General features: G+C 41.9%; 59 protein-coding genes (1 of these 59 running past the window's edge). 13 read left to right on the forward strand and 46 right to left on the reverse strand.

Going from position 1 to position 57,671, the window contains the following annotated elements; all coding sequences use genetic code 11:
* The 21 genes from nuoL to RBR61_RS02445 all read right to left on the reverse strand — a co-directional run.
* Positions 1–1,210 carry the 5' portion of an NADH-quinone oxidoreductase subunit L gene (nuoL, locus tag RBR61_RS02345; RefSeq protein WP_320341899.1) on the reverse strand. The gene continues 713 nt to the left of window position 1, outside the view, so only the first 1,210 of its 1,923 coding nucleotides appear in the window; the start codon lies at positions 1,208–1,210; its stop codon lies beyond the left edge, outside the window.
* 3 nt (positions 1,211–1,213) lie between these two features.
* A complete protein-coding gene (gene nuoK, locus RBR61_RS02350; RefSeq protein WP_137014985.1) occupies positions 1,214–1,522 on the reverse strand; it encodes an NADH-quinone oxidoreductase subunit NuoK in 309 nt (102 codons plus the stop codon).
* On the reverse strand, positions 1,519–2,097 hold the full coding sequence (locus RBR61_RS02355) for an NADH-quinone oxidoreductase subunit J (RefSeq protein ID WP_320341900.1): 579 nt from the start codon (positions 2,095–2,097) through the stop codon (positions 1,519–1,521). The genes nuoK and RBR61_RS02355 overlap by 4 nt, the downstream gene beginning before the upstream one ends.
* Before the next feature lie 11 nt (positions 2,098–2,108).
* On the reverse strand, positions 2,109–2,744 hold the full coding sequence (gene nuoI / locus RBR61_RS02360; protein ID WP_320341901.1) for an NADH-quinone oxidoreductase subunit NuoI: 636 nt from the start codon (positions 2,742–2,744) through the stop codon (positions 2,109–2,111).
* Between the two features lie 9 nt (positions 2,745–2,753).
* On the reverse strand, positions 2,754–3,740 hold the full coding sequence (nuoH, locus tag RBR61_RS02365) for an NADH-quinone oxidoreductase subunit NuoH (protein ID WP_320341902.1): 987 nt from the start codon (positions 3,738–3,740) through the stop codon (positions 2,754–2,756).
* Between the two features lie 3 nt (positions 3,741–3,743).
* A complete protein-coding gene (locus RBR61_RS02370) occupies positions 3,744–6,230 on the reverse strand; it encodes an NADH-quinone oxidoreductase subunit G (protein WP_320341903.1) in 2,487 nt (828 codons plus the stop codon).
* Positions 6,230–8,473, reverse strand: coding sequence for a 2Fe-2S iron-sulfur cluster-binding protein (locus tag RBR61_RS02375; protein WP_320341904.1), 2,244 nt, complete (start codon positions 8,471–8,473; stop codon positions 6,230–6,232). The genes RBR61_RS02370 and RBR61_RS02375 overlap by 1 nt, the downstream gene beginning before the upstream one ends.
* 12 nt (positions 8,474–8,485) lie before the next feature.
* Positions 8,486–10,519 carry an FAD-dependent oxidoreductase gene (locus RBR61_RS02380; RefSeq protein ID WP_320341905.1) on the reverse strand — a complete coding sequence of 678 codons (2,034 nt, stop codon included), beginning with the start codon at positions 10,517–10,519 and terminating at the stop codon, positions 8,486–8,488.
* Between the two features lie 14 nt (positions 10,520–10,533).
* The gene (locus RBR61_RS02385; RefSeq protein WP_320341906.1) at positions 10,534–10,755 is read right to left on the reverse strand and encodes an NADH-ubiquinone oxidoreductase subunit E family protein; all 222 of its coding nucleotides are present in this window, start codon (positions 10,753–10,755) and stop codon (positions 10,534–10,536) included.
* Complete coding sequence (gene nuoD, locus RBR61_RS02390) at positions 10,755–11,993, reverse strand: NADH dehydrogenase (quinone) subunit D (RefSeq protein ID WP_320341907.1); 1,239 nt, start codon at positions 11,991–11,993, stop codon at positions 10,755–10,757. Before nuoD ends, RBR61_RS02385 begins: the two co-directional genes overlap by 1 nt.
* 8 nt (positions 11,994–12,001) lie before the next feature.
* A complete protein-coding gene (locus tag RBR61_RS02395) occupies positions 12,002–12,808 on the reverse strand; it encodes an NADH-quinone oxidoreductase subunit C (RefSeq protein WP_320341908.1) in 807 nt (268 codons plus the stop codon).
* Positions 12,808–13,317, reverse strand: a complete 510-nt coding sequence (locus RBR61_RS02400) for an NADH-quinone oxidoreductase subunit B (protein WP_294884873.1) — start codon at positions 13,315–13,317, stop codon at positions 12,808–12,810. Before RBR61_RS02400 ends, RBR61_RS02395 begins: the two co-directional genes overlap by 1 nt.
* On the reverse strand, positions 13,299–13,688 hold the full coding sequence (locus tag RBR61_RS02405; RefSeq protein WP_320341909.1) for an NAD(P)H-quinone oxidoreductase subunit 3: 390 nt from the start codon (positions 13,686–13,688) through the stop codon (positions 13,299–13,301). The genes RBR61_RS02400 and RBR61_RS02405 overlap by 19 nt, the downstream gene beginning before the upstream one ends.
* Before the next feature lie 255 nt (positions 13,689–13,943).
* The gene (locus RBR61_RS02410; protein ID WP_320341910.1) at positions 13,944–15,659 is read right to left on the reverse strand and encodes a lysophospholipid acyltransferase family protein; all 1,716 of its coding nucleotides are present in this window, start codon (positions 15,657–15,659) and stop codon (positions 13,944–13,946) included.
* 1 nt (position 15,660) lies between these two features.
* A complete protein-coding gene (locus tag RBR61_RS02415) occupies positions 15,661–15,840 on the reverse strand; it encodes a hypothetical protein (protein WP_320341911.1) in 180 nt (59 codons plus the stop codon).
* 106 nt (positions 15,841–15,946) lie between these two features.
* On the reverse strand, positions 15,947–16,390 hold the full coding sequence (locus RBR61_RS02420) for a nucleoside deaminase (protein WP_320341912.1): 444 nt from the start codon (positions 16,388–16,390) through the stop codon (positions 15,947–15,949).
* A 14-nt stretch (positions 16,391–16,404) separates the two neighbouring features.
* Positions 16,405–17,655: a diguanylate cyclase gene (locus tag RBR61_RS02425; RefSeq protein WP_320341913.1), complete on the reverse strand. Its 1,251-nt coding sequence runs from the start codon at positions 17,653–17,655 to the stop codon at positions 16,405–16,407.
* Positions 17,656–17,815: 160 nt separating this feature from the next.
* Positions 17,816–19,552, reverse strand: coding sequence for an ATP-binding protein (locus RBR61_RS02430; protein WP_320341914.1), 1,737 nt, complete (start codon positions 19,550–19,552; stop codon positions 17,816–17,818).
* An 8-nt stretch (positions 19,553–19,560) separates the two neighbouring features.
* The gene (locus RBR61_RS02435; protein WP_320341915.1) at positions 19,561–20,769 is read right to left on the reverse strand and encodes an outer membrane protein transport protein; all 1,209 of its coding nucleotides are present in this window, start codon (positions 20,767–20,769) and stop codon (positions 19,561–19,563) included.
* A 50-nt stretch (positions 20,770–20,819) separates the two neighbouring features.
* Positions 20,820–21,665 carry a deoxyribonuclease IV gene (nfo, locus tag RBR61_RS02440; RefSeq protein WP_320341916.1) on the reverse strand — a complete coding sequence of 282 codons (846 nt, stop codon included), beginning with the start codon at positions 21,663–21,665 and terminating at the stop codon, positions 20,820–20,822.
* Complete coding sequence (locus RBR61_RS02445) at positions 21,658–22,131, reverse strand: hypothetical protein (RefSeq protein ID WP_320341917.1); 474 nt, start codon at positions 22,129–22,131, stop codon at positions 21,658–21,660. Before RBR61_RS02445 ends, nfo begins: the two co-directional genes overlap by 8 nt.
* A gap of 85 nt (positions 22,132–22,216) precedes the next feature.
* Here RBR61_RS02445 and RBR61_RS02450 point away from each other — a divergent pair, with 85 nt between their 5' ends.
* The 3 genes from RBR61_RS02450 (at position 22,217) to RBR61_RS02460 (ending at position 25,388) form a co-directional block, all read left to right on the forward strand.
* Positions 22,217–23,020, forward strand: a complete 804-nt coding sequence (locus RBR61_RS02450) for an ion transporter (protein WP_320341918.1) — start codon at positions 22,217–22,219, stop codon at positions 23,018–23,020.
* Between the two features lie 145 nt (positions 23,021–23,165).
* Positions 23,166–24,437, forward strand: a complete 1,272-nt coding sequence (locus tag RBR61_RS02455; protein WP_320341919.1) for a DNA polymerase IV — start codon at positions 23,166–23,168, stop codon at positions 24,435–24,437.
* A 12-nt stretch (positions 24,438–24,449) separates the two neighbouring features.
* Complete coding sequence (locus RBR61_RS02460) at positions 24,450–25,388, forward strand: DUF234 domain-containing protein (RefSeq protein WP_320341920.1); 939 nt, start codon at positions 24,450–24,452, stop codon at positions 25,386–25,388.
* Here RBR61_RS02460 and RBR61_RS02465 read toward each other — a convergent pair.
* The 9 genes from RBR61_RS02465 to RBR61_RS02505 all read right to left on the reverse strand — a co-directional run bounded on the left by RBR61_RS02465 (position 25,385) and on the right by RBR61_RS02505 (position 34,505).
* The gene (locus tag RBR61_RS02465; protein ID WP_320341921.1) at positions 25,385–26,194 is read right to left on the reverse strand and encodes a J domain-containing protein; all 810 of its coding nucleotides are present in this window, start codon (positions 26,192–26,194) and stop codon (positions 25,385–25,387) included. The genes RBR61_RS02460 and RBR61_RS02465 overlap by 4 nt on opposite strands.
* Positions 26,195–26,251: 57 nt before the next feature.
* The gene (aguB, locus tag RBR61_RS02470; RefSeq protein WP_320341922.1) at positions 26,252–27,094 is read right to left on the reverse strand and encodes an N-carbamoylputrescine amidase; all 843 of its coding nucleotides are present in this window, start codon (positions 27,092–27,094) and stop codon (positions 26,252–26,254) included.
* 11 nt (positions 27,095–27,105) lie between these two features.
* Positions 27,106–28,182, reverse strand: coding sequence for a hemolysin family protein (locus RBR61_RS02475; protein WP_320341923.1), 1,077 nt, complete (start codon positions 28,180–28,182; stop codon positions 27,106–27,108).
* 153 nt (positions 28,183–28,335) lie between these two features.
* Positions 28,336–28,650: a cupin domain-containing protein gene (locus RBR61_RS02480; protein ID WP_320341924.1), complete on the reverse strand. Its 315-nt coding sequence runs from the start codon at positions 28,648–28,650 to the stop codon at positions 28,336–28,338.
* 13 nt (positions 28,651–28,663) lie between these two features.
* Positions 28,664–29,452, reverse strand: coding sequence for an AmmeMemoRadiSam system protein B (gene amrB, locus RBR61_RS02485; RefSeq protein ID WP_320341925.1), 789 nt, complete (start codon positions 29,450–29,452; stop codon positions 28,664–28,666).
* 21 nt (positions 29,453–29,473) lie between these two features.
* Positions 29,474–30,049: an AmmeMemoRadiSam system protein A gene (gene amrA / locus RBR61_RS02490; RefSeq protein WP_320341926.1), complete on the reverse strand. Its 576-nt coding sequence runs from the start codon at positions 30,047–30,049 to the stop codon at positions 29,474–29,476.
* Between the two features lie 63 nt (positions 30,050–30,112).
* Positions 30,113–31,315, reverse strand: a complete 1,203-nt coding sequence (locus RBR61_RS02495) for a cation:proton antiporter (RefSeq protein ID WP_320341927.1) — start codon at positions 31,313–31,315, stop codon at positions 30,113–30,115.
* Position 31,316: 1 nt separating this feature from the next.
* Positions 31,317–32,189 (reverse strand): TIGR01777 family oxidoreductase, encoded by an 873-nt coding sequence (locus tag RBR61_RS02500; RefSeq protein WP_320341928.1) that lies wholly within the window; start codon positions 32,187–32,189, stop codon positions 31,317–31,319.
* Between the two features lie 78 nt (positions 32,190–32,267).
* Positions 32,268–34,505, reverse strand: coding sequence for an AAA family ATPase (locus RBR61_RS02505; RefSeq protein WP_320341929.1), 2,238 nt, complete (start codon positions 34,503–34,505; stop codon positions 32,268–32,270).
* A 201-nt stretch (positions 34,506–34,706) separates the two neighbouring features.
* On the opposite strand from RBR61_RS02505, the gene RBR61_RS02510 reads away from it, so the two are divergent.
* Positions 34,707–35,414 (forward strand): SDR family NAD(P)-dependent oxidoreductase, encoded by a 708-nt coding sequence (locus RBR61_RS02510; RefSeq protein WP_320341930.1) that lies wholly within the window; start codon positions 34,707–34,709, stop codon positions 35,412–35,414.
* A 4-nt stretch (positions 35,415–35,418) separates the two neighbouring features.
* Here RBR61_RS02510 and glyQ read toward each other — a convergent pair whose 3' ends face one another.
* Together glyQ and RBR61_RS02520 are read right to left on the reverse strand one after the other, a co-directional pair.
* Positions 35,419–36,300: a glycine--tRNA ligase subunit alpha gene (glyQ, locus tag RBR61_RS02515; protein ID WP_320341931.1), complete on the reverse strand. Its 882-nt coding sequence runs from the start codon at positions 36,298–36,300 to the stop codon at positions 35,419–35,421.
* 45 nt (positions 36,301–36,345) lie between these two features.
* Positions 36,346–37,026 carry a MerR family transcriptional regulator gene (locus tag RBR61_RS02520; protein WP_320341932.1) on the reverse strand — a complete coding sequence of 227 codons (681 nt, stop codon included), beginning with the start codon at positions 37,024–37,026 and terminating at the stop codon, positions 36,346–36,348.
* A gap of 99 nt (positions 37,027–37,125) precedes the next feature.
* On the opposite strand from RBR61_RS02520, the gene RBR61_RS02525 reads away from it, so the two are divergent.
* Both RBR61_RS02525 and RBR61_RS02530 read left to right on the forward strand, forming a co-directional pair.
* A complete protein-coding gene (locus RBR61_RS02525; RefSeq protein WP_320341933.1) occupies positions 37,126–37,656 on the forward strand; it encodes a carboxymuconolactone decarboxylase family protein in 531 nt (176 codons plus the stop codon).
* Positions 37,657–38,103 (forward strand): DsrE family protein, encoded by a 447-nt coding sequence (locus RBR61_RS02530; protein ID WP_320341934.1) that lies wholly within the window; start codon positions 37,657–37,659, stop codon positions 38,101–38,103.
* Positions 38,104–38,195: 92 nt separating this feature from the next.
* Here RBR61_RS02530 and RBR61_RS02535 read toward each other — a convergent pair whose 3' ends face one another.
* The 5 genes from RBR61_RS02535 to RBR61_RS02555 form a co-directional block, all read right to left on the reverse strand.
* Entirely contained in the window at positions 38,196–39,053 is an 858-nt protein-coding gene (locus RBR61_RS02535; protein ID WP_320341935.1) for an ARMT1-like domain-containing protein, read from the reverse strand.
* Between the two features lie 12 nt (positions 39,054–39,065).
* Complete coding sequence (locus RBR61_RS02540; protein WP_320341936.1) at positions 39,066–39,539, reverse strand: DUF3972 domain-containing protein; 474 nt, start codon at positions 39,537–39,539, stop codon at positions 39,066–39,068.
* Positions 39,540–39,563: 24 nt separating this feature from the next.
* The gene (gene purE / locus RBR61_RS02545; RefSeq protein WP_320341937.1) at positions 39,564–40,058 is read right to left on the reverse strand and encodes a 5-(carboxyamino)imidazole ribonucleotide mutase; all 495 of its coding nucleotides are present in this window, start codon (positions 40,056–40,058) and stop codon (positions 39,564–39,566) included.
* A gap of 77 nt (positions 40,059–40,135) precedes the next feature.
* On the reverse strand, positions 40,136–41,428 hold the full coding sequence (locus RBR61_RS02550) for a peptidase U32 family protein (protein WP_320341938.1): 1,293 nt from the start codon (positions 41,426–41,428) through the stop codon (positions 40,136–40,138).
* Complete coding sequence (locus RBR61_RS02555) at positions 41,428–42,150, reverse strand: chemotaxis protein (protein ID WP_320341939.1); 723 nt, start codon at positions 42,148–42,150, stop codon at positions 41,428–41,430. Before RBR61_RS02555 ends, RBR61_RS02550 begins: the two co-directional genes overlap by 1 nt.
* 84 nt (positions 42,151–42,234) lie before the next feature.
* Here RBR61_RS02555 and RBR61_RS02560 point away from each other — a divergent pair, with 84 nt between their 5' ends.
* The 7 genes from RBR61_RS02560 (at position 42,235) to RBR61_RS02590 (ending at position 48,259) form a co-directional block, all read left to right on the forward strand.
* Positions 42,235–43,014 (forward strand): histidinol-phosphatase, encoded by a 780-nt coding sequence (locus RBR61_RS02560; RefSeq protein ID WP_320341955.1) that lies wholly within the window; start codon positions 42,235–42,237, stop codon positions 43,012–43,014.
* Positions 43,015–43,208: 194 nt separating this feature from the next.
* Positions 43,209–43,529 carry a thioredoxin gene (gene trxA / locus RBR61_RS02565; RefSeq protein WP_137014880.1) on the forward strand — a complete coding sequence of 107 codons (321 nt, stop codon included), beginning with the start codon at positions 43,209–43,211 and terminating at the stop codon, positions 43,527–43,529.
* Between the two features lie 14 nt (positions 43,530–43,543).
* On the forward strand, positions 43,544–44,029 hold the full coding sequence (locus tag RBR61_RS02570) for a hypothetical protein (RefSeq protein ID WP_320341940.1): 486 nt from the start codon (positions 43,544–43,546) through the stop codon (positions 44,027–44,029).
* 130 nt (positions 44,030–44,159) lie between these two features.
* Positions 44,160–45,098, forward strand: coding sequence for a thioredoxin-disulfide reductase (gene trxB, locus RBR61_RS02575; RefSeq protein WP_320341956.1), 939 nt, complete (start codon positions 44,160–44,162; stop codon positions 45,096–45,098).
* A gap of 21 nt (positions 45,099–45,119) precedes the next feature.
* Positions 45,120–45,887: a 4-hydroxy-tetrahydrodipicolinate reductase gene (gene dapB / locus RBR61_RS02580; protein ID WP_320341941.1), complete on the forward strand. Its 768-nt coding sequence runs from the start codon at positions 45,120–45,122 to the stop codon at positions 45,885–45,887.
* 57 nt (positions 45,888–45,944) lie between these two features.
* Entirely contained in the window at positions 45,945–47,300 is a 1,356-nt protein-coding gene (purF, locus tag RBR61_RS02585; RefSeq protein WP_320341942.1) for an amidophosphoribosyltransferase, read from the forward strand.
* On the forward strand, positions 47,300–48,259 hold the full coding sequence (locus tag RBR61_RS02590) for a TIGR01212 family radical SAM protein (protein WP_320341943.1): 960 nt from the start codon (positions 47,300–47,302) through the stop codon (positions 48,257–48,259). The genes purF and RBR61_RS02590 overlap by 1 nt, the downstream gene beginning before the upstream one ends.
* On the opposite strand, the gene RBR61_RS02595 is transcribed toward RBR61_RS02590, so the two are convergent.
* The 9 genes from RBR61_RS02595 to pstS all read right to left on the reverse strand — a co-directional run bounded on the left by RBR61_RS02595 (position 48,256) and on the right by pstS (position 57,651).
* On the reverse strand, positions 48,256–48,807 hold the full coding sequence (locus tag RBR61_RS02595) for a DUF2393 family protein (protein WP_320341944.1): 552 nt from the start codon (positions 48,805–48,807) through the stop codon (positions 48,256–48,258). The two genes, RBR61_RS02590 and RBR61_RS02595, sit on opposite strands and share 4 nt — an antisense overlap.
* A complete protein-coding gene (locus tag RBR61_RS02600) occupies positions 48,804–49,316 on the reverse strand; it encodes a DUF2393 family protein (protein ID WP_320341945.1) in 513 nt (170 codons plus the stop codon). The genes RBR61_RS02595 and RBR61_RS02600 overlap by 4 nt, the downstream gene beginning before the upstream one ends.
* A 3-nt stretch (positions 49,317–49,319) precedes the next feature.
* The gene (gene hisIE / locus RBR61_RS02605) at positions 49,320–50,000 is read right to left on the reverse strand and encodes a bifunctional phosphoribosyl-AMP cyclohydrolase/phosphoribosyl-ATP diphosphatase HisIE (RefSeq protein ID WP_320341946.1); all 681 of its coding nucleotides are present in this window, start codon (positions 49,998–50,000) and stop codon (positions 49,320–49,322) included.
* Between the two features lies 1 nt (position 50,001).
* Complete coding sequence (locus tag RBR61_RS02610) at positions 50,002–51,099, reverse strand: prohibitin family protein (RefSeq protein ID WP_320341957.1); 1,098 nt, start codon at positions 51,097–51,099, stop codon at positions 50,002–50,004.
* Between the two features lie 149 nt (positions 51,100–51,248).
* Entirely contained in the window at positions 51,249–52,166 is a 918-nt protein-coding gene (locus RBR61_RS02615) for a branched-chain amino acid transaminase (protein ID WP_320341947.1), read from the reverse strand.
* A 65-nt stretch (positions 52,167–52,231) separates the two neighbouring features.
* Positions 52,232–54,214, reverse strand: a complete 1,983-nt coding sequence (locus RBR61_RS02620; RefSeq protein WP_320341948.1) for an EAL domain-containing protein — start codon at positions 54,212–54,214, stop codon at positions 52,232–52,234.
* 7 nt (positions 54,215–54,221) lie between these two features.
* A complete protein-coding gene (locus tag RBR61_RS02625; protein ID WP_320341949.1) occupies positions 54,222–55,103 on the reverse strand; it encodes a hypothetical protein in 882 nt (293 codons plus the stop codon).
* Between the two features lie 156 nt (positions 55,104–55,259).
* A complete protein-coding gene (locus RBR61_RS02630; RefSeq protein WP_320341950.1) occupies positions 55,260–56,471 on the reverse strand; it encodes a putative porin in 1,212 nt (403 codons plus the stop codon).
* A 175-nt stretch (positions 56,472–56,646) separates the two neighbouring features.
* Positions 56,647–57,651 (reverse strand): phosphate ABC transporter substrate-binding protein PstS, encoded by a 1,005-nt coding sequence (pstS, locus tag RBR61_RS02635; RefSeq protein WP_320341951.1) that lies wholly within the window; start codon positions 57,649–57,651, stop codon positions 56,647–56,649.
* Positions 57,652–57,671 lie beyond the last annotated feature (20 nt).

Genomic DNA, 57,671 nt, shown 5'->3' on the forward strand with positions numbered 1-57,671 from the left:
CGAAAGCGACCTCCAAGATCAGATCTTTTGAGAAGAAGCCAGCAAGAGGGAAGATTCCCGCAAGCGCAACAGAAGCTACCGTCATCATAACAAACGTTCCCTTCATCACCTTGTTAAGACCACCCATCTTAAACGGATCAAGCTCATCGTGCATAGCGTGCATAACGTTACCTGCGCCCAAGAATAGAAGCGCTTTAAAGAATGCGTGTGCCATAAGGTGGAAAAGTGCTACCCAGTAAGCGCCAAGACCCGCAGCTGCGAACATGTAACCGAGCTGAGAGAGCGTAGAGTACGCTATAACTCTCTTCATATCGCGGTTTACAAGCGCCATTGAAGCAGCAAAAAGTGCGACGAACGCTCCTAGTGATGCGATAAACAACCCTACAGAAGGGATCAGTTCATAAAGAGGATTTGCGCGGATAACAAGATATACACCCGCCGTTACCATCGTTGCCGCGTGGATAAGAGCAGAAACAGGAGTAGGACCCTCCATAGCGTCTGCCAGCCAAGTGTGAAGCGGAAACTGAGCCGATTTACCCATAGCACCGATGAAGAGGAAGATTCCCATCCAAGTCAGTACCGCAGTATCAAGTGACGGCATTGCAGCAAAAGCTTCATCATACTGGAGAGTTCCCGTGTTCCAGTAAACCAAAAAGATACCGATAAGCATACCAAGGTCAGCAATACGGTTCATTATAAACGCTTCGTTAGCTGCCCAAGTAGCGCTCTCTTTTTTATACCAAAAACCGATAAGTCCCCATGAACATAGACCAACACCCTCCCAGCCGATAAAAAGACCTGCGAAGTTGTCACTCATAACAAGTATCATCATTGAGAAAACGAACGCCGAGAGCCATGCGAAGAATCTGTTAAATCCTGCATCATGGTCCATATATCCGATAGCGTAAACGTGAACAACCGTAGAGACCAAAGTTACTACTATCATCATAGTAACACTTACCTGATCGACAACGAAACCAAACGGAATGTAAAGATCACCCGTAGCCATCCATGTCATCATCTCAACATGAACAGTATGTCCAGTAAGCATTACAAGAACCAGAAGTACCAAAGAGCTTAAGAATGACACCCCAAGAAGAATACTTGGAACTATTCCTGCGATCTTAGTCTTTGGAGATGCACCGAAAAGCGCAGCGAACAAAGAACCAACAAGCGGTGAGAAAAGTGCCGTATATAAAAAGAGTTCCATATTCTATCCTCTCATCGTTGACATACTGTCAAGATCTATATTGTTATGTTTTTTATGCCATACGATCAAAAGCCCAAGCCCGACCGCTACTTCGGAAGCAGCAATAGCTATAACGAAAAACGCGAACATCTGGCCAGTAAGATCACCGTAGTAGTGTGAAATTGCGGCAAAAGAGATGTTTACAGAGTTTAAAAGTATCTCTGTAGCAAAAAAGAGCATAAGCAGATTCTTTCTTCTCATGATCCCCACTAATCCTATTGCAAAAAGGATCGTTGAGAGCACAAGGTAGTGATTTAGTCCTATTTCCATCATGAGAGCACCTTCTTGTTTTTATCTTCTTCTCTCATTTTCAGTATCTCTTGGTCATTCATAAGAGTAAGAGAGAGATCCATCTTCTTCCCTGCAAGTACAATACCGGCGATCATAGCGACCAGTAGCATTACGGCTGCCATCTCAAAAGGGATAAGGTATTTTGTAAATAGAACCATACCTACGTCTTGAGTATTACCCGCACCTTCAGTTACAGGGTAAAGCGCTTCGATATTGCTTCCAATGATCGGAGCAGAAACAATAAGCACAACCAAAACTGCACTAATGATACTTAGTCCAAAAATGATCGCTTTATTACCCTGCTTCTCTTTTACATCTCTTGTCGTATCGAAGAACATCATACCAAAAGCATAAAGAGCCATTACGGCACCGGAGTAAACAACGATCTGAATCGCACCTAAAAAGTCAGCGCCCAAAATAAAGAAAAACGCCGATATAAAAATCATTCCTGCCGCCAAAGCCGATAGAGCATATAGCGCCTGTGAGGTTGTCACCGCTATATAGAACATCGAAATCGTTAAAAAAGCGAACAGATAAAATGCAACTGCTTCAAACATAAACAAACTCCTTAATATGCTAGAGGTGTTTTTTTAACACGCTCGTCTTCATGTGGTGTGATCGCGCCAAAGCCTTCAAACTCGACCTGAGTTCCGGCTTTCATCTTGTCAAGCGGCGTGAGCATATCCTGATACATTATAAAATGCTCTCTCTGGTCAGATGCATTTTCATACTCGCCGCCGTGCGTAATTGCCAATTCAGGGCATACTTCGGCACAGTAGCCGCAGAAGATACAACGACCAAGGTTGATGCTATACTCTGTCACCTCTTTGCGAGAGTTCTCATCGATCTTAGTGTCGATCCTGATACAGTTAGAGATACATATCTTCTCACAAAGTCCGCACCCGATACATCTCTCGGTATCAGACTCCCAAAGTCGCTTCATCTCGTGAACCGCTCTGTATCTTGGTCCGATCGGCATCTTCTCTTCAGGATATTGAACAGTGTGGATGTCAAATCTGATCATCTCTCTTAGAACTACCCAAAGACCCACAAAAAGCTCGCCTCTTAGCGCTCTTTTTAAAACTCTTTTAAATTTACCCCATCCATCTGTAGGGTAAGGAGCAATATCTACCATATAGTAGTTGCTGTCTATCTCCGTGACATTTCTGTTGTTAAAATGTTCTTCTATATGTTCGTTATGCATACTCACCCCTTACATCATTACTATACCAGTGATAACTATATTTATCACTGCTATCGGCATTAAAACTTTCCAGCACAGCCACATAAGCTGATCCGGTCTTATATCAGGCCAAGCCGCTCTTGTCCATAAGAAAAAGAAGAAGAAGAACGCAACTTTAGCTAACAATCCAAGAGCACCTAAAAGACTTCCGTCTCCGTAGCCGCCTAGGAACAGAAGCGCCATAACAAAAGAGATAAAGAACATATTTGCATACTCACCGATGAAGAAAAGACCCCATCTCATTCCTGAGTACTCAGTTCCAAATCCGTCAATGATCTCGTGATCGTTTGCAACCAAGTGAAAAGGTGTTCTTCCTGTCTCTGCAAAAGCCGCTATCCAGAAAAGTATGAACGCTACAGGTTGAGACCATACTATCCAGTCTGTAATTCCGCCTGCTTGATACTCGTTAAAGTCTATAAGCGAAAGTGAACCTACCATCATAATTGGAGCTAAGATCGATAAACCGGTAATAACCTCATAAGAGATAAATACAGCAGCACCACGCGCAGCAGAGAGGAGCGAGAACTTGTTCGCAGAAGCCATACCGCCAAGAAGAGGACCGTACAGGCCGACACCCATAACACCCAAGATATATAATATACCGATATTAATATCTGCTACTATAGGATGTACTTCATATCCAAAGATAGTAAAAGAGGGCAAGAACGGAATAGCCGCCGCTGCCATAAATGCAGTTGCAGCCGTAATAACAGGTGCAATTTTAAAGATACGTCCGACTACGTTTGTCGGAACGATATCCTCTTTTGTAAAGAGTTTAATACCGTCTGCTGCAACTTGAAGTAGACCAAAAGGCCCGACATTTACAGGTCCTAGACGGCGCTGCATAAATGCGAGAACTTTTCTCTCAAAATATGTACCGATTCCCGCCAGTGCAGAAAATATAAGTAAAATCACGACGATCTTGATGATCGTCTCAATTAAATATGCTGTTTCCATATATTACACCTTTTCAATCGAAGCTGTTGCAAAGCGGTATGAGCTAAACAGTGCCTCTGAATTTAATTTAGAATCAAATGTCGGCAACACAACTATGTCACCGCTTATTTTATTATCACTTACTATATTTGCCACGATCTCACCGCTTGGGCTTTTGACTCTCACGCTGTCTCCTTCGTTAAGATCAGATCCGCTTAAGAACTCTTCGCTCATATAAACACCGCTTACCTCATCAAGGTTTGTAGTCTTGTATGTAAACGGAGTGAACTGTCTTACAGGATTTGCCAAATAGATAAGAGTTCCCTGCATCTTCTCATCACTAAACGCAGAAACGCTCTCATCGCCGCTTGTAGGAACAGCTATGTTCTCAAGCAGGTATCCGCGATGCTCCGTGCCGTCATTGTCATAGTGGTTTGGAAGATTGTCAAACTCTTCTGCTCTAAAGCCTTTTGCAACAGGAAGCTCTTTGGTGTACTCAATAACAAGTTCAGCATTAAGCCCGAGCGCATTTGCAATATCGTTTAGCTCGTATCCATTGTAACCGATCGCCGCATTTGTAGGGTTCACTCTTTTGTTTATACTTGTAAGCGTTCCCTCCTGCTGGTTTATCGCAGGCATATCAAGATCACCCTCACCTAGAGCCGATAGTGTAAAGTCACCTTTTGTGTTGTAGCCGATCGTATAAGAGCCTGCCTCATCATCTAGCTCACAAATCAGTGCAACTCCTAAAGAGTTTGTAAGCGTAGGTATCATCGTTAGCTCAAACGCGCTGTACTTTTCAATAAGCGCTAAAAGACGAGCAAGATTTTTGGAGTTTGGATGAGTATAGAGATCCGGTCCTGCTATGAGAGCAAAACTATCTTTTTTAGCAAGGTTTTTCTCCAGAGTCTCCATAAAGTTCTCATCTGCACCTAAAATCTCTAAAAGACGGTTGTCATCCACTTCAACCTCTTTTGATATCTTCTTAGGAACCATCTTCTTCTTCTCTTCTTCTACCTCTTCCTCTTCGCCCGTCTCTTCGTTTTTCTTCATCACTTTGACGATCTCGGTAACCTCTTCTTTGATCACCTCTTCAACCGTTACGGTCTTTGTAGAGTGAAACGATGCAAGGTATGAGACTATATCGCTTGGAAGCTTCTCTTTGTCTGCAAATAGATCAAGGATAAGGTATAAAATGGCCTCCTCTTGAAGCGGAGCGTGATACATAGTCATTATACTCTTGCCAAGCCCTTCTATGACCGGATCTTTTAGAGGGTGAAAGTAAAGACCTGCACCCTTGTTTACCGTCATGGAGTTGTTCAGAGCATAACGCGCATTCGGGTTGTCGCTCTTAAGAGCAGTTCCCACCGATATAACAAAGTTAGCGTTGTGAGTAGCTTCAAGGTCATAACCGTAGAGCTTTGTACCGCTTATCTCGCTGTAGTTATTTAAAAATGTCTGAAACGCTTTTGCTTCACTGTTTACAAGCTTGTAACCGAACTTCTCTTTTAGCTTCTGAAGAACCAGAGCCTCTTCATTCGTTATGGTAGATGTAAACTTGATAGTGTCGGCTTTTTTAAACGCCTCAACAGCATTTGCAAATGCCGCTTCATCTTTAGCCTCTACTCTGTTTTGATAATCAAAGCCGTATCTTCCGGCACCGCAGAGAGAAACATAGTTCCACTCGTTCATAACGCGGTATATCTTCTCATCGGTATTGTCTATGCTTGTATGTTTTACATCGTAGCTTATCTGACATCCTGCAGAACAGTGCCCGCACGTTGCAGGTATCTGCTTACACTCCCACGCGTTCGTAGTGTAGATATAGTGTGTATCGACAAGAGCTCCGACCGGACAAACCGCGGCACACTCACCACAACTCGTACAATCAAGCATCTCTTCGCCGCTTGTCAAACCTATAAGAGATTTGTTAAGTTTGTTCCACATTGCATAAGCATCTTTTGGCATACTCTCTTTATACTCTGCTTCAAGTGCATCGGCACCGCGCGGCACAGTTTTAAGCGAGTTGTCGCCTATCATATCTTTACATGCGGTCACACATCTCTCACAAACTATACACAAGCCCGGATTGTAGTGAATATGCCCCCAGTCGATATCGCTTCTGTCTACATCTTTAACGGCATAGTGCTGTGCATCTACGCCCATCTCCAAAGTATAGTTTTGAAGCTCGCACTCACCTGACTGATCACAGACACCACACTGAAGAGGATGATTTACATCATAGACCTCCATGATCGCACGGCGCTCTTTTATGATATTTTCAGTCGATGTTACGACGCTCATCCCCTCTTTTGATTTTGCATTACATGCATACACCTGCTTGCCGTCAGCTTCTACAAGACAGAGTCTACAAGCTAGCGTAGGACTACATCTCGTCAAATAACAGATCGCCGGTATAAAGATATCATTTGCACGAGCGGCATTGAGTATATACTCGCCCTCTTGCGTCTCTATATCTCTTCCATCAATGTTTATAGTAATTTTGCTCATTACATTACTCTCACTATTTTGGATTTTTCAAACCTATATCTACCTGCATCTACGCTTATGTCAAATGTAGGATTTAGAGCCACGGTTCCTTTTAGTTCATCATCAAGTTTGAATTTTCTTTGGATCGTCTCTCCCCCGAAACTGACCTCAACGAGATCCCCGTCCGAAATTCTAGCAGCTACACTAAACTGGGCAGAGCCTCTAAGAAAGTTGTCCTTAGGCAGCTGCTCTGTCTTTAGAGTGTAGTTGTTGAACTGGAGCACAGGATCACAGTGGTAGATAATAGTACCGTTGAACTCAGGCAGATCATCAAGCTCTTCTAGCTCGCCGTTTGCTTCACAAGCTACCTCGTCAAGCAGATAACCGCGGTTATCTTCGCCCATAGGTGAGAGGAAGTTCTCTAAGTCATCAAATGCGATACCTTTAAATCCTGTCTCTTTACTTAGCTCTTTGGTATATTCGATGGTCTCATCTTTTTCTATGCCAAATGCTCTTGCAATATCATTTAACGTATAACCCTCAAATTGAACTGCCACGTTTGTAGGAAGCACTCTGTTGTCAATGCTAACAACCGTTCCCTCCTGCTGGTTAAGAGCAGGTACCGCCAGATCTGCACCCTCTAACGATGAGATCACAAACTCGCCTCTTGCGTTATACCCGACCACGTCAGGAATATTTTCATCATGGTCTAAAGAGTTTATAAGTGATACGCCAAGAGTGTTCACTTCACGAGGAACTACCACAAACGAGAAATCACTGTGCTTCTCAATAAGTGCCGCAAGTTTAGCGATGTTAGCTGCTCTCTCATGAGCCATAAGGTCGTTGCCTATTACAAGCGTTCTCTTTTTTGCTCTTGCAAAAGATTTGCTCATAAAAGAGAGTTCCTCTTCTCCGATGTTTGTCTCGGCACAGATATAACCAAAATCAAGGTCATTAAAAAATGCTCTCTCGCTCTCATCAATATCAGCATCTTTTAGTATCTCATGAGCCAGAAGTGCCATAACGCCCTCTTCCGTTCCCACTTCATACTTCATCATCTGTGTCGTTACGTTTTGCATAAGCGTATCTTCCATAGGGTGCGCGTAAACGATCTTCGCACCGTTATGTTTTGAAGCGGTCGTTAGCGCATATCTAACACCCGGATTATCGGTTGCAATTCTGCTTCCTATCACTATCACGGCATCTGAGTGCTTGATCGCATCAAGAGAGCCGCTGTGGTGAAGCTTCCCGCTTACAGAGCTATATGCTCTCATAAACTCGCCAAAGACTCTTGCATCTTCATTGAAGAGCTTTATTCCAAGTTTTTCTTTTAAAAGACCCAATATATGAGCCTCTTCATTCGTTATCATAGATGAGAAACGGATCGCTTTTGCATTTTTTAATGCCTCTACGGCTCTGTTAAATGCAGTTTCATCACTATTTTCTCTGTTCTCAAAGTCAAAACCGAAACGTCCCGCTCCGCAAAGAGACGTAAATTCGAAATTGTTTTTAACTCTAAATATCTCATCCGCGCCGTTGATAGAGCTGTGACGTGTCTCATACTCCAGCGGACATCCTGCAGAACAGTGCGCACAAGTTGCAGGAACACGATCAAGCTCCCAAGCGTTCGCTCTGTACTTAAAGCCGCTGCTTGTCAGTGCGCCAACAGGGCATACCGCGATACACTCGCCGCAGAACGTACAATCAAGGACGTCGCTTCCTTTTGGAATAATGGTTGATTTGTACCCGCCGAACTGCACCTCTATAGCATCATCACCTATGACCTCGTTACATACGTGCACACACTTCTCACACATAATGCAGAGTGATGGCTCATAATCTATAAGCCCCCATTTTTTCAAAGGACGAAGCTGGTCGCGGGCAGAGAAGTTTTGGCGCTCTACGTTAAACTCCAGTGTCTTGTTTTGAAGATCACACTCTCCTGATTTATCACAAACACCGCACTCAAGAGGGTGGTTTACATCATATAGCTTCATAATGTTCACTCTCTCGTTTTGTAGAGCGTCATTGTTTGTAATGATCTCTACGCCCTCGGTCGGAGGCGTGTTGCAGCTTAAAACAAAACCATCAACTCCCTTCGCCTCTACAACACACATACGGCAAGATGCGCACGGAGTAGTTTTAGAGATATAACACATAGTAGGAATATAGATGCCTGCTTTACGCGCTACAGTAAGAATTGTCTCACCCTTTTGCGCTTGGACCTGGACGCCATCAATCGTAAAATTAATCACTTTGTTCATTGCACCCATCCTTTACGCCTGTACCATCGCGATATAGTAACAGCGCATACAGCGCTCTGCTTCGCTCATAGCTTCTTCTTGGGTAAAGCCCAGGTTTACCTCTTTGTTGTTGTACTTTCTGTCTTCAACTTCAAGTACCGTTGAGTGCTGACGAGGTACTCCCGGAAGCCATCCCGTTACCTTCTCGTTCTTATCGTAAACGCGAAGTTTTCTTAAGTGGTCTTCCATGATCTCTTCGTCTGTTAAGGTGATCTCTCCGGTTTGTACGTAACGAGCCATTACTGAAGCTGCACGCTTTGCCTGTCCCACCGCATTTACGATAGTCATAGGGCCGTACTCACAGTCTCCGGACGCAAAGATGCCTTTGCGGGATGTCATATAGTCTTTTCCGTTCGTCTTTATAGTTGCCCAAGAGGTCTTCTCGATCTCCCACTCTTCAGGAAGAAGTTTAAGATCAGCTGACTGAGAAACGGCAGGGATGAGATAATCCGCCACTATCTCATACGAAGCACCCTCTATCTTTACAAGTTCTGCACGTCCGCCGTTTGGATCTGGAACAAGCTCGAACTTATCTATAAGAAGCGATTTTAAGATATTATCCTCATCTCTCATCTCCGCTACTGCCGAGTGGAAAAGGAACTCTACACCCTCTTCAACAGCTTCATGATACTCTTCATATGTAGTGTTTTTGATGATAGTCTTCTCATCTCTACGGTAGATCATATAGACCTTTTTCGCATTAGCTCTGATCGCACAGCGCACAACGTCCATAGATGTAAATCCGCCGCCGACACAAACAACAGTCTTGCCTGTTAGATCTACATAGTCGGTAGTGAGAAGATTTTTCTCCTGCTCCTCTTTTGAGATCGTATAGCCGTACTTCTCATAAAGATTCACTTTATCCAAAAAGTCGATCGCACCCCAGTAACCTTTTATCTCAGGCCTTTCGTTTTCGCAGTATACTTTTTTTGAGATCCTGGTACCCGTTGCGACCATAGTTGCATCGTACTCACTCTCAAATCTTCTCATATCGTCGGCGTTGATCTTTGAGTTTGTTATAAAGTTAACACCCATATCTCTGACACACTCGATATCCTGATTGTACTTGTCGATCGGCATTCTGTATTCAGGAACACCGACAGCGACCTCTCCTCCAAGGACAGGAAGCTCTTCGTAAACATCTACATCTACGCCCTCAGCCGCAAGATAGTAGGCAGTCGTAAGTCCAGCAGGACCTGCACCGATAACCGCGACTTTTTTCCCGATACTCGGCTTCTTCTCCATTGGATGGAAGAAATCGTACCCGTGATCGGTCTCCCAGTCAGCACCAAGACGCTTGAGTGCCATAATAGAGATTGGCTCGTCAAGATTAGTACGACGACATGCATCTTCACAAGGATGCGGACATACGCGCCCGCAAACGTGCGCAAGCGGCATGGTCTGACGGGTAGCCATAAGAGAGTCGTCCATTCTAAGGTCTCTTACTCCCTCGATGTATGCAGGAATATCCACATGTGAAGGACAGGCGTCAGAACATGGAGATGTGATCTTTGCAATGTAGCCTATTGTCTCATTGTAGTGTTTTGAGGGTTTCTGCTCATCTATGCACTCCAAAAAAACATCTTCAAAATGAGTCATAAGATCGATTATTGGGTTCGGAACAGTTTTTCCGATCTCACATTTTGAAGTGATCTGCATACTTTTGCCGATCTCTTTTAGATGGTCCAAATCAGCCCTGCTACCTTCGCCGCGTGCGATCTTGTCAAGCTGGTCGTATAAGATACGTCCGCCCCATCGCCCCGGTGCGCATCTTCCACACGCTTCAGAGTACTCTTGATACTGTGCAGCGTACTCCATAGCAAGACGGATAACATCTACATCTTCATCAAAAAGTGCTACGCCGTCCCAGCCGATGAAAGCTTTTGATTCGCGGTGGCTGTCATATTGTGCCGGTAGGTTGTAAGCTGATTCTTTCCACTCCTCTATAGGTGTGTTGATGTTATTTATAAACTCACCATTCCAAGTAGAAAAATATACTTTGCTCAAAATTTAGATCCTGCTTATTTTTTTGTCACGATAGTCCAGTCGACTTCGTTGAACTTTAAAGAGTTTAACAACTCATACCCACACTCTTTTACCAGATCAGCAGATCTTTGGATCGGAGAAAAATCACCGATCTCAAATAAAAAGATTGCAACTTCCCCGGCTTTGTGAGATGCCAATATCTCTCTCATACGAGGTTCAAAATTATCTTTTAAGTGTCTTAAATCATATCTTTTCATTAGCGGTCTACCTCTCCAAATACGATATTTGTTGTACCGATTATAGAAACAACATCCGGAATATAGTGACCAGGAAGAAGGTCAGTTAAAATTCCAGTGTGCCAGAATGACGGAGCGCGCAGTTTTAGTCTGTACGGGTAAGGTCCGCCTTGAGAGTTGATGTAAAAACCAAGTTCACCTTTTGGAGACTCGGTTGCTACGTAAACCTCTCCTACAGGAGGTCTCATACCCTGAGTCACAAGAACGAAGTGCTGCATCAAAGAGTAGTTTTGCGTCATAATGTCAAGCTTTGGAGCAGATACATATTTAGGCGCATGAGCCATAAGTTCAGTCTCTCCGTCTTTAACACACTTCTCGTACATATCTATTGTCTGGTAAAGGATCTTTGCAGACTCTCTCATCTCTTCCATATAGATGCGGTATCTTGCGAAGTTGTCACCCTTGTCAGAGTAAGGAACTTTGAACTCTACTTCATCGTAAAGCTCGTACGGCTCCTCTTTACGGATATCCCAAGCAACGCCGCTAGCTCTTAGCATTGGTCCTGTACAGCCCCATGAAAGCGCCATCTCAGTAGAAATTGTTCCTACCTCTTCCATTCTCATCAACCAGATACGGTTAGTGTCAAGAAGATCTTCATAATCTTTGATATTTTGAGGAAGCTTGTCCAAGAATGTTCTAAGCTGAGCTATAAAACTGTCTTGGATGTCAAGAGGAACTCCACCGATGCGTATAGCAGCATGAGTAAGTCTCGCTCCGCAGTACCCCTCGATAATGTCCATAAGATACTCTCTCTCGCGGAATGCAAAAAGGAAAACAGTCATAGCACCGATATCAAGCGCAGTAGTTGCCAGCCAGAAAAGGTGGCTCATAAGACGGTTGATCTCTAAAAGCATCATACGGATGACTTTTGCACGGCGAGGAACTTCAAGGCCTACAAGCTTCTCAACTGCCAATGCAAATCCGTAGTTGTTAGAAGATGATGCAATATAGTCCATACGGTCAGTTGTCGGCATGAACTCATTGTAGATCATATTCTCAGCCATCTTCTCCATACCGCGGTGAAGATACCCGATATCCGGATGCGCTTTTACGATCATCTCTTGCTGAAGATGGAGCATTAAACGTAACTGTCCGTGAGCAGAAGGGTGCTGAGGACCGAAGTTTAATATCATCTCATTGTCTTCTCTATCAAAAGTGATATTTTCAAAAAACGGGGTTAATCTGTTTTTTACTTGCATGGTACTCCCTATCTTTGAGGGTCGTCAATAACGACCGAATCTTTTTTATCGAATTTTTTAATCATGAAAACACCGCCATCTTCTTGATAGTTCTGCTCATTCTTAGGCTCGTTGCCTGTGATCTTGGTTCCTTTAGGTACTTCATGTCCAAGGCGTGCAAATCTCTCAGAGTCGTATCTGTCAACTTTTGCAGTATCGCGAAGCTCAGGCCCGATAATATCGCGTGCCTCTTTTCCGTATATCTTGTCAACTTCATACCATGAAGCAAACTCATCGCCTTGCAGAGGATAAGTTTTTAGAAGCGGATGTCCCTGCCAGTCGTAAGGCATAAGAATTCTCTTCATGAAAGGATGTCCGTTTGCTTCGATGCCGAACATATCGAACATCTCACGCTCAGACCAGTCAGCAGAGCGGAAAAGTTTCTCTACAGAGTTTACGGCCTCACCTTTGTTAATGAACATCTTTATGCGAAGGCGTTTGCGCTTGCTCATGCTTAGCATCTGATAAAAGATCTCAAAACCGCCTCTTTTTGCAAGCCAGTCGATGGCGCTCATCTCGCTTAGCTGTGTATAGCCACACTCATCTCTTAAAAGCTCCAAAACCTTGTAGTTATCTTCAGGCTTGATGAAAACTACCATCTGCTCGACTTGGATATAAGCGTCAAGGACTTCTACTTTTGACTTTATCGCTTCTAAATCTGCAGCAAAGATCTCATCGCTCTCTACAGGAGATTTTGCTACTTGAGGAGAGACATAAAATCTATCCGTATAATAGGCTTTTGCTTGTACGTCATCTTTTGGTTTATAAGCTCTCATTACATCAACCTTTTAGCTTTTTGCGCTCTTGAAGCTTGGTTCGCACGAATTTTCTTCTGAAGAAGCATAACACCATACTGAAGCGTTTCAGGACGAGGAGCACACCCAGGAAGGTAGAGATCAACAGGGATTATTCTGTCAACTCCTTGAACGGTAGCGTAGGTGTTGAACATACCGCCCGTATTTGCACATGAACCCATCGAGATAACCCATTTAGGCTCAGTCATCTGATCATAAAGTCTTTTGATGAACTCGGCATGTTTTTTTGTAAGCGTTCCTGCAACGATCATAACGTCTGCCTGACGCGGAGATGCTCTAAAGATCGTTCCGAATCTGTCGAAGTCATATCTTGAAGCACCAGATGCCATCATCTCGATACCGCAGCAAGCAAGTCCGTAAGTAAGCGCCCAAAGAGAGTTGGAACGTCCCCAGTTTACTATCTTGTCTATACTTGTAAGTGCAACCGGCAATCCGCCGTTTTGCGTATAATTTATTTTATGTTGTGCCATTCAAGCGCTCCTTTTTTCCATGCATAAATAAAACCGATCGTTAAAAGCAGTATAAACATTAACATCTCGGCAAAACCAAACCATCCAAGCAGTTTAAAGTCAACCGCCCAAGGGAACATAAAGACTATCTCTACGTCAAAAAGCAAAAAAAGCAGTGCAAATAGATAGAACTGCGGAGAGATTCTATTTGGCTGTTTTGTAACCTCAGGTCCACACTCATATACCGATAGTTTTATTTTTTCAGTATTTTTAGCCGCCAACGCACGGCTTGCCAAACGCGCTATTATCGTTGTTACTATAAATGCACCGAATGTCAGAAGGAAAAGTACAAATACCCCAAAATACGGATTTGAAGTCACTACATGCTCCATATAACCTACCTTTGTTATTATTATTGTTTTAAAACGCATAAAAACATAAGCCGTTTGACTTAAATATTTTCACATATTTTTAGAAAAAACAGTTAGGTGGATTGTAGCAAAAAGAGTATTAAATAAAAGATTAAGAGGATATTTGAAGCGGGTACTGTTACCAAATACTACACATTTTTTCGCTCTTTTAGAGCCTATGTGTAGTACTGAAACATAAATGAGAGAAAATCATTACAAACTCTCTACATTGTAACACTATCGTAAGAGATAACGTTTTCTTTTTTGCTCTTTTAGCTTGGTTGTATCGACAACGATAAAGCCGTCAACACAGTTCTCAAACTCTTTGTCTCTGCCAAAGTCTATAAACTCCACTCCGCCCTCTTCACAAAGTTCACTGTACTGTTTATAGAGTGTCGGTATCGCATAGCCCATTACTTGAAGTTCATGCTTTAAGATGACAATGTCCTTCTCGTAATCGTCATTAAAAAAGAGCTCTTCAAACCTCTTTTTCTTAGCCTCATCGATAATATAGCTCTCATGGTGCTTTACACTCTTTACCTTTGAACCGAAATAGTTCATATAAAAATAGACCAAAATAGCCGTCGCCTCATCGCTGTAAGAACCCGATATGCTAACGCATCCAAACATATAACGTATATCGGGATTTGTTCTGAGGTATGCACCTATCCCCTGCCACAGGTAGTCAAGCGCCCTTGAGTTCCAATACTTGGGCTGCACAAAACTGCGTCCAAGCTCAATGGAGTTTTGCAGATACTCTTGACACTCGATTTTAAACTCAAAAAGCGTAGAGGAGTATAGACCGTCAATGCCGTACGCCTCGACCATCTCACCCGCTTTTATTATGCGGTACGAACCTACGATCTCCAGATCCTTGTCGTCCCAAAGGATGATATGCTCGTAGCAGTAGTCAAAATCATCTATGTCTCTCTGCTTTCCGCTCCCCTCTTTAACCTGCCTAAAACTTATCTCTCTTAGCCTTCCGATCTCTTTTATAAGAACGTTCTCATCCGCATTTGCGTAGAGATAGATCTTCTTGCCGTCCGTAGTCTCGCCTATGGCTTTTGCATTTTGAAGCTCTCTTTTAAGCTCCTGCCTGTTCTCCGCCAAGGCTATGCCGTTGTGAGTTTTAAAGATACCTTTTTGCTTTTTGGCAACCTGATAGAAGTGCTTGCGCAGAAGCTTCACCCTGTTTGATATCTCGATGTTTGGCGCATAGTAGCTCTCGTATGGAATACTCTTGCCTATGGTAAAGGAGATGTTCTTGTTGTAGTGTTTGAACATCTCATGCGGGATGGTAGCCGTTGCCAGCGCCTTGTTAAGCATTGAGAGAAGATAGAAGGTCTTTGAGTTTTTCGCATCGATATATATAGGCAAGATCGGAGCTTTAGTGTTTTGTGCTATCTTTAAAAACCCTTTTTTCCACTTTGTATCTTTTATGCCGTCAAGTCTTGCGCGGCTCACTTCACCGGAGGGAAAGATCACTACGACCTGCTCTTTTTGAAGCGCTTCGTAGATCGCCTCCACCGAGCCTCTTTGCATCTTCCCTTTTACATTCTCTATCGGGATAAGCACTTCATCGAGATTTTTAAACTCCTCTAAAAAATTAGATGCGACTATCTTTATATCTTTTCTTACATCTTTTATGACGTTCAAAAGTGCCAAAGAGTCAAGCGCGCCCAGCGGGTGGTTTGCTATTATGACAACTCTGCCGTAAGAGGGTATCCTTGAGAGCTGATTTTTGTTTATAGTGATGTCAATGCTGAAGTAATCAAGTACGAACTCAATAAAATCAAACGCATCGAGATGTCTGTTTTTTACTAAAACATCATTTATCTCATCTTCATGAAAAGCTCTTTTAAAAAATGAGAGCACTCCGTTTCGCACAAGGCTCGGCCATCTTGAAAAAGAGGGGTAGTTATGGTTAAAGTAGTTCTCTACGCTGATAGACATATTACGCCACCATATACAAAGAGATAAGATACTTTGCAATATCTTTTGGCGTCTCTTTTGCGTTTATATACTCTTGTTCTATGTAGTCCCACTCATCATTTACCATCTCTTTTGCTTCATCATGGTTTATGTAGTAGTACTTTGCGAGGTAGTTTATTATCGATATTGTAAAAGCCTGCACTTAGGCCTCCTGTAACAAATTTTATAATGGCATTTTGCATAAAATTTGTTACAGACTAATTACTGAGAGGTTACAGAAGTGTTACGATTTATAACAGTTTTAAACTTTAGTAGAGAGTTTTGTCCTCTTTTGCGCTCCACGCTTCAAAGGGCTTCAGACACTCATCTCTGTCGATGTTCTTTAGCTCCAGAGTCTCTTTTTCGTAAAACTCTTCATCTCTAAAGCCTATATTGTCAGCATCTCTGCTTGAGGCACCATAGTAAACGGTTTTAATGTTTGCCCATTTTATAGCACCCAGACACATAGGGCACGGCATACATGTAGTATATATCTCGCATCCGCTTAGATCGAACGTGCCTAGTTTTTTGGAAGCTTTTTTGATAGCGCTCATCTCGGCATGAGCAGTAGGATCGTTGTTCTTTATAACCTGATTGTGCGCTTTTGAGATTATCTTGCCGTCCTTTACGATCACTGCACCGAACGGCCCGCCGTGGTTGTGCTCTACGCCGCTAAATGCCTCTTTGACCGCTTGGTGCATAAAGTAGTTCATCTTTTTTTCATCCTTTATCTGCGGGCTTTTCTTTCTCTTTTTTTATTATACATCTCTTCATCCGTCTCTTTAAAAAATATATCACCCTCTTCGCCGCCATACTCTTTATAGCCTATGCTCATCCCTATATTATAGCTCTTTGCAATAGTTGAATTTAAAAACAGATTTTCTAGTTTTTCGCAAAGCATGGAAGCATCTTGTTCTTTTGCACCGTAGAGCAGAACTATAAACTCATCCCCGCCAAATCGAAAAATGTCATCGCTTCTTCTAATATGCTCTTTTAAGAAGTCTGCACAACTTCTAAGAGCATCATCTCCCTTGTCATGACCCATATTGTCATTTACTTGTTTGAAATTATCGAGGTCTATAAACATCATGCTAAAAGAGTTCCCACCATTTGCATAGCTCTCTATGGCGCTCTTGTACTTTACATCAAAGGCTTTTTTGTTGAAAAGTCTTGTCAGATCATCTATAAAGACATCCTCTTTTAACTGCTTTTTCTGCTCCTGTTCTATATCATAATTTTTACCGATAGTAACAAATCCGATAAGGTTTTCATCCTCTACAATAGGCGTGATCGTCTGCTTTTCATAATAGAGCAGGCCATCTGCATTTTTATTGCAAAATATAGTCTCAAAAGATGTTTTGTTAAAAAGATTATCCCAAAGATTTTTATAAAATTCTTCATCATGTTGACCGGATTTTAATATTCTTGGATTTTTTCCAATAAGTTCCTCTGCGCTGTAGCCGGTTCTTTGCGTATAGGATTTGTTGACATATATATAATCGCCCTTTGCATTAAAGAGTGCGATGGCATCATGATTCTGGTCTATGGCTTTTTGAAAAAGTTTTATGTGATTTAGAAGTTTTTGAGGCAGAGATATATCTTTTTGAAGAGACAAAAAGGCTATAAGTTTTTTATCTTTATCATAAACTGGCGAGATGTTCCACTCAACCCAGTACTCTCTGCCGTCTTTTGTGTAGTTTATCGCTTTTCCCTCAAAATACTCCCTGTTTATCAGGCACTCTTTGAGTCTGCGTAAGACTTCTCTATCTGTTTTTTCACCCTGCAAAATTCTGGGGGTTTTTCCTACAATCTCATCTTTTGTATAACCGCTCATCTGCGTAAATGCATCGTTTACATATAAAATCTTTGGATGGTCTCCCTCTAACAGAGGCGTAGTTATCACTACCGAGTTATATGAGTGGTCAAAAATTGCAACTTCATAGTCATTGAGAGTTAGTATATCGTTAGCTAATTTCATGCTTCCTCCGCGCTAAAGCAATCATAGCCAATTTTTACAAATACCTCGATGTCTTATGCATTTTTAGCTTCTTTAGTATCCAGAAGATATGCTGAAATAAATATTTATTTCTCTCTTTCTTTGTCAAGAGAACACTATTCTCCAGTTTGTTTTTAAGATTCTATTTATTTAAAAATCCCATCATTTTTTCGCTGTCAAAACTCGCATCTTTCTCTTTTTTTATCTCCTGCTCGAAATCTTCGAGCGTAAAAAGAGGTTTTTCTCTCACAGCTACTTTGTACGCCGTGTTTTTTACTATCAGACTTATCTGTCCGCCAGTCAGAGAGTAGCTTGAGAGCTCGTTTACGTCAAAGCCCTCTTCGTAAGGCGCATTTAGAGGAAGCATCTTTTTCCACAATGCAAGCCTCTGCTCTTTGTTTGGCTTTTTGAACTCTATCTTATAGTTGAAACGTCTTGAGAACGCCTTGTCTATATTTTCAAGCAGGTTCGTAGTTGCAATAAGCACGCCCTTGAACTTCTCGATCTGCTCCAAAAATATGTTCTGCATCTGGTTGTGCATCTGATCTGCGCCGCTGTTTGTTCCGCTAGATCTAGCGCCCAAAAACTGGTCAGCCTCGTTTAACAGAAGGATAGGCTCAGTCTTTGTCTTTTCACACAGATCGTAAAAGGTGTCAAATATCTTTCTTACGTTCTTCTCGCTCTCTCCCACATACATAGAGAGTATCTTTGAGCAGTCAAACGCCAGAACCTGACGCTTAAGCGACTTTGCAAGAGAGTACGCGGTCATGGTCTTACCGGTTCCAGCCGCACCGTAGAAGATTATCCTAGCATCAATGCCGCTCTTTTTATCTTTGATGCCCCACTCTACAAGTCTTCCGACAACCTCTTTGTCAAGCTGTCTCATAAGGTTTTTAAGCGTCTCTTGCGTCTCGTTTGCCAGTACGACATCTTCAAGCGAGGTCTCTGGTTCTACAAGCTCAAAAATATCCTGTTCGTCGATAAGCGTGTTAAGCTTTATACGGCGAACCTTTTTATTTTTTTGCGGATGGATAATGCTTTGAAGAACATCATCGACAATATAAAACGCACGAGAGATACCGCCGAAAGGATTTAACATCTCCTCATAGTCGATTATTCCGTCGTTTATAAGGTTCGAGCCGTCCTCCAAGAGAGAGCGGTTCTTTATACGCTCATACTCATCAAGCGATATAAGCTCTATTAGCGTGTTCATCTCACGCAAAGAGGCGTCTGTCGCACTGTACTCTTCACGAAGAAGTGCCAGAAAGATTACCTGCTCTTTTGCGTCCATCTTTTTCTGCTTGAAAAACTTATCGAGCACCAGCTTTTCAGGAGTCTGAGCGACTCTGTCCTCTATGCGCTTTTCAAGAAGTTTTAGTTTTGCCTGCGTTCTGTCTATGCCCAAAGAGTGCTCATGCACGTTTTGGCGGATAGCACTCATCTTTTGGTAGAGGTCTATGCGCAAAAACTGATCTTGAAGATATTCCAGATGGTCAGAGTATGGCTTAATGTCCGGCAGTTCGCTCTCAAGCGCCCCCTCTTGAAGAAGCTTTAAAAACGACGGAGAGAGCCCGACCGCGCTGTTTAAGAGCTCCAGCGGCGTTACTTCCGAGATCTTTATAGGCGTGAAGCTTTGCTGATGGAGCCAGCCGAGTTCTAAAAGAAGCTTGACTTCGGCTATATGCTTTATCCCCTCATACTTCTCGTTGCCGTATATCTCTTGGAGCAGGTCCAGTATGAGAACATCATCTTCCCCGCGCATATATCTCTTTGCAAGTGTCTGTAACAACTGTGCTTCTGTTTTACTACATTTTAGCTGAGCAAAAATAACCGTTTTTTCTATATCTTTTGCTTCTAAAAAATCAATTAATGTTTCCAAATATATCCTTAAAATCTATACTCTAAAGCTGATGATATCAGCAGCGCGTTTGCGTTTGAAAATTCGCCCTCAAGTGAGCTGTTTGAGACCTTTTTATCTTCTCTTATCGAATAAAGAGCGCCGAAGCCTACATTTATCTTCTCGCTCACTTGGTATCTTGCACCGAGCGATACAGAGAACGAGTCAGAGTCGGGCAGCTCAAAACCAAGCGTCTCGTTTGGCACGGGTGATTCATCGATGAGAAAACCGCCCATAAGTGTTAATTTTTCCATTTTTTGCGTTATGCCAAAACGAAAGACATCCGTATCTCTCCACTTCTTGGCTACAGGTGTGCCAAAGACAATATTTGTGACCGCATTTACGCTTGAGCCGTAGTCAAAATCGAGCTCTTTATACTCCGACCAGAAGTTCCTCTCATAAACGAACTCCAGTGTTGTCTCACTCGGCAGAGTATAGGCAACTGCTAAATTTAAAAGAGCAGGAACCGGCACTGTTACCGATGCAGAACTGCTTGAAGTATAAGTGGCAAGCGGAACGGAGCCGTCCAATGTGCCTGTGTAAGAAAGATCGGCACTTCCCTCTACGCTCAGATCAACATTCGAGCGGTATGTCAAAGCCAGCTCAAGTTCAGATGTCGGCTTGTATGCAAGAGCGATGTTGTAGCCCAAATCTATAGAATCACCCTTCATATCGCGCAAAGCCATCGGCGAAGTACTTTTTACCACTCCTTCTGAGTATATTGCTCTGATTCCCAAAGCAACCGCTATCTTATCGCCAATGGGAAGTGCGACACTCGGGTTTATCTCTACCGTTTGAAGTGTAAACTCCTCCGCTTTGTAAACCGCAGGGGCACTCTCCCATCTCTTTGAAAGCCCGGCTGGAGAGACTATGCTAAGCCCGTAACGCGCGCCGCTTATCTCCTGCGAGACATAGTGAAGAGAGGGAACGATAAAGTTCTCTCTTTTGGAATCTATGTCTATGCCTGCCGCTTTATAATTTATATCGCTAAGCCCGATATACATCAGGTTAGCCTCCATGACCGCTTCATTTTTCATAAAAACCATATTGGCAGGATTGTAGTATGCCGCATCTGCACTCGAATTATGTGCGACATTGGCAGCACTAAGAGCAACGGAGTTCAAAGAGGTCTCTGGTATTTTGTAGCCCCCCGCAAACAAAACACAGACACTCACAGATAACAAAACAATAGCTTTCACTTTAATAATCCCCTTTTATTAAACAGTCGCTGATTTTATATGAATTTTGCTTAATTCTCAAAAGAGTAAAGAAGCGCTATCTCATCCTTCCAGATGGTCTCATCGATCGTCTCAAGGATAAGCGGTATATCGTTCATTCTCTCATCGTTCATGATAAACCTGAACGCATCAAGCCCTATCTCGCCTTTGCCCAAAGAGTGGTGTCTATCAACGTGCGAGTCGAACTTCGCTTTTGAGTCGTTTATGTGCATACCCATCAGGTATTTAAACCCGATGATCCTCTCAAACTCGCTCCACGTTTTATCGTAAGCCTCTCTTGTTCTTATGTCATAACCTGCCGTGAACATATGGCAGGTGTCTATGCAGACTCCGACACGGCTTTTGTCCTCTACTTTGTCTATTATTTGAGCCAAATGCTCAAACTTCCATCCTAGGTTGCTTCCCTGTCCTGCAGTATTTTCAAGAACCAAGCTTACACCCTCCGTTTTCTCCAGAGTTCTGTTCATGGCATCTGCAATATTGCTTAAACACTCATCTTCGCTTATCTGTTTAAGATGGCTTCCCGGGTGAAAATTGAGTCTATCAAGCCCCAGCTGCTCACACCTCTGCACCTCATCCAAAAAAGCATCCATAGACTTCTCTCTTTTATCTGCTTCCGGGTGACCCAGGTTTATAAGGTAAGAGTCGTGAGGAAGCACATGTTTTGGCAAGATACCGCTCTGCTCAAGCGCTTTTTTAAACTTCTCTATCGTCTCGCCATCAAGCGGCTTTGCGCTCCACTGTCTCTGGTTTTTGGTAAAAAGAGCGAACGCTTTTGCGCCTATGGCCACTGCATTTTCAACCGCATTGAAAACGCCTCCGCTTGCACTTACATGTGCGCCTACAAATTTATTCATCTATATCCTTTACATTAAATATTATGCCGTTTTTTCTATCTTTGAAAAAAACGCCCTTTGATTCCACTCTGTAGCTTATATCAACATCTTTATCTTGTATCTTTTGAGTAAATCCATCAGCTGTTTTGCTCAGATTTGCCCCGTCGTAAATAGCATGGGAGAGCAGTATGTTTTGAAGCGTATCATCGGGATATGCCTCATTTAGATAATCTTTGTTAAAGCCGCTTTTACTCATACAGCCACTGCTAATGCAAATGAGATGGTTTATGGCTATCTTCTCTATGCTTTTGCCTGCCATAAAGAGTTCAAGCTCTATGGATTTCTCGCTGTTGCGAAGATAACCTACGTCTGAGAACTTCATCTTTGGCGATTTTATAGTAATGATCTTTGTCTGCGTATGTTCATAGTTTTTGATGCTGCATGCACTAAAAAAAAGAAGAGTAAAAATCAGTAACATATATTTCATAATCGAATTGTACCGACATAAAATTAACTGCCAAGCGTTATTCAAAGGTTGATAAAATTCCAAAAAAAAATTTCAGAGGAACCAAATGCACAGTAAAATCCAAACGATTGTAGAGAGCAAAGGCTTTATAAACTTCATAACCTACCTTATCATCCTAAACGGTATAACTATGGGGCTTGAGACCTCAAAAGAGTTTATGGCAAATTTTGGCGGAGTTACTTCACTTTTCAACACTCTTGTCATCTCAATTTTTACAATAGAGATTGCGATGCGCATCTATGTTCACAGGCTCTCTTTTTTCAAAGACCCGTGGAGCATTTTTGACTTTAGCATTGTGGCAATATCGCTTGTACCTATAAGCGCAGGTTTTGAGATACTGAGAGTTTTAAGGGTTCTGAGACTCTTTAGGCTGGTCACTATCGTGCCTCAGATGAGAAAGATAGTCTCGGCACTTATCAGCGTTATCCCCGGAATGCTCTCCATCGCAGCACTTATGAGTCTCTTCTTTTATATCTTTGCCATCATGGCAACGCAGCTCTACTCCGAAAAATTCCCACAGTGGTTCGGAACGCTGGGCGAATCTTTCTACACCCTTTTCCAGATAATGACGTTGGAGTCTTGGTCTATGGGGATAGTCCGCCCTGTTATGGAAGTTTACCCGCTGGCATGGACATTTTTTGTTCCGTTTATCTTTGTCGTAACCTTTGTTATGATAAACCTTATAGTTGCCATAGTAGTTGACGCGATGTCGATCATAAACAAAAAAGAGGAGGAGCATATCGTAGAAGAGGTTCACATAGCTGAGAATCACACAAACAGTGAACTCTCACTGCTAAGAGCAGAGATTGCGGAGTTAAAAGTTCTGCTTAAAGCGAGCGTTAAGAGCTAGATAACGTACTGGCAAAACAAACATTATTAGAACCAATAAATTGCCCGTAGGTAATTTATTGGCTACTTTCAAACGTTACACTCTTTTCTCTTTGCAATTTGCCATATTTTTAACTTCTGCTTAGAAATTTGTCTATACTGATAGTATGAAAATACACATAGATATAGACTGCTTTTTTGTAAGTGCCGCGCGCATCAAAGAGCCTTTGCTTGAGGGCAAGCCCGTTGCTATAGGCGGGCGGAGCGATACTAAGATCTTTAACAAAGACGCCAAAAAACAGACTGTCAACTTTGAGAACTCTGGTTCGTTCGTTCCTACTTTTTATAAAGCTTATGAAGAAAAAGATGACGATATTGCCTCTTTTACGGATGAGGATGGGCGTGTGCGAGGCATACTCACGACCTCAAGCTATGAAGCTCGGTCCTACGGCATCAAGACTGCCATGAGCATCAGAGAGGCACTAACCCTCTGCCCGCATCTTATCATCAAAGCGCCCAATATGTCTCTGTACCAGAAGCTCTCGCACGAACTTCACGACTTTTTGCAGACCAAGATACCGCTCGTCGAGCAGGCGAGCATAGATGAATTTTACGGTGATCTTGGCGGCTGGATAGACGATAAGGATGTAGAAGATTTTATAAAAAATTTAAAAAACGAGATAAAAGAGGTAATAAAGCTTCCCGTATCCATCGGGGCAGCTCCAACCCGCTATATCGCCAAGCTTGCCACTTCTCACACAAAGCCGTTTGGATGCAGAGTCGTATATTCACATGAGCTGGACAGTTTTATAGAAAATATCCCCGTCGGAGAGTTTGCGGGCATCGGCAAAAGTATGAAAGCAAAACTAAAAAGTGCGCAGATACACACCCTAGGGGAGATAAAGAGAAGAAGAGGAACACTAGAGTCGTGGGGACCTTACGCAAAAGAGCTCTACGCCAGAGTATGCGGCAAAAGCGATGATGAGATAAATACAAAACATATAAGAAAATCCATAGGAATCTCCAGAACGTTCGACCCTATCTACGACAGAGAGGAGCTAAAAAGAAGAGTGCACGTTCTCGCCCGCCATCTCAGTTTTGCCATCATGAAACTTCAAGTCATCCCTACTGTCTTTCATCTCTCTATCGCCTACGAGATGAATCAAAAGTCGCACAAGAACATAACGCTTTGCGAAATATTTACCGAAAAAAAATTTGACTCTCTGTGTCTAACGCTCTTTGGTGAGGCGGACACCCACAAAAGGCTTCAAGTCATACGCATAAGCATCAACTGCTCAAGCTTTACGAGAGACTCAAAAAGGGAGCTCTCGCTTATAAATTTTGCAGAGGAGCAGAGGATGCACAGACTTACCCAGCATTCGCAAAACATAAGAGAAAAATACGGCATAGATATGTTGAAATGGGGAAGTGAATTATGATAGAATAAATCAATGATAAAAAACAAACTCTTAGAGCAGTTCCGCTCCTTTTTCTCAAGAAACTACCCAGATGACATGGAGACACAGATAGAATATTTCTCGATATTCGGCGGTCTGGGATGGGAGCTTGACACAACCAAAGAGATAGACTATTTGGTCGAAGAGCTGATACTCAACAACTATGTGTCTCTTAGAAAAAAGATAGAAGAGCTGACCTTGGCGGACAAAGGATGCCTTCGTCTTCTTCGTGCTTTAGCGGTAGGTGATAGAAAGATATTTTCCGCATTTAACAGAGCAGGTCTCAACAACGCAAACGGCGGAAGCGCGCTCAACTTTTTAGAGCAAAAAGGGCTTGTTCAAATAGAGTTCTCAAGAGAGGAGCCTGCGCGCTCACTAAACCCAAAAGGCAAACTAAAAAGAGAGGTCTCAAGATACAGGATCTCGCACAAAGTCCTATTTACCCACCCCTTCATAAGATTCTGGTTCTACTTTATCGCCCCGCACGCAAGGGAGATCGAAGCGAACAAATATGACACTTTTTTTAAAGATTTTCATAAAAGAAGACACAGCTATACGAGTCTGGTTTTTGAGGAGCTCTCCGAAGTTCTGCTAAATTACAACCTAAGAGACTCCCAGATACTGAGCTCTGGAAGTTACTGGGATGCAAATGTCGAGATAGATATACTCACCATAACAAAAGATGAGAAGGTTTACGTGGCGGAGTGCAAGTGGTCAAACCACAAGGTAAACAAGAGTGAGTGGCATAAACTCTTGGACAAATGTCAAAAGCTCGGTATTGAGCCTACTCAGGCAGTTATTTTCTCCAAAAGAGGCTTCTCAAAAGAACTTTTAAGCCATCAGGGGAAAAAACTCGCCCTCTACAGCGCACAGGATTTTGAAGCACTCGTAAAGAGCGCTAAAAAAGAGGAGATAATAGATAACTTCTTTTAGAGGTGTCTCTCATCTTTAAGAGCTGAGTATGCTTCTTGAAGAAGCTGGAACTTCTGTGTATAGTGCTCTACCATGTGTGGAGCCTCTTGAAGCACTTTGTCGGGATGGTACGCTTTTGCAAGTCTTTTATAGCTCTCTCTCAGATCACTTTGACTCGCACCAACAGGACACTGCAAAATCGAGTAAAAATGATTTTTCTGCTCATCCTCTTCCTCTTTGCATAAGCTTCCGAAACTGTACTTTGCAAAATCGCTGTATAACTTGCTCATAAAGCGGTTGTTATAGCTGTATCTTATCTGGTAATGAAGAACATTACGCTTGTCAAGTGCTCTCTCCAGCCTAGCTTTTGCCTTATAGTCTGAGACGTCAAGGACCAAAGATATATCGGTTCCCCTCTCAACATAGACTTCAAGCTGTGAACGAAGATAGCTCAGCACCCAAGAATTCGGATAATCAAGCGATATAAGTACGGTATCGCTGTTGTAAGCATAAAGATTGACCGCTATCTCTTGAGGCTCTTCTTGTTTGTTCAACTCTATTCTGATCGGCTGGTTTCCGAATTTGAGCAGTGATCGAAGAAAAAACTCATGTGAAAAATCATGTTTTGTGGCGTGGTATTGGCTTAGCTGGTTAATGAATCTCTCACGCTCTTGAGCCAAGATCTCATTTCTAAACACCATCACCGCTTTAGGCAAAAAAAGCATACCTCTGGAGTGGTGATTTAAAAACTCTTTCATCCACTGAGTGTTTAACGTATCAAAGTCTGTAGTGACTAAAATAAGATTGTCTCTTAGCACTATCTCCATCAACTTAACCTTTTTTGGACTGTTTTGCTTCATATTTGTAGCAAAAACAGTTCCAAATCAGCAGATGTTTTTATACATCTCGGGGCGTCTGTCTCTTATAAGACCCCAGTAGTGTCTCTGCTTCTGATTTTCCTCTATATCGAACTCGGCGTAGAGTATCTCCTCTTTGTCCCTAGATGCTTCTGCTATCTTTGCCCCCGTATAGTCTGTTATGAACGACGAGCCGTAAAAATTGAGGCTGCATGTCTCGCCTTTCTCTTCGCCGATTCTATTTGCAACTACCACGGGAACGGTATTTGTTGCAGCGTGTCCCATCTGGACTCTCTGCCAATGCTCTTTTGAATCAAGGTGGATCTCAGGCTCGCTTCCGATCGCCGTCGGGTAGAAGATGATCTCAGCACCCATAAGCGTCAAAGCTCTCGCAGTTTCGCAAAACCACTGATCCCAGCAGATACCGACACCTATCTTTGCATAAGCAGTATCGTATACTTTAAAGCCTGTATTACCCGGTTTAAAGTAGAACTTCTCCTCATATCCTGGACCGTCAGGGATATGCGTTTTGCGGTAATTATCCATTATAGTGCCATCCGCATCTGCAACGACAAGAGAGTTGAAATAACCATCATCGCTCTTCTCAAAATAGCTTATCAGAATAACCGCTTTAAGCTCTTTTGCCAAAGCAGAAAATCTCTCTATAAGCTTGTTACCTTCTCTTGGAGCCGCCCACGAGAAGTACTTCTCATCCATGTCTTTGCAGAAGTAGTACCCCTCAAAGAGTTCGGGGAGTAAAATTATCTGAGCGCCGTTTGCGGCCGCCTCTCTTGCCAAGCTCTCGGCTTTGGCAACATTTGAAGCTTTATCTTCACTCATCTGCATCTGAACAGCACTGACCTTAACCATCTTCTACCTCACTAAACGCTTTTAGCTTTTTCCATCTTTTTTCGCTCGAATTTCATCTTGTCCTGAAACTGCTTGCTTCTATCTTTTGCAAAGACCTGCATATCTTCGATCTCATCCATCTCATCGACGATCTCGACACCCAAAAGCGTCTCGATAGCATCTTCGAGCGTAACGACACCGACAGTCTGACCATAGCTGTCATAAACTATAAACAGGTGTGTCTTTCTCTTTACGAAAAGATCTATAAGATGCGGAACAGGTACGTTTTCAGAGACCATATGCACTTCATGTGAAATGCTCTCCAAGGTCATGCTGTCATTATCTTCATTGCTCTCTTCAAGAATTCTCTGACTAAAGACAATGCCCACAACATCATCAAGCGTCTCTCTATAGATAGGAATACGGGAGTGAATATACATCCTGTCATCTTCTACCGCTTCTTCGATCGTTGTTTCTGCCGATAGAGAAAAAACAACGCTTCTTGGTGTCATAATATCTTTTGCTTTTATGTTTTTGAGCTTTAAGAGGTTCTCTATGAGATCACTCTCTTTGCTAAGGATCGCCCCCTCTTTCTCACCCATTGCTACGACTGCCATGATCTCATCACGCGAGAAATTACTTTGATGCTTCTTGTTTCTTGAGATATAGTTTGTCAAAAATGATGAGAACCATGTAAAAGGCGCACTTATCGTCATCATAAACGAGATTATGTACGCTGATGGAACCAACAGTTTTTTCCAGTGAAGCGCACCTATGGTCTTAGGGATGATCTCTGAAAAGTATAAGATCAGAAGCGTAATAACAAATGCTACAAGCGCTTGCCACTCCTCTCCAAAAAGTATCTGAGCCTGAGCTCCTACACCTGCAGCTCCCATTGTATGCGCAAACGTATTGACTGTCAATATAGAAGATATTGGCTTGTCTATATTTGACTTCAGCCCTTTTAACTTATTGACCAGATTTTCATTGTGGTCTTTTGAGAGGCTCTCTATATAAGAGTTCGTGCTTGAGAGTAAAACCGCCTCTAAAATTGAACATAAAAACGATACTAAAATAGCAAGTGAGAGATAAATAATGAGCAGAGTCATAGAACTGCTCCAATGAGAACGTGGGTTAAACTACGCGAGGCCGGGTCGCTTTGGGTCATTTAAAAATTCCTTTGATTTTTTGATGGGCATTATAGCACATTATAGTTACTGCCTGTTTAAAAAAGATTAGCTTATATTTATATATAAGCAAACTCAGCAGTGTACAGCAAGCCAGAGAGTCTCCTCTTTTGGCTTTGTCCAAGAGACTCTGTGCTTTTTATGTGCAGGAATACTTATATAGTCTCCGGCTTTTAATCTCACCTCATCGTCATTTAAAAAAGATATGACCGCTTCGCCTTTTAGCAAAATAACCCACTCATCCCTTCTTTGGTCATACCACTCAAACTCAGGCGTTACATGTCCGTAAGAGACTATCCTCTCTATGGTTACCCCGTCTTTTGAAAAGAGCTCTTCAAAAAACTCTTTGTCCGCAGGCTTTGGAATATTCTCAAATATGTTTAAGGACATCTTTAAAAATCCTTTAGTCATAAAAACATGCGCTCACGTATCCTACGACTCTCTCAGTGTCTCCGCTTGCATCCGCACTTGTACTGTAATCAAGCAGCTCTGCTTTCATACCTACCTTTTTCGCACTTAGAAGAACTGCTTCAATACCGAGTTTTCCACATGCCTCGCATCCGCTGTGGAGTTTCTCGACATCGATATTCTCGATAGCTTCAAGGCATATATTGTCGAGCCTTGCCGCATTGCTAAGAGAGTGAAAATGACTAAGGTCCGTGCTTATGACGACTCCGCACTCAGGTTGTGTCAAAATGTGATCAATGATCTCACAGAGCTGCGTTGCGTCAGCATACGAGTAGACTATCTCGACTATCTCGGCATCTTCTATGTAATGTTTTATGAACGGGAACTGCACCTCGGTGCTATGCTCTTGATGAGCCTCCAAGACACACGGAAGATCAAACTTATCTTTTAATGCCTGATGCAGCGAAATAGAGGCATCTATGTCTCCAAACGGTGTCTCATAGGAGCTAAAATCACAAAGCGACGCCCCTTCAAAACCGACCTTGTGTGAAGGTCCTATGACCACAAACTTTTTTACTCCGCTTTGACGCAAAACCCTATATGCTATATTTGCACTGTAACCTGAGTAGATATACCCTGCATGAGGAACTATCACAACTCTTGAATTTAACTGCGGCAGAGTCTTCTCTTCATCATAAACAGCACTGAAATGTTCAAAATATCTCTCTATCTCAACGGCTCTTCCGGGATAAAAAGCACCGCTTACGCTCATCTTTCTTTTCATCGTAAACTCCTGTTTCTACTTCTACTCTAGCGGAGGTATCTTGTCAAAATCTTCATTTATTGCCTGAACTCTGTACTTGTATATCTCAGGATGCTCTTCATACACCAAAGGGCTTAGCCCCGCCTTCATACTTAGATGCTCCAAAAAGATCTTCGGCGATTTGAGCTCTCTCCATACCTGAGGCAAAAATGTTCCCTGATAGCCGTTATACTTGAAGATAAGACCGTCGAGTTCAGGTTCTACCTTTGTAACAAGATCATCAAAATCTTCATACTCTATGATCTGAGGTTCACTTAAAACAGAGACCTCTATATTGATATGAGAGAGCTCTCTTTCACTTAGCGGATGAAATCTTGGATCGTGGAATGCGGCGGATTTTGCATTTTGAAAAATATCTTCAAAACGTGAACGATGAGGAACAAGAGAACCTATACATCCTCTTAGATGATGATCGTACTCAAGCGTCACGAATGTTGCGGCTTCTATTTTTAAAAAAGGATATTTTTCAAATAACTTCTCTTTGTCAAACTCATACGCACTGCTAAACTCTTCAAGTATGGCATGTTTTGCGATTTGCAATAAAACAGCGTCTATCATTAAAGCCCCTTTTGTTTAACCAATCGTTCATTTTACTCTCATAAAGTTTATAAAAAACTAAATCTACTCTTGTGCGGTCTCCTGGCTTTTTTCAAGCGCATATCTTGTTAAAAACGGTCCTATTATCTCATGAATAAGTGTCGTAGCGATTATTATATTCAAAAGCATAGGTGCCAAAGCTTCAAAACTGCTGCGCTCTTGCAGTGAAAGAACCAATCCTATTGCAACCCCGGCTTGAGGTATGAGCGCTGCTCCCATATACTTTTTCACATTAGAACTGCTTTTGGCAACAGAAGCGCCGATAAAACTTCCTACGTATTTTCCAAAAAACCTCAGCACTATATATGCAACTATTGCAAGAGGGAGAGAGAAAAAGGCTTCAAGTTTTAGATGCATGGCAGATAACATAAAAAAAAGTATAAATATTATCTGTGCAAGATGTTTGTCTATCTCCTCTTCGACAAGATCGAAATCTTCAGATATATTTGTTATCACAATGCCCATTACCATTGCACTCAAAAGCGGTTCCAAATGCCATGCCTGGCTTAAACTGTAGACAACAAATATAAGTCCAAGAGTTGATATCGTCTCCATCCCTTTGTGGTGCGCAAAAAGCTTCTCAAATCCTCTATTGAGAAAAGCTGCCACAACTCCGATCAAAACACTCAAAAAGACTATATTAAGTGTAGTTAAAAGAGTTTGCCAAGAGTAGGTATCGCTTTGCATAAGTGAAACAGCAACTGTTACAGCCAAAGAAAAAACGATCAAAGAGATGGCATCATCAGCGGCAACGACAGCAAGAAGTGTTGATGTAAAATTTCCTTTGGCATGAAGTTCATGCACCAGTGCAAGAGGAGTTGCAGGAGCCGTAGCAGTCGCGATAGCACCTAGTATCAGAGCCGCTATTGTAGTTTCAAGCATAGGAAGCTCTAAAATATCTCCCAAAAAGATAAAACCCGACGCAACGACAAAAAATGTCGTAAGGGATTGAAAAATTGTTATCAAGACAATCTCTTTTATATGTCCGTTAAGTCTTTTTGCCTTGAGTGTCGCACCTGCTAAGAGCGCAATTATCGAGAGAGCAAGGTCCGTGACAATATGAGAATCCTCGATGAAGTGCTGCGGGACAAGCCCGAGCACCTGCGGACCGATAATTAAGCCGACCAAAAGATATCCAACCACTCTGGGAACATATACCAAAGGGCTAAAGCGCTCTATAAATGCTCCAAGAACAAAAATAATACCTATATAAAAGAGTGCCTCCATCTTATGAGACAATCTCTCTTAATGCATCCTCGAATTTTGCATAATGAAATTTAAAACCGTTCTCACTTAGCTTTGTAGGGTAGACCTCTTTTGAGTCAAGAACAACATGCGCACCCTCTCCGAAGATGAGCTTTATTAAAAAGGCCGGCACCATAAAGAATGTAGGCCGCCTCAACACATTGCCCAGAATTTTTGTCTGTTCAATGTTTGAGAGCGGATAAGGAGTGGTGAAGTTGACAGAACCGCTGATGGCAGGAGTTTTTATAATAAACTCTACTGCTCTGAGCAGGTCCTCTATATGTATCCATGAGACCATCTGCTCTCCGTTTCCGAGCTTTCCTCCGACTCCCATCTTAAAAGGAGGCAGTATCTTTGACATTGCTCCGCCCTCTTTGGCAAAAATAACTCCAAATCTCATCTCTACTACCCTGACCTCAAACGCCTCTGCTTTTTTCGCCTCTGCTTCCCACTCCAAACACAGAGTAGACAAGAAATCATCTGCATACCTCTGCGAGTCGTCGTTGTGCGGAGTATTTGACTCATATATACCTACTGCCGAAGCGCTCAATAAAAGTTTTGGTCGTTCTTTGCAAAGAGCGATGGCATCGACAAGTTTTTTTGTGGTCTCTATACGGCTGCTGCGAAGCTTCTTTTTATAACTCTCGCTCCAAGGAGCCAAGATGGTGGTACCGCTCAAGTTGATGAGGACATCACATTTCTCAAGCTGCTCTGCTATGCTCTCTATTGATGTATCTTTGCGTACCTTCAAACCTACTATCTCGTTGTGTGCAGGATTAAAAAACTCTTCAAGTTTTGAGCCTACCAAACCGCTTTTACCGCAAATAATTATCTTGAGCCTGTTACCAATCGCCATCAAAAACTCCTTGAGATCACATCTTGCTCTGATTATATGTATAAGTTGATAAAAAAGTCCTTATACCAAACTTTGGTATTATAACTCCAAAAGCACGGTATCTCTTCTCGTTGCTTCAAACTTCTTGCATCCGCTCTCAAAAGCTCCGCTCTCGCCAATTAGTATGCACTTGTGTTTTGCTCTTGTGACTGCGGTGTAGATTAGCTTTGTATTGTGCATGATGTAGTGCGAAAAGCTCATGGGGATTATGACTATATCATACTCCATCCCTTGTACTTTATGAATAGTAAGCGCATAAGATAGCATCAAATGGCTACGCAGCTCCTCATACTCATAAACGACCACTACATCTTCGTTTGGATAAAATACGAACGCCTGTTCATCTTCCTCCTCTATCTTAAAAAGCAGTCCGCTCATACCGTTAAATATGCGTCTTTGCGCCGAATCTTCACCGTTCTTGTACCCCTCGCCGCTCCACGATGTCATATTCTCATTTTTTGTATGAACGACCTTGTCCATAAGTCTGAACTCCACACCGCCCTTTTTCACGCACTTTTTAGGGTTTGGGTTGAAATAATCCTGCAAGACGCTGTTTAAATTGTTTACACCCAAAGTTCCGCCCTTCATAGGGGTTATGACCTGAAAATAGTTCAGATACTCTTTTATCTGCTTGTTGTTTAGCCTGTATCTCGCCTTTTCTATCGACTCAACGACTTTGTGGGCTATCTCTGCAACAATACGCGATGAGTTCTCCTCTCTTAGATCATGAAGCTCCTTTTGAGAGAGCTGATTTTTGCGGGCATAATAGTTCTCTATATTTACATCTATAAACTCAAAGTCTTCGTAGCTTTTTCTATACTCGGGCACGCTGCCTATTCGTATATCATTTGCTATTACGGTTATGGCTTTATCTTCGCTCTGTCTGTATATCTTTGTAAGCTTTACAATAGGTGCGAGGGAGAGCGTCAAAACATCGCTTAGAACATTTCCGGCACCGATGGGAGGAAGCTGTGCATCATCGCCTACTATTATCAGGATGGCGTTTTTGTTGATTTTTGAGACAAGTCTTGCAAAAAGAGAGGAGTTTATCATAGAGGCTTCGTCTATCAAAACAACCGAGTACGGAAAATCATCTCTGTCTTCAAATTTAACCAGTAAACTTTGGATGGTGGCACTCTCATAACCAGTAGTATCTGCAATACGCTGAGATGCTATGCCGCTTAGGGCACATGTCATTATCTCTTTTTTGTCATATTTTGTGTTTAGCAGCTCAAGTATGGTTCTTGATGTCGTGCTCTTTCCCGTTCCCGCATAACCGACCAGAAAGAGTATGGACGCTCCGTCGTTTATCTTCTTTAGAGCCTCTTTTTGCTGCTCTCCCAACTGAAGCTCTTTATCTTTTAAAAACTCGTCCAAATCTTTTACAAAGCCGCCGTTGTCGAGCTTCGCTCTTCTTTTGAACTCATCATACAAAAACTTCTCCGAATCGTACAGCCGTGCAGGAGAGACGCGGTTGTTTTTCATCAAAACAATGTTCCCCTCGCTTACCCTCTCGATCAAAATCGCCTCATAGAGATGGTTCTTGTCGCTAAACATTAGCAGCTCATTTAGCTCTCTAAAGAGAATCTCTTTTGCCACACACGAGTTGCCCTGCTGTTCGCAGTAGTTTAGCAGTACATAATCCATCGCCGAACCTATGCGGTTTTCATCGTTTGGACTCACCCCCATCTTAAGTGCGAGCTCATCGGCACGTTTGAAACCTATGGAGTTTATGGAGGTTAAGATGTAGGGGTTGTTTTTTATCTTTGCACAAGGCTCATCAACGTCGCGCATGGCCGTTGCAATCGTGGTAAGAAGTGCCGGTGAGACGTCATAAGGAGTTAAAAACTCCCCTATCTCCCGCATGGAGCGAAACTTTTTCCAGCTCTCTTGTATCTTTTTTAGCCGCTTCTCTTTGATGCCGCTAAACTCCAAAAGCCGCTCTATGTCATTGTCTAGTATCTCGACAAGCCCCTCGCTTCCAAAATGCTCTATTAGCTCGGCAGAGAGCTTTTTTGTAAACCCTTTTACTATCTTGTTCAAAAAGAAAAAGAGCTCGTTTTGATTTACTTTTATCTGCTCGAACTTGAAGGTCTTGCCATATTTTTTATGCTCTTTCCAGTGCCCTTTTAACGTTATCGCGCTTCCTTTTAGATGTGAGACGGCACTCTCATAGTATGAACCGCTTATCTTCTCGCCGCTCTTGAGCACTGCTATAAAAAAAGCCTCCTCTTCAAAAAGGATCTTGTCAATTTGACCTATTATGGTTTCACTCAATATTTAAACCTGTCTTTTATATATATTAATTGCCGATATTTTTGCATTTGCAATATTAAAAAAAATATAGCTAAAAAAGCCAAAAATAGACCTTTGTTTTCTATCTTTAATCTGATTTTGTCTCATTGCTTATTATAGACCGAGAAGTCAGGACACCTTTTTATGCTACCATCACGGTTGATTTACTTGAAGGAAGATATTATGCAAAACAAAACAATTTTAGTAACAGGTGCGAACGGCGGGCTGGGAAATGCTTTTATAGAGGCCCTTTTGGAGCAAAACCCAAAAAAGATATACGCGGCAGCAAGAGATATAAAGACGCTTGAGAATTTTAAAAACAGAAACAATGTTGAACTCTTAGAGCTTGACATCACAGATGCTGCTTCACTACGATCAGCAAGAGAAAAAGCGCACGATATTGATGTGCTTATCAACAATGCGGGTGTAAACTCAAATGGAAGAATTTTTAGCACAAACTCCAATGATATGGATGTAAACTACAAAGGGACGGCAAATCTCTGTAAGAATTACTTTGAGTATGCAAAAGATAACAAGATGCAGATAATCAACATCTCCTCGATCGTCGCTCTTTGCAACCTCCCCATCATGGCTGAGTACTCCATCTCAAAAAGCGCGCTTCACTCATTTACACAAGCCCTCAGAGCAGAGCTTAAAGCCTACGGAAGCGAAGTATATGAGGTTTTTCCCGGTCCAATAGACACGAGACTGACCGAGGGAGCAGACATGCCAAAAGCAGACCCGAAGGATGTAGCAAAAGAGGTCTTAAAGTGTGTTGCAAATAGGGAGTTTGATATATTTCCGGATGCCTTTGCAAAGATGATCAAAGAGAGGCTCTCAACCGACCCACAAGGGGTGGAAGCAGATTTCGCCATGTCGGTAGCGGGTTAAGGTTTTACGCCTTTACCCTCTTGTTTCTCTCTTCCTCTTGCGCCTTGTAAAGCTCAGCGCACCCTTTTGCCAGCTCTCGAATTTTTAGTATGTAATTCTGACGCTCGGTCTGGCTGATGGCTTTTCTTGCATCGAGCACGTTAAAAGTATTTGCTGCCATCATACAAAGGTCATACGCGGGCAGAGGGAGCCCTGCATCTAGCGCTTTTAAACACTCATCGCTTTTTGCATTAAACTCTCCAAAGAGCATAGCCGTATCTGCCACTTCAAAATTGTACTTGCTAAACTCTATCTCAGCCTCTTTATGAACATCGCGGTAGAGTGTCTTTCCGTGTTCATTCTCGCCCCAGACAATGTCAAAAACAGTGTCTACTCCTTGCAGGTACATCGCAAGTCTCTCTGTTCCGTAAGTTATCTCGACCGCAACTGGAGAGCACTCTATGCCGCCAACCTGCTGAAAATATGTAAACTGTGTTACTTCCATTCCGTTTAGCCAAACTTCCCAGCCAAGTCCCCATGCGCCAAGTGTCGGAGACTCCCAGTTGTCCTCTACAAAGCGGATGTCATGGTTCTTTACGTCAAGTCCGAGATATTCCAAAGATTTTAAGTAAAGCTCTTGGATATTGTCCGGGGAAGGTTTTATAAGTGCCTGAAACTGATAGTAGCTCCCCAAGCGGTTCGGGTTCTCTCCGTATCTTCCGTCTGTCGGGCGGCGTGAAGGCGCTACGTAAGCGACCGACCATGGAGTCGAATCAAGTGAACGCAGAAATGTAGCCGGATGAAAGGTTCCCGCTCCAGCAGGGATATCGTAGGGCTGGACAATATTGCAACCCTGCTTCATCCAAAATTCTTGTAGTTTTAGTAACATCTCGCTAAAAGTTATCATGAAAGCCTCTTGTAAATAGTTGCGCAATTATAACAAAGCAATACTTTACTTTTTTGAAATCTCCTCTTTAAGCGCCTTGTGCATCATCTGATATGTTGAACGGCTAAAGAGATATGCTTTTGCTCCAAAAAGAGTCTCGAACATAATTTTCCAGAGTGTTGAAAAATTTGTATCATCTCTTTTGTCGCAGAGTTTTTTTTGCATCTCAAGCTCAAGATCTGCCAAAGCTTTTGCATGAAGCGCATACTCTTTGATAATCTCATAATCAACACCCACGCTTTTAAACCGCTCTATAAGTTTTAAAATTGAGAGCTCTTTTTGTGTAAAGTCATCCTCTGCCAGAGGTAGCAAAATAGCATCTCTTAAAAGTTCTTCCAAAAACGCTGCATCAACACTAAACAATTCTATAAACTCCTTTTTTGTATAGTGCTTTGCCTCTTTTGGCAGATTTGAGAGAGTTTGCATAAGGGGTTCAACCATAGAAAACGAGCTAGAGAGCGAACTATTTTTTTCCTGAAGTATAGATTTTATCTGCTCGTTTGTGCTTGCAAACTCCTCTTTCATGTACTTTATATACTTTAAAATCTCCACATGTTCATCACCATATCTATGTACGTTTGATTTCAGTTTTTTAGCCTCAGGGAGTAATCCTTCTCTTATGTAGTAGAGAATCGTTGATTTGGGAGTGTTCGTCATCTTTACGACCTGAGATATCTTATACTCCATGCATTCTTTTCCTTAATATTGATATAAGAATCATACTCTATAATTTTAAACGTTAAGCACTACTTAACGTTTTTGAAATAAACTAAATAAGAGGCAGAAATGGCACACATAAAACTACCTGAATATGAAGAGATGGCTCCTGCTATTCAAGCAAGAGCAAAACCGATTTTAGAAAAAACAGGGATGTTAGGAGAGATATTTAAGCTTATGGCGGTGGATGAAAAGGTCTATTTTGCGACTGACACTATGGTGCAAAAATATCTGCTTGACGAGACGACATTATCATACGACATAAAAGAGGCTATCGCTCTTCTGGTCTCAAAAGAGAACGGATGCAAGATGTGCGTAGACGTTCACAAAAGCATAGCAAAGATGCTTGGACTCTCCGATGAGAAGATAGAGAATATTCTTCAAGGTGTAGATGCTATGAATGTGGATGACAAAGAGAAGGCACTGCTGAACTTCTGCATAAGAGCTGCAAAAAAAGACAGCTACAAAATAGTAAAAGAGGATATTGACGCCATTAAAGCTCTGGGATATAGTGATGTTCAGGTTTTAGAAGCCGTTGCAATTACCGGATATTTTAACTACATAAACACTCTCTCAAACGTTTTTGGACTGGGACAATAAATGAAGCAGATACTCTTACTATTTTTAACACTTGCAACTATGCTAAGTGCGCAAGACTACAAAGCTGTTTTTAACTGCAACGCAAACGATATGCAGTATGTTGCCAGCCGTATGGTGCTTGTTGAGAGAACAATGGATATGATAGAGCAAAAAGGAGACACTCCGAAGTTTGCAATCACCATTCATGGAGGGTGTGCGCCTATCGTTTCAAAAAATTATGACGAGATTGTTTTAGATGATAACGATCTGAACTCCATTGAACTCTCTCAAAAACAGCTTATAAAATTGGCATACAGAGGCGTTGAGATAGTCGTTTGTGCCATGAGCCTAAACGCAAATACGATCCCAAAAGAGGATGTTATAGAGTCGGTAAAAATATCGCCAAACAGTTTTTTAGAGACGATCCACTACCAAAACAGCGGCTATGCACTAATGGTATTTGAGTAACTAATATACTTTTGCAAGATTCAAAATACACTCACTGAGGCTTCACTACGCTGCAGAATCGTTCGTTTAATTTTTAATCTTGCATATAGTTTTTAAACTACCTTGCAGACTATATCGCCGATCTCTTTTTGCAGTGAGGCGGCGACAACTCCGCACTTTATCTTGAGTAGAAAGCAGATGCTCTCTCTTTTTGGCGGGCTCATACACTCGTAATTTCCCATCCCTTTGCTTATGATCAGATCGACGCTGTCAAAAAGTTCCCTTGAGTAGTCGTTTGCTCGGTTGTATGTAAATCCAGGAGTGTTTACGCCGCTGTCAACCACTTCGCATATCTTCTCAAACCCCGCCTCTCTCGCCTCTTTTAGAGTCACGTCGTTTATTATCGGATTGCCCCTGACCATATAGTAAAATTTACTCTCAGGATAAAGCTCACTTAATGTCTCGATGAGCATATAGTCAAAAATATGCTCTCCTACATTGTCGCCCACCACCAAAACGCTCTTTGCACTGCTTAGCTTCTGTGCAAAAACCAAGAAATCATCATGCCCAAACTCGGTATGAAATATCTTCTCAAGCTCCTCTTTGAGGTCAAACTCTACCTCTGCGGCAAGGTCTATGACATTTCCCGCTATTGCTATTTTTGTGGCAGTCAAGAGTTTGTTTTTGGAGTTTGTAAGCTCTTTTTTTAAGAGCGGAACAAAAGAGAGCGCTTTTTTTGTACAGAGCTCTTTTACCTCGTCGTAAAGGTCTGCTTTATTGGCAATTTGCGCCATCTTTTCATAGACATATGAGGCGATCTCGGGGGGAGTATCATCGTAAGAGAAGCTCTCGCTCATCTTGGTGACTGTGGATTTTAGCTCATCTGCCATAGAGGCAGAAGCGTGGATGGCGTTTGCAACTTTAACGCTCTGATTTATTATACAGCCTACACAGGCTTCATCAATAGTCATCTGTTAATATGCTTATTTTTCGGTATGCTCTTCAATAGCTTTGTTCCACATAAGTTTATATTTTCTTCTCATAAACTCAACTTCTTGCTGTGAAAGTTTTAGCTGCTCTTGAAGCGTGTGTATTGTTTTTCTGTCTTCATCATAAAGCTCTTGCAGAGATGCGAGTGCCTCTCTTAAAAACTCATTCTCGACTCTTACTGCCGCAAGAGTCTCGTCTTTTGCATCAAGCACTTTTTCGTGAAGATTGATTATAGTACCTATCGTCTTCTCGACAAACTGGGGCTGTACTACCATCTCTTTTGTGTTGTGCGAAGAGAGCTCTTTTAACTGCACAGGAACAACTTCCCCAGCACCTTTAGAGGGGTCGATATATCGCACCCCGTCTTCAACTTTTATGGTAAGCTTGCCTCTGTCTGCCAAGTCGTCGATCGCCGACATATCAAGACCGGTAAGTTCCATATACTCTTCATCGCTCATCCACTTCATGCGTGTGCCCCTGTTACAAATTTACTAAAGAATAGTCTCAATCTCCATTGAATCCATCTCTACTTTTTTAGCCTTTGAGATACGGTCCTCTTTGAGTTTGATAGCAAGCTCTTCATTATCAAGTGCCAGTATCTGCATAGCCAAATAAGCAGAGTTTATCGCTCCAGCTTTTCCTATAGCTACAGTAGCAACAGGCATTCCAGCAGGCATCTGAACAGTTGAGAGAAGGGCATCGATCCCGCTAAGAGCAGATGCGCTCATAGGAACTCCGATGATCGGCTTTACGGTTTTAGAAGATAAAACACCCGCTAAGTGTGCAGCCATTCCCGCAGCCGCTATAAAAACTTGAGCACCTTTTTTCTCTGCTTTAGCAATATACTCTTTTGTTCTCTCAGGAGAGCGATGAGCTGAAGAGATAATCATTTCATACTGAACACCAAACGCCTCAAGCGTATCTGAACAAGACTTCATTATCTCGTAATCACTTTTACTGCCTATTACAATTGAAACAAATTTCATATACTATCTTCCTTTTTTTTGATGCGCGATTATAGCATAGCTTTTTAAACTATGCTTTTATAGATAAGCTGAGCTTATCAAACTTTGGGGTAGGTGCCCATGTCTGGATGCGCAGGAATTCTTAAAAAGGTGTATGGCGGAAGTTTTGTCGGCAGTGTTATCGGATTAGGGTTTCCACTGTGAACCTCATCCCAGACCTTCTTATTTTCTGCCAAAAGCTGCTTTAGCTTCATATATACTCTTCCGTCTCGCTCGTAAGTCTCGCCTATCTCATTGTCTACCGTTTCTATATGGGAGCCTAGTGGGGCAACTATCTCAAGTTCATCTCCGGGCAGAGTTTTATACTTACACAAAAAGTGTGTACCCTCTTCATTTACCACTCCGCTTACCTGATGAGTTCCAAGCTGCATAGTGAAGTCCAGACTCTGGGTATCATGCTTCTCAAACGGTCTTGAGATAAGATAGGCATCGGTATAACCGCGGTTTTGAAGAGATTGAAGCTCATATTGGTACTTATCGACATCATTTACGCCATTGTAATAATCATCAATAGCCATTCTGTAAGCTTTTGCAGTGACCGCCGCATAGTAAGCGGTTTTTGTCCGCCCCTCAATTTTAAGAGAATCTACCGCGCCGCTGTCTAAGATCTCTTTTACGTGTGAAGCAAGATTGAGGTCTTTTGAGTTCATGATGTAAGTACCTACGCCCTCATCCTCTTCGAGTTTGAACAAAGTCCCAGTCTCAGGGTTAGCCGCGTACATCTCATAAGGAAAGCGGCAGTCATTCGCGCAGCTTCCGCGGTTTGGAACGCGTCCGCTTTGAAGAGTAGAGATAAGACATCTGCCGCTGTATGCAAAACACATAGAGCCTTGCACGAATACCTCAAGCTCCAAGTCCGGAAGCTCTCTTTTGATCTCAACCAGATCTTTAAGCGAGATCTCCCTTGCCGTTATAATACGGGTCGCCCCCATGTCGTAGTAGACCTTTGCGTCAAGCACGTTCATTACGTTTGCCTGCGTAGATAGGTGAAGCGGCATATGCGGAACAAGCTCATGACATAGTTTAAGCACACCCGGGGTTGCGACAATAAAAGCATCAGGCCCCAGATCCGCCATTGCTAAAATATGTTTCTTCAAAAGATTTAACTGAGAGTTAAAAGGAAAACCGTTCAGAGTCGCATAAACTTTTTTGCCGCGCGAGTGGGCATACTCGATCCCCTCGGCAAACTCATCCATGCTAAACTCTTTACCTGAGCGTATGCGAAGCGAGAAGTGGCTCACTCCGCCGTAAACTGCGTCTGCACCGAAATCAATAGCGATCTTTAATTTTTCTAACGTTCCCGCGGGGGATAATAGTTCTACTTTTTGCATTAACTTCCAAATTGCGAGAGAAGAGCTTCTATCTCTTCATTTGATACAAGTTCATTGTGAGTGTCTCCGACGATATGCGTAGCGGAAGAGACTCTTTTTTCATCATCTATCTTACCCTCAAAAAGAGAGTTCATATAGTTGGAGAGAGCGCGCATAACATTTATAACACGCTCGATCTTTTGGCGGTGGATATCTTGGTACTGCATGATGTCCATAACGTCCATTATCGCGTTGCCGCTTGATTGAAGCGTCTCTAGAGCTTCGTTCGTATTATCCAGTGCCGCACTGTTCTTCTCCAGCTGAGCTTTGAAGGCTTCAACATCGGGAAATTTGGCATTTAGCGTTTTAAAGAGTTCAATGTTACTTTTTAACACCTCTATTACCGCCTCGGCTCTCTTCTCCTCTTCGAGCAGATCATTGCTGATACCCTCTATAATGTCAAAAATTTCGCTGGCTTTCTCTTCGCTCTCTTTAGTGACATCGTCAAGCTGATGTACCATTTTATTTTCATTAGTTGCTGGGAGAGGCCAATGATGCGCTGTTTCAGGGCTATAACCCAACGGTTTGTCTTCCTCTTTTTTTGAAGAGGTCACATCTTTTTCATCACCATCTTCAAACCCAGCATCCTCATCAACAGAATCGTCGTTTATATCATCATCTGTTAAAGATTCTAAATCTTCAATATCACCACTCATTAAGGCATCTAGTTCTTCTTGAGTCATAGAAAGCTCTCCGTCCAATATTCGCTAAATTTAAATTTTATCACTATAATATCATAAAAATATGTAAATACGAGAATGAAAACAGTGATAGTAGACATCCACAACCATACAAAACTTTGTAATCACGCAGAGGGAGAAATAGCCGAGTATATCGAAAAAGCGATAGAGTGCGGCATAAAATATTTCGGCTTTTCTGAGCATGCTCCGATGAACTTTGATGAGAAATACCGCATTTCATTTGCGCAGATGAGAGAGTATGAAAAAAGCGTACTTGATGCAAAAGAGAAGTATAAAGAGAGGATTGAAATTCTTCTTGGCTACGAAGTCGATTATCTAAGAGGCTATATGGATGATAGGGTTTTAAATGCAGATGTCGATTATCTCATAGGTTCCGTCCACTTTATAGAGGAGTGGGGCTTTGACAATCCGGAGTTTATCGGAAACTACAAAGACCGAGATATTGACGAGATCTGGCAAAAATATTTTGATGCAATAGAGGAGATGGCTAATAGCAGGCTTTTTGACATTGTTGGACATCTTGACCTTATAAAAATTTTCAAATTTATGCCGACAAAAGATATAACAGAAATAGCAAAAAATGCCCTTCTTGCCATCAAAGAAGCAGATATGTCCATAGAGATAAATGTTGCAGGTTTTAGAAAACCGATAGGCGAGGCGTATCCATCCCTATCGTTATTGAAAGAGATCAAAAAGCTTGATATTGCGATAACTTTTGCTTCGGATGCACACAAACCAGAACAAGTAGGACTCTACAGTAATGAAGCTATCAGTATGGCAAGAAGTGCGGGCTACAGCGAGTGTGTATTTTATAGAAATAGAAAAAGAAAATTTATCAAATTTTAATTCTCTCTTCAGAGAGAATCTTTAGTGACTTAGCGTCTAGCGTAGCCAAACGGGACTTTACTAAAGAAACTTCGTTTTGTTCCGATTGGCGTTATAAATAAATAGTTTATAAAATTTTAGTAGTGGTATCATAAAGCAATTTTAAAGAGTTGGGCTTGTATAATGTGCGAACATAAAATTAGAAGGAAACAATAATGGGTAAATATATAGAATTGACTAGCTCAGATTTTGAAGCAACACTGGGTGAAGGTGTATCTTTAGTAGATTTTTGGGCTCCATGGTGTGGACCTTGTCGTATGATCGCTCCTGTAATTGAAGAGCTTGCAAATGACTACGACGGTAAAGCTAAGATCTGTAAAGTAAATACTGATGAAGAGCAAGACATCGCTGTTAAATTCGGCATCCGTTCTATTCCTACAATCATCTTTTTTAAAGATGGCAAAATTGAAGGTCAAGTTGTTGGAGCACAATCTAAAGCTGCTCTAGCTGAAAAACTAGACGCTCTTTTAGCGTAATTTAAGAGTACGCAGTGGCAGACAGAGGTAAAAGCCTCTTTTCGCTATCTACGTTACTTGCCTCTTTCTTCGGCGCAGCTATGATAGCTGCCGCCTTTGCTTACTTCAACTATAAATTCTCAGAGTATAAGTTTATCGACTTTAAAGAGTGGGTTTTTTATGAGAAAAAAGATATTTTTACCCCTACTGCCGACAAATATGTGGTAGTTTTCTACAGCTCAAAAGTGAACAATACAGCAGAACTTCTCGCAAACATAGACCTAAACCATCCCGTCATTGCAATAGACTACTATAATGAAGTTTATGAAAAGAGCAAAAATACGACTTTTTTAAGAAGCGGAACAAAAACATCCCTAAGCTTTATCCAAAGATTCAATATCTATGAAGTACCATCTATTTTTTTTATAAAGAAAACAAAAGAGTCTCTTTATAAACAAGATAGTATGATACGAAAACTGGATAATTTGAACGAGTTAGCTTCGCAAATTGAAGCTTTATAAACTCTGGCTCTAAAGAGCCTAGCTTTAGTGCCTTAGCGGCTAGCGTAGATACTTGGACTTGTTCAAGTATCGTTATATAAATGAAGGGTTTCCTTCATTTTATGAAGTAAAATTAAGGATAATAATTATGATACTAGATTGCGCTATTATAGGTGGAGGACCCGCGGGTCTTACGGCTGGATTGTATGCAACGCGCGGCGGCTTGGAAAATGTAGTAATGTTTGAAAAAGGGATGCCCGGAGGTCAAATAACACAAAGTTCGGAGATAGAGAACTACCCAGGTGTTACAGGCGAGATAAGCGGGATGGACCTTATGATGCCATGGCCCGAGCAGTGCCAAAAATTTGGTCTAAAACATGAGATGGTCGAAGTTAAACGCGTAAGCAAAGATGGTGATATATTTAAAATCCACAAAGAGGACGGTTCTGTAGCAGAAGCTCACAGCGTCATCGTCTGTACCGGTTCATCTCCGAGACGTGCAGGCTTTGCAGGAGAGGATGAGCTTTTTGGAAGAGGTGTCAGTACATGTGCTACTTGTGACGGCTTTTTTTACAAAGGAAAAGAGGTTGCCGTGATAGGCGGCGGTGACACCGCTCTTGAAGAGGCACTCTACCTTGCAAAGATATGTTCAAAAGTCTATCTTATCCATAGACGTGACACATTCCGCTCAGCTCCAAATACTATTAAAAGGGTTGAGAGAACAGAGAATATAGAGCTTGTTTTAAACTCGACTCCCGAAGAAGTTTACGGCGATGAGATGGGCGTAGCTGGAATCCGTGTTAAAAATGCCAATGGCGAGATCCGTGATATTAAAGCGCCTGGCGTCTTTGTTTTTGTCGGAAATGACGTAAACAATCAGACTCTTATTCAAGAGGATGGAACTTTCCTGTGCGATGTAAACAAACATGGCGAAGTGATCGTGGACATAAGCATGAGAACATCCGTAGAGGGGCTTTTTGCGGCAGGTGATATGCGTATCGCCGCTCCGAAACAGGTTGTAAGTGCTGCGGGTGACGGTGCTGTTGCAGCACTTCAAGCTATCTCTTATGTAGATGAAAAACTAAACTAATTTATAAAGAAGGATATTTAAATGACGAGAGTTGGTGTTTTTGGAGCAAACGGCAGAGTCGGAAAACTGATAATTGATGATCTAAAAGCTACAGAGAATATAAGCCTTAGTTCAGTTTTTGTGAGAAACTCCCTTAACTTCTCTATAGACCCTTCTGTTTTGGTAAGTACTGATATAGGCACTTTTTTAAAAGGGTGTGATATTGTTATAGACTTCTCGCTTCCAGAGGCTTGCGAAGCACTCTTAGAAGCAGCTCTGAAAACTCCAAAACCGCTTGTAATAGGCACAACCGGTCTAAGCGCACATCAGCTCAATCTTTTAAAGCAGGCAAGCGAGAGCATGCCTATCCTTTATGCTACAAATATGTCTTTAGGCGTTGCACTTCTAAACAAGCTTGTATATCAGGCTGCTGCGGCTCTTGAAGGCTTTGACATCGAGATAGTAGAGATGCATCATAAACATAAAAAAGATGCTCCAAGCGGTACTGCTCTTACACTAGGCGAGTCTGCTGCACTAGGCCGCGGACTAGAGTTGGATAAGGTGCGTATTAGCGGGCGTGACGGCAACATAGGCGAGAGAACTAAAGATGAGATCGCGGTTATGGCGCTTCGCGGCGGCGATATCGTCGGCCGTCATACTGTAGGTTTTTATAATGATGGCGAATTTATAGAGCTTAACCATACTGCAACCTCAAGAAACACCTTTAGCAAAGGTGCCATAAGAGCTGCATCATGGCTGGTCAACAAAGAGAGCGGTCTTTATTCTATTAGCGATTGTTTAGAGTTATAAAGTCAGATTTTACTTTGCTTTGAGTATAATTCCGTTAAATATTCTCGAGGAGAAAATGTGCTAGAAGATGTTAATGAAAAGTGTGCGGTAGTAGGAATCTATGGTAATAAGGAAGCTTCTAAATTAGCTTATTTTTCACTGCATGCACTTCAGCATCGTGGTCAGGAAGCAGCAGGGATCAGCTCCTCAAACGGAACAAAACTGCAAACTATCAAAAAACGCGGTTTGGTTATGCGCGTGTTTGACGAAAAAAAGCTTGAGACCCTAAGAGGTTCGAGCGCTATCGGTCACACTCGCTACTCCACTGCCGGAGATGACTCCATCTTGGATGCTCAGCCTGTATTTGCAAGATACGACTTGGGTGAGATGGCGATCGTTCACAACGGAAACCTGACAAACGCCGAAGAGATAAGAAACAAACTTATCGACAAAGGGGCAATTTTTCAAACCTTTATGGATACGGAAAACCTTATCCACCTCATAGCAAAAAGCGAACAGAGAAAACTGCTTGACAGAATAATAGACGCCGTTCAAAAAATAGAGGGCGCTTTCTCGCTTGTTTTTCTAAGCAGAACCAAAATGTTCGCAATGCGTGACAGACACGGTTTTCGCCCTTTAAGTCTCGGTAAACTCCCAGGTGGCGGCTACATAGTTGCAAGCGAGACATGTGCATTTGACCTTGTAGGCGCTGAGTTCATCAGAGATGTCGAACCGGGTGAACTTCTTATTTTCAGCGAAGATAAAGAGCCAAAAAGCATAAAAGTTTTTGAGCCTACTCCTAAGCACTGCATCTTTGAGTATGTCTATTTTGCAAGACCGGACTCAAAAGTATTTGGGCAGAGTGTCTACCAGACAAGAAAAAATATGGGCAAAGAGCTCGCACACATAAAGCCCGTTGAAGCAGATTTAGTTATTCCTGTACCTGATGGCGGTGTTCCTGCGGCTATAGGCTACGCTCAGGAGAGCGGGATTCCTTATGAGATGGGGATCATGAGAAACCACTATATCGGGCGTACATTCATTGAGCCGACACAAGAGATGAGAGATTTAAAAGTCAAAATGAAGCTCTCCCCTATGATAGACATTATCAAGGGCAAAAGAGTTATCGTCGTTGATGACTCAATCGTGCGCGGAACGACATCTAAGAGAATCGTAAGAATGTTAAAAGAGGCGGGAGCAAGCGAAGTTCACATGAGAGTATCTTCTCCTCCTACAACCGATCCATGTTTTTACGGCGTTGACACTCCAAACAAAGACAAACTTATAGCCGCAAATATGTCCCAGGATGATATTTGCAAGTTTATCGAAGCGGACTCTTTGGCGTACCTTGATGAAGCTTCGCTTCTAAGAAGTGTCAATGCAAAAGATGAGAGCTACTGTACAGCCTGCTTTACAGGAAAATACATAGTTTAATGCAACAAATATTTACCTTTGGCAACTACTTAAGAGATAAGTTCGGTTGCAAAGTCTACAAAGTCGGCATCAACATATCTGGGTTTACATGCCCGAATATAGACGGCACAGTAGCAAAAGGGGGTTGCACCTTTTGTGAAAACGACTCTTTTAGCGCAAGTACGGGTCAGACCCAAGAGCTAAAGGGTTTTCATCTAAATCTAAACTCAAAAACAAATCCAAATCTTGACAAGCAGCTTGCCCAGCTGGAGATGCAGTTTAACGCTATAAGCAAAAGACAGCGCGAAGAGTACGGAGCTAGTAAGTTTCTGGTCTACTTTCAATCATTTACAAATACCTACGCACCTTTTGAGACGCTAAAAGCGCTCTATGACAAAGCTCTCACGTTTGATGACGTTGTAGGTCTGAGCATAGGAACGCGCTCAGACAGCATAACAGAGGAGACTCTTGATTATCTGGCAGAGCTTAACCGAACAAAAGAGATCTGGATCGAGTTTGGGATCCAATCCGTTTATGATGAGACTCTCTTAAAGATCAACCGCGGGCATGACAGTGCAAATGTAAAAGAGTGGATATTAAAGGCTAAAAGCAAGGGGCTGCATGTATGCGGTCATCTTATATTCGGCCTGCCCGATGAGACGAAAGAGATGATGCTTCAAACTGCAAAAGAGGCTTATAGCTGGGGAATCGACTCCGTAAAGTATCATCCGCTATACGTTGTAAAAAAGACATCTCTTGCGAATGACTTTTTAAAAGGAAAGTTCACGCCGATAAGTGAAGATGAGTATTTGGACGTACTTGTTAAAGCGATAAAAATGAAGCCTCAAAATGTATCTGTTCAAAGAGTAACGGCGGGTATAGACGACAACTCTCTTTTATCGCCTGATTGGTGCAGAGATAAAAACAGCCAGATCAAAAAGATAAATGCCGCACTAAAACCGCTTGGACTTAAATATTAGTGAGCGTATATTTTTGCGAAATGAGTAACGCCTCTAAAGTATGGAGGGTAGTCAAAATAGACCCTAAACTCTCTGGACTCGCCAGGTCTTAGATTTCTAGCTACCACGAACTCGTGGGTTATCTGCTGAGGCTTGCTGTCGGTATCAATGGTCTCGCCTGAGAAAAAGCCGAAAAAACCGCTTGGTTTATAAAATGAACCCGCCTTTACGTTACCGCTTGAGTGTCCCTTGTTTACAAGTTTTATCTCAAATGTGACCTCGCCTATCTCGTAATTTCCCTCATTTCTGACTATGCCGCTGTACATGATCTGCTCGGTACTGAGATTTCTCTTGTTCTCCATCTTGTATAGCTTTGCTTTTTTTGTATATTTGTCTACTACAAAGAGACTAAAGCCCGCCATTACTGCAGTTATAAGAAGTGTTGAGAATATTATCTGAGATCTTAGTTTAGAGTTCTCATCTTTAAATGCTACCGCAATACCGGCTACAAGAATCAGTAAAATAACACCTAAGGCAATATAGTGCCACTCATTGAATAGTGTGTTCATCTGCACTTTGCTCCCAACGTAATATTATAGTCGCCGCCATATATAAAAGGCTCTATGATCATCTTGAACTCTCGCTTCTCATCTTTTACGATACCTTGCTCAATGATCGACATTTTATTGAGTGGTTTTAGCATAAGTATATAATCTTTTATCTTGTTACCACTCTTTTTATAAACTGTGGCAGTGATATTACAGCTTGAAAAGTCTTTATCAGCTATATTTTTTACTGATCCGTATAGAACTATAGCCTGAGTGAAATTTAATTTTTTCTGGCTCGTTATAGCGGTCTCGTTTGTAAATAGAAACTCATGCATCTTGATATAGCCGTATGTTGAGCCGACGATGAGCTGAGTGAATGCAAAAAGTATAAGCAAGATCGCAATAGCACCTCTGTTTCTAAAGAGGATGCCAATAGTTACAAATAGAATAAAAAGTAAAAAGAGGGTAGCGAATAAGATATAATCATAAACAATCAGTTCATTTATAAATTTACTTATTGTCCCGCTCATCTATCAGCTGTCTCTTGAATTTTTTTCCGCTATACCGCTCATGTTAAATCTGCGGGAGAGCTCCTGCTTTACCCTGTCTGGAGAGATGTTTTTTGCAGCAAGTGCGACAAGCATATGGTAGGTAAGATCAGCTGCCTCATATATCATCTCAGCTTCATCATTGTCTTTGTATGCAAAACTAAACTCTCCCGCTTCCTCTACGACCTTTTTTAGTATCGTATTATCGCCTTTGCTGAGAAGTTTTGCCGTCCATGAAGATTCTGGATCTGCATTTTTTCTCTCTTGAATAGTATGATAAAGAGTATCGATCACGCCATAAAGCGCTTCGCTGCTCACCTCTGCGTCACTTTGGATCTCGCCTGATTCCAGCTCCGTAAAGAAGCATGAACGTCGTCCCGTATGGCAAGCCACGCCGTGCTGAGTTACTTTTATCAAAAGAGTGTCGTTATCGCAGTCAATGTAAAAAGAGTCTATCTCTTGAGTATGCCCGCTGCTCTCACCCTTTTTCCAGATGCGCTGTTTTGAACGGGAGAAGTAGTGTGCCACTCTTGTTTTTAGTGATAGTTCAAGAGCTTCTTTGTTCATATACGCCATCATCAGCACTTCATTGCTTTGAACGTCTTGAACGACAACCGGCAGAAGGGATATCTTTTGCCAGTCTATTTTATCTATTGTTGATTGCATATTAGTTGGTTATAGACGCTTTTCTTTGAGGGTCTTTCATATCAACCCAGATATTTGGAGTTGAACCGCCAGGTGTTAAGAATATTTTTGCATCTTTATTCTCTTTAAGAGCCTCGTTAAACTTGCCTTGAACCTGAACCTGCTCTAACTGCAGCAACTGAGCAGTAAGTGATTTTGATATCAGGTGGTTTGCCTTTGCTTTTGCTTCAGCTTCAATTGTAACGGCATCCGCTATACCCTGTGCCTCGATTCTAGCCTTCTCCGCAACACCTCTTGCTTCTGCTGCACGTCTGAGCGCTTCTTGCTCTGCACGCTGTACCTCTTGCTCAGCCTTTTGAACCTGCTGCTTTGCGATCTGGACGTTCTCTATCTGCTCTTTAACTTTTGGTGGCAGAATTATCGCACGAAGCTGTATGGACTGAAGATCAGCAGGAGTGTTTTCAAGCTTCTCAATATTGCTTCTGATCTGAGTATCTATCTCAGTTGCTATAGAGTTTCTCATCTGAGGAAGCATCTCGGCATCATATTTACCGACAACGTTTCTAACAATATCTCTTGCAACAGGATGTATGATCTTATCCTCCCATGCAAAACCCCAGTTAGAGATCGTCTGAGCAGCAAACTGAGCATCTAGTCTGTACTGAACGGTAAGCTCGATAGATACCGGCAATCCGCGCTTATCAAGAACCGTAATTGCAGGTCTTACATTAACACCCAATGCATCACTTGTAGAGCCTGTTTCAATACTTGAAGCGTAGTTTACGATACGCACTTTTGTATCTACTTTATACACTTTTTGAATAACTGGAATAATGAAATGAAGCCCCGGAAGAAGCGCCTGATCGGAATATTTACCGTTAGTGCTTAGGATTCCTCTTTGTCCCTCTTCTATGATAGTAAAAGGTTTTGCCAGGACAAGTATCAATACAACCGCAATTAGAAAATAAGCGATTCCCGCTTTCCCGCCGCCGAAGTTAAAATCTATCTTTGGCATCTGAGGAATATTCGGGCCTCCGCCGCTTCCGCCGGTAGACTTGTTGTCATAACCTCCGCCTTGGCTCTTTTTTTTGTTAAAGTAGTCATTCATATCTGATGCCATCGTTATATTTTCCTTCATTTATCTGTTCCTTTTTATCTGATGTTACACACTAAAACGAACGCGTCCGTTCTAGTGGCAGGGACAAATGTCCCTACAACCCCCTAAAGCTACGAAAAACAAAGTTTTTCGAGAACCATAAGGTTATATGTTTATACGTACGTTAGGTAGTGCTCGTACTCTTTGTTGCGTCCAAATACTATATCAAAGTATCCGCTTTGCAGTTTCTCCGTCATCTCTCCGCGTGCACCGCACCCTATCTCTCTTGCGTCGATAAGGCGTACAGGAGTTATCTCAGCTGCAGTTCCCGTTAAAAATGCTTCATCAGCGATGTAGACATCCTCTCTTGAGATACGGCGGCGTTCAACTTTGATACCCATGTTCTGCGCCATCTCGATAACTGTCTTTTGCGTGATCGACTCCAGTGAGTTGTCATTTGGAGGAGTTATAAGCACACCGTTTTTTACCATAAAAAAGCTTGCCCCGCTCGCCTCCGCAACATATCCCTGGTCATCAAGAAGCAGTGCCTCTTCATATCCGCAATCGATCGCTTCATACTTTGCCATCTGAGAGTTCAGATAGTTTGCCGTTGCTTTTGCCTTACCCATATTTGAAGTATTTGCAGGTCTTGTCATAGAGACGATCTTGAGTTTTATACCCTTTTTCATCCCCTCTTCACCAAGATATGCACCCCACTCCCAAGCAGCTATCGCAGTCTCTACCGGAGCATCTTTATGATAGACTCCCATAACACCGTATCCTAAAAATGCAAATGGACGAAGATATACATTGTCGCCGCTAAACTCGTTCTTTCTTATGAGCTCTATCTGAGCCTGGTTCATCTCCTCGACAGAGAAAGGGATATCCATAAGCGTCATCTTCGCAGAATCTTTTAATCTTTTCGTATGGTCATTTAGACGAAAAATCGCATATCCTCTGTCTGTCTTATATGCTTTTGTTCCCTCAATAACACCGTTTCCATAGTGCAGCGTATGCGACAGTACGTGAACTTTCGCATCATCCCATGCAACAAACTTACCATTCATCCAAATATATTTGGCAGCATTCATTCATTTCTCCAATAATTACTACATAAAAATTTTGATATTCTATCCAAAATGACGTTTATATTGTATTAATGGCTCTGCTCTGAAAAAAGAGTCTCAAAATCATCAGCGCTAAGAGGTCTTGAGAAGTAGTAACCCTGATACTGATTACATCCTATTTTGCTTAGGTACTCGACCTGCTCTTTATGCTCTACACCCTCCGCTATTACCTTCATATTTAACGTCTGCCCCATTTTTACGATGGTCTCTACAAATATGGAGCCGCGCTTGCTGTCGTAATCATCTATAAATGCTTTGTCTATCTTAAGATTGTCAATCGGAAATCTCTTAAGGTATGAGAGAGAAGAGTAACCCGTTCCAAAGTCATCCAGAGATATCGTGACTCCGTGGTCATGAAGCTCATGAAGTATCTTTGAGTTCTCTTCGCTATGCTGCAAAAAGAGGTACTCCGTGATCTCGATATCTATTTTTCCCGGGTCTACGTCGTTGTCATCCAAAAGCTTTTTGAATTGAACTATAAAGTTATCCTCCAAGAGCTGTTTTGCAGATACGTTTATAGAGATTGGGATCTCTATTCCTTTGTTTCTCCAGATATTATGCTGTCTTATCGCATCTTGCAGCACCCACCATCCAAGTTCGTTTATAAAGCCGTTCTCTTCGGCAAGAGATATAAATACATCCGGTGCAATAGAGCCCTGAGTTGGGCTTATCCATCTGATCAGTGCCTCAGCTCCCACGATAGCGCCGCTTTTAATATCTACTTTTGGCTGATAGTGGAGCTGATACTCATCGTTCTCGAGCGCCTTTCTCATATTTTTATCCAGCGATATCGCATCTTGGACTCTTTTGTTAAGCTCCTCTGTAAAGAAGTGGTATCTTCCGCGTCCTCTGTTTTTTGCCTCATACATGGCGATGTCGGAGTTTTTCATAAGAGAGATAAGATCTCTTCCGTCTTTTGGATAAAAAGCGATCCCGACACTGCTCCCCACGCTTATTGGGTGTGTCTGGATTATCCAAGTCTGCGCCAAATACTTCTGAATACGCTCTACTATTGTAGTAAGCTCCATAATGGAGTGGTACTTCTCGACTATTACGACAAACTCATCCCCGCCTACGCGAGCCACGAAGTCGTTTGAGCGAAGAGCCTCGCTTATCATAGAGGATATCTTCTTTAAAAGCTCGTCACCGACATTGTGCCCAAGAGAGTCGTTTATATCTTTAAAGTTGTCAAGGTCCAAAAACAAAAATGCGAACTCTCTGTTTTCACGGGAAGAGTTTGCGATGAGGCGATGGGCATACTCTTCCAAAGCGTTCCTGTTTGCAAGCCCGCTTAGCATATCGGTTCTTGCCATATCATAGAGCTCTTTTTTCTCGTTCTCAAGTCTTTGAAAAGTCTGTACCATTGAGTAGCGGATAGTCTCCAGCTCTCTTAGTTTAAAAGCTTTGGGTATCTCGCTTTGATAATATGCGAACTGACGAAGCCTCTCAAGCGGTTTTGCTATAAATCCGCGCAGAAGAAACCACAAAAAGACAAAGATAAAAACAGGAGCAAGACCGAAATAGAGCAGAAACTTAGACTTTCTTTCACTGAAATAGAGCGCTATCTCATCTTTGTCCAAAACAAACGTAAGTTTCAGAACTGTTGCTTTTTTGCCCTCGTAAAATCTTATATCTTCCTCTATCGCCTCTATCTGCTCAAGCTTATCGTACGCAGAGAGCCCGCTGCTGAAGATAAGGTTTGTAGAGATAGTCTTGCGGCGAAACGGGTCGGTCGAGATAAGTATCTCATCTTCGTCATGTATAAATATGGAGTCTATAAAGTCGCCGTTTGAAGCGATCCTATCAAGCATAGCGCGCAGAGAAGCGACATCGCCTACGCTTTTGATATCTTTTGAGAGATGGTAGCTTGTCTCAAGCATCTGCGAATTAATCGCCCTTAGTATTGCCGCTGCCGTTTTTTCCTGCTGCGCAAAATGGTAATAAAAAAAGAGGATGTAAAGTATGCTAAATAGCGCCGCTACAAGCGAAAATATGAATTTTTGTATGCTCATAGACATCTTAGATCAAATCTTCTATAGGAAAATCTTCTTTTTTAATTCTATCTTTTAACTTCTGCGACATAGACTCGTTTATCCATATAATGTTCTCTAACGACTCCCTAAACTCATCATACTTTATCTCCAAAATATATGGTTTAACCTTCTCGTAAAACTCCCTAGGGTTCTTATGAAGCTCTACAACCGCTCTGTCCACTGCCTTTTTAAGCCCCTCAAACTGTCCTCTGTGCTCAGAGAGCACTTTTTTTGTGGTAAACATCGCGTCTACGACCAAGAGGTCAAACTTATCCTTTGTCGATGCTATCTTTATAAAGCCCTTCTTTTGGATCTCTGCATCATAAGGAGAGTATGTCACTACGATGGTAGGCTTGTCGGATATAATAGATTTCAGCGTCGATATTGTCGCTTGGTCTTCATTTATATAGTTTATTCTCTCTTCGTTTATGCCGCTCTTTTTTATAAAATCTTCAAGAAGCGTGTAGTTTATAGAGTCCATCTCCAGATAAACGTCTATCTTGTCGCTGCTGTTTGTAAGCTCATCTAGCGTTCTGTTGCTCATTATCACATCCCCGCCGTGGGACTTGTCAAAGAGCATAACCGGAATAAGCGTCGAATCCTCTTTACTGAGGATGTTATACTCATACTGTGTTCCGACATAAGCATCACTGTTTCCAGCTTTGTAGAGATACATATTTTCACTCAGAGAAGAGACGTTTAGAAGTTTGATGTTAAGAGGTTCAAGCCATCCCATCTCTTTTGCGTAAAAGAGAGGCGTATAGCCTATCCATGTAGTAGCGGAGATTTTCAGCTTATGGTTGTACTCAGAAGAACATGATATAAATAACAAAGCACCCAAAATTATAAAAGCCACTCTTCTTAGCATACAAACTCCGGTAAATTTATTCTGATTTATTCTATCTGTCGTATCTTTAAGGTTTTATTAAAATATTGTCACAAAAGGTACAAAGCCAAAAGAGGCTTTGTATTTAGGAAAAAAAAAGGGGGGAGAAAAAATTGTTATTGTTTATAGTTCTATCTATTAGAACTTAAGAATAACATCGAGTTGTACACGGTGGTAATCTAGTTCAGCATCACCTAGTTTACTCCAGTTCCACCATCCAGCAACATCTACATTTTTAGCAAATGCATATTTTGTTTTAACATAGTAACCTTTACTATCTGTTCCACCGCCACTAAAGTCAGAGTCGTTATGCGCTCCATAAACTGCATCTTTTTGAACATCTCTGTAAGTAACAGCCGCTTTCCACTTCTTAGTCATAGCAAGTTCTGCACTTATATCATATCCGAAATTGTCATCACTTGCCAGTGCGTTATATGCTAATATTACTGCTGCTTTAGCCGGCATACCCATTACTAGATCTTTAACTTGTATCTCAGCAAAAGCCTCTACAATTCCATAATCTTCTTTATATACATCAACACCATTTACTGTTTCGCTTGTGTTACCCATAAATCCGCTGTCATATGGATGCGTAGTACCTTCTACACCGTCATAATGGTAATATGCAGCACCCAAATTGAGCTTAGCATCGTCAAGCTTTTGAGTATGCACATACTGAGCTAAAAAAATATTGATATCATCACCGTCTCTGTTATCTTTTTCTCTGTGCACTCTGTTAGCACCGACTCTAATCATACTATTGCCATCTTTATAACCGTAGTTGATTCCCTCTAAACGAATATCATTATCCCATACAAGTTGTGTTTTAATAGGTCTATAGATATCGTGTGCCTGCTTACCGACTCTAACCCATGAGTTGTCAAATGAGTATTTAAGAGCAAGTATGTCGATTTTAAGCTCATCTATAAAATACTCTTGAATATTTTCATCACTTTTAAAGCTTACATTTCCTGATGTCGGGTTATATTTACCACTCGAGACCGCTGTCTCTAGTCTAATATTATCAGTAGCATCAAAGTTTACAGAGTATCTAAATCTATATCTTTCACGGTTTTTATCAGCACTGCCCTCTTTTTCTATTACCTCTTGTCTTAATCTAAGATCCCCTTTTGCATGAAATCTATCAAAAAATCCATTTTTAGTTTTTTTCTCCGGTGCTTCTGCTGAGTTAAGAACTTTTCCTGCTTCTTCTACATTAATAGCTGTACGCCCTTCAGCGGCTGTTGTAAAAACTTGACCTTTGTCATCTACATAAAACTGCTGTGCAGCACTCAAACTAGTCGCGCTAACCGCTAGTGCAGCTATTGTCGATAAAACGATTTTTTTCATTTTTTGAATCCCTTGTTTTTTTGTGAGAGAATTATAAAATTGTTAGGTTACGAAAAGATTACAGCAAAAAGAGCTGTCTTAAATGCAAAAAGCCCCTGTGTCGTTTCGGACACAGAGGCTTTGCGGGAGATTTTCTTAGGAGAGAAAATTCAGGAGAATGAGTATTAACGAATGACTACTTTATATTGGCTGCCCAATACTCTTTGATCATATCTTTAGTCTCTTTTGGAAGTGGGATATAACCTAACTTCTTAGCGCTCTCGTCACCGTTTTTGAAAGCGTACTCAAAGAACTCTAAGATCTTTTTGTTCATCTCAGGCTTCTCTTTTGGAAGAAGTATAAACGTTGCCGCAACGATCGGGTACGAAGTATCGCCTGCTTGCAGAGCTAAAACAGAGTGAAAGTGATCCTCTTTTGTCCAAGTAGCATACTTTGCAGCAGCTTTGAAGTTCTCTTCTGTTGCAGCAACCCATTTTCCGCTTGCAGTTTTTAAAACAGCCGCACTTAAGTTGTTCTTCTCTTTATATGCGTTTTCAATGTAACCTATTGAGTAAGGAGTCTGTTTTACCAAACTTGCAACACCCTCGTTACCTTTTCCGCCAATGCCAACAGCCCAGTCAACAGCTTTGCCTGTTCCGAAGTTCTCTTTCCAGTTCTTAGAGCTTTTTGTCAGGTAGTATGTGAAGTTATATGTAGTTCCTGATCCGTCTGAACGGTGTACAACTATGATCTTTTGGTTTGGAAGGTTAAGACCTTTGTTATCTGCTGCGATTGCCGCATCATTCCATGTAGTGATCTTTCCTGCGAAAATATCAGCAACTACTTCATTGCTGAGTTTTAGAGTTGCATCTGCAATTCCTTCTACGTTAAAAGCAACTACTATTGAACCGATAACTGCAGGAAACTGTAAAAGCTTATCTTTTGCAAGCTTTTTTGTATCCAGAGCTTCATCAGATGCACCGAAATCAACAACTCTTTTAGCGATCTGCTTGATTCCGCCGCCTGAACCGATTGACTGGTAGTTAACAAGATTGTCGGTATCTTTTTTGTAGTTAAATGCCCAATCATAGTAGAGCGGAGCAGGAAATGACGCGCCTGCACCGTTTATCTTATCGGACGCGAACGAAGAGGTAATTGACGCTGCGGTGACTATTGCAGCTAGAGCTAATTTCTTTAACATTTGTTTTCCTTTTTGAATGT

The organism is Sulfurimonas sp. (genome assembly GCF_034005705.1).
Classification (GTDB): domain Bacteria; phylum Campylobacterota; class Campylobacteria; order Campylobacterales; family Sulfurimonadaceae; genus Sulfurimonas.

Coding starts and splice junctions, on each gene's coding strand:
- purE (WP_320341937.1), bottom strand. CDS start 40,058: ATGAAATTTGTTTCAATTGTAATAGGCAGTAAAAGTGATTACGAGATA.
- RBR61_RS02625 (WP_320341949.1), bottom strand. CDS start 55,103: ATGCTAAGAAGAGTGGCTTTTATAATTTTGGGTGCTTTGTTATTTATA.
- trxA (WP_137014880.1), top strand. CDS start 43,209: ATGGGTAAATATATAGAATTGACTAGCTCAGATTTTGAAGCAACACTG.
- RBR61_RS02405 (WP_320341909.1), bottom strand. CDS start 13,688: ATGGAGCATGTAGTGACTTCAAATCCGTATTTTGGGGTATTTGTACTT.
- RBR61_RS02615 (WP_320341947.1), bottom strand. CDS start 52,166: ATGAATGCTGCCAAATATATTTGGATGAATGGTAAGTTTGTTGCATGG.
- hisIE (WP_320341946.1), bottom strand. CDS start 50,000: ATGCAATCAACAATAGATAAAATAGACTGGCAAAAGATATCCCTTCTG.
- RBR61_RS02540 (WP_320341936.1), bottom strand. CDS start 39,539: ATGAAGTGGATGAGCGATGAAGAGTATATGGAACTTACCGGTCTTGAT.
- RBR61_RS02400 (WP_294884873.1), bottom strand. CDS start 13,317: ATGGCACAACATAAAATAAATTATACGCAAAACGGCGGATTGCCGGTT.
- RBR61_RS02375 (WP_320341904.1), bottom strand. CDS start 8,473: ATGAACAAAGTGATTAATTTTACGATTGATGGCGTCCAGGTCCAAGCG.
- dapB (WP_320341941.1), top strand. CDS start 45,120: ATGACGAGAGTTGGTGTTTTTGGAGCAAACGGCAGAGTCGGAAAACTG.
- nuoD (WP_320341907.1), bottom strand. CDS start 11,993: ATGCAAGTAAAAAACAGATTAACCCCGTTTTTTGAAAATATCACTTTT.
- RBR61_RS02420 (WP_320341912.1), bottom strand. CDS start 16,390: ATGAACTACTTTATGCACCAAGCGGTCAAAGAGGCATTTAGCGGCGTA.
- RBR61_RS02595 (WP_320341944.1), bottom strand. CDS start 48,807: ATGAACACACTATTCAATGAGTGGCACTATATTGCCTTAGGTGTTATT.
- RBR61_RS02550 (WP_320341938.1), bottom strand. CDS start 41,428: ATGCAAAAAGTAGAACTATTATCCCCCGCGGGAACGTTAGAAAAATTA.
- RBR61_RS02480 (WP_320341924.1), bottom strand. CDS start 28,650: ATGTCCTTAAACATATTTGAGAATATTCCAAAGCCTGCGGACAAAGAG.
- RBR61_RS02600 (WP_320341945.1), bottom strand. CDS start 49,316: ATGAGCGGGACAATAAGTAAATTTATAAATGAACTGATTGTTTATGAT.
- RBR61_RS02370 (WP_320341903.1), bottom strand. CDS start 6,230: ATGAGCAAAATTACTATAAACATTGATGGAAGAGATATAGAGACGCAA.
- RBR61_RS02510 (WP_320341930.1), top strand. CDS start 34,707: ATGCAAAACAAAACAATTTTAGTAACAGGTGCGAACGGCGGGCTGGGA.
- RBR61_RS02555 (WP_320341939.1), bottom strand. CDS start 42,150: ATGACTCAAGAAGAACTAGATGCCTTAATGAGTGGTGATATTGAAGAT.
- pstS (WP_320341951.1), bottom strand. CDS start 57,651: ATGTTAAAGAAATTAGCTCTAGCTGCAATAGTCACCGCAGCGTCAATT.
- RBR61_RS02425 (WP_320341913.1), bottom strand. CDS start 17,655: ATGAAATTAGCTAACGATATACTAACTCTCAATGACTATGAAGTTGCA.
- RBR61_RS02520 (WP_320341932.1), bottom strand. CDS start 37,026: ATGGAGTATAAGATATCTCAGGTCGTAAAGATGACGAACACTCCCAAA.
- nfo (WP_320341916.1), bottom strand. CDS start 21,665: ATGAATAAATTTGTAGGCGCACATGTAAGTGCAAGCGGAGGCGTTTTC.
- RBR61_RS02450 (WP_320341918.1), top strand. CDS start 22,217: ATGCACAGTAAAATCCAAACGATTGTAGAGAGCAAAGGCTTTATAAAC.
- RBR61_RS02455 (WP_320341919.1), top strand. CDS start 23,166: ATGAAAATACACATAGATATAGACTGCTTTTTTGTAAGTGCCGCGCGC.
- RBR61_RS02530 (WP_320341934.1), top strand. CDS start 37,657: ATGAAGCAGATACTCTTACTATTTTTAACACTTGCAACTATGCTAAGT.
- RBR61_RS02535 (WP_320341935.1), bottom strand. CDS start 39,053: ATGACTATTGATGAAGCCTGTGTAGGCTGTATAATAAATCAGAGCGTT.
- RBR61_RS02500 (WP_320341928.1), bottom strand. CDS start 32,189: ATGGCGATTGGTAACAGGCTCAAGATAATTATTTGCGGTAAAAGCGGT.
- RBR61_RS02525 (WP_320341933.1), top strand. CDS start 37,126: ATGGCACACATAAAACTACCTGAATATGAAGAGATGGCTCCTGCTATT.
- RBR61_RS02355 (WP_320341900.1), bottom strand. CDS start 2,097: ATGTTTGAAGCAGTTGCATTTTATCTGTTCGCTTTTTTAACGATTTCG.
- RBR61_RS02590 (WP_320341943.1), top strand. CDS start 47,300: ATGCAACAAATATTTACCTTTGGCAACTACTTAAGAGATAAGTTCGGT.
- RBR61_RS02465 (WP_320341921.1), bottom strand. CDS start 26,194: ATGGAGATAGTGCTAAGAGACAATCTTATTTTAGTCACTACAGACTTT.
- amrA (WP_320341926.1), bottom strand. CDS start 30,049: ATGATAGACGCTGTTTTATTGCAAATCGCAAAACATGCCATACTTGAA.
- RBR61_RS02460 (WP_320341920.1), top strand. CDS start 24,450: ATGATAAAAAACAAACTCTTAGAGCAGTTCCGCTCCTTTTTCTCAAGA.
- RBR61_RS02630 (WP_320341950.1), bottom strand. CDS start 56,471: ATGAAAAAAATCGTTTTATCGACAATAGCTGCACTAGCGGTTAGCGCG.
- RBR61_RS02495 (WP_320341927.1), bottom strand. CDS start 31,315: ATGGAGGCACTCTTTTATATAGGTATTATTTTTGTTCTTGGAGCATTT.
- nuoH (WP_320341902.1), bottom strand. CDS start 3,740: ATGGAAACAGCATATTTAATTGAGACGATCATCAAGATCGTCGTGATT.
- amrB (WP_320341925.1), bottom strand. CDS start 29,452: ATGAAAAGAAAGATGAGCGTAAGCGGTGCTTTTTATCCCGGAAGAGCC.
- RBR61_RS02610 (WP_320341957.1), bottom strand. CDS start 51,099: ATGGCATCAGATATGAATGACTACTTTAACAAAAAAAAGAGCCAAGGC.
- RBR61_RS02475 (WP_320341923.1), bottom strand. CDS start 28,182: ATGACTCTGCTCATTATTTATCTCTCACTTGCTATTTTAGTATCGTTT.
- nuoI (WP_320341901.1), bottom strand. CDS start 2,744: ATGCATAACGAACATATAGAAGAACATTTTAACAACAGAAATGTCACG.
- RBR61_RS02620 (WP_320341948.1), bottom strand. CDS start 54,214: ATGAGCATACAAAAATTCATATTTTCGCTTGTAGCGGCGCTATTTAGC.
- nuoK (WP_137014985.1), bottom strand. CDS start 1,522: ATGATGGAAATAGGACTAAATCACTACCTTGTGCTCTCAACGATCCTT.
- RBR61_RS02410 (WP_320341910.1), bottom strand. CDS start 15,659: ATGTCTATCAGCGTAGAGAACTACTTTAACCATAACTACCCCTCTTTT.
- RBR61_RS02445 (WP_320341917.1), bottom strand. CDS start 22,131: ATGAAATATATGTTACTGATTTTTACTCTTCTTTTTTTTAGTGCATGC.
- RBR61_RS02395 (WP_320341908.1), bottom strand. CDS start 12,808: ATGAGAGCTTATAAACCAAAAGATGACGTACAAGCAAAAGCCTATTAT.
- aguB (WP_320341922.1), bottom strand. CDS start 27,094: ATGGTTAAGGTCAGTGCTGTTCAGATGCAGATGAGTGAAGATAAAGCT.
- RBR61_RS02385 (WP_320341906.1), bottom strand. CDS start 10,755: ATGAAAAGATATGATTTAAGACACTTAAAAGATAATTTTGAACCTCGT.
- glyQ (WP_320341931.1), bottom strand. CDS start 36,300: ATGATAACTTTTAGCGAGATGTTACTAAAACTACAAGAATTTTGGATG.